The organism is Pontiella desulfatans (assembly GCF_900890425.1).
Taxonomy (GTDB): domain Bacteria; phylum Verrucomicrobiota; class Kiritimatiellia; order Kiritimatiellales; family Pontiellaceae; genus Pontiella; species Pontiella desulfatans.
On record NZ_CAAHFG010000004.1, the window covers coordinates 807,402 to 863,850 of the forward strand.

The 56,449-nt window shown below is 59.8% G+C and carries 53 protein-coding genes (2 of these 53 only partly in view); 36 read left to right on the forward strand and 17 right to left on the reverse strand.

Annotated elements, in window-relative coordinates:
• The 4 genes from E9954_RS28925 to E9954_RS28940 all read right to left on the reverse strand — a co-directional run.
• A protein-coding gene (locus tag E9954_RS28925; RefSeq protein ID WP_168442673.1) for a TonB-dependent receptor domain-containing protein crosses the window boundary here: on the reverse strand, positions 1 to 976 show its 5' portion. 1,130 nt of this gene lie to the left of the window's left edge; the window shows 976 of its 2,106 coding nt (coding positions 1–976); it begins with the start codon at positions 974 to 976; the stop codon falls past the left edge of the window.
• 221 nt (positions 977 to 1,197) lie between these two features.
• Positions 1,198 to 2,364: an AAA family ATPase gene (locus E9954_RS28930; RefSeq protein WP_136082774.1), complete on the reverse strand. Its 1,167-nt coding sequence runs from the start codon at positions 2,362 to 2,364 to the stop codon at positions 1,198 to 1,200.
• 49 nt (positions 2,365 to 2,413) lie between these two features.
• On the reverse strand, positions 2,414 to 4,156 hold the full coding sequence (locus tag E9954_RS28935) for an FAD-dependent oxidoreductase (protein WP_136082775.1): 1,743 nt from the start codon (positions 4,154 to 4,156) through the stop codon (positions 2,414 to 2,416).
• Positions 4,157 to 4,403: 247 nt separating this feature from the next.
• Complete coding sequence (locus E9954_RS28940; protein ID WP_168442674.1) at positions 4,404 to 5,189, reverse strand: PEP-CTERM sorting domain-containing protein; 786 nt, start codon at positions 5,187 to 5,189, stop codon at positions 4,404 to 4,406.
• 477 nt (positions 5,190 to 5,666) lie between these two features.
• Between E9954_RS28940 and E9954_RS28945 the strand changes: the two genes are divergently transcribed.
• Positions 5,667 to 6,155, forward strand: coding sequence for a metal-dependent transcriptional regulator (locus E9954_RS28945; RefSeq protein WP_136082777.1), 489 nt, complete (start codon positions 5,667 to 5,669; stop codon positions 6,153 to 6,155).
• 65 nt (positions 6,156 to 6,220) lie between these two features.
• On the opposite strand, the gene E9954_RS28950 is transcribed toward E9954_RS28945, so the two are convergent.
• From E9954_RS28950 to dnaE, 4 genes are read right to left on the reverse strand one after another with little or no spacing between them, the layout of a single operon-like run.
• Positions 6,221 to 7,078: a DUF1189 family protein gene (locus E9954_RS28950; protein ID WP_136082778.1), complete on the reverse strand. Its 858-nt coding sequence runs from the start codon at positions 7,076 to 7,078 to the stop codon at positions 6,221 to 6,223.
• A 52-nt stretch (positions 7,079 to 7,130) separates the two neighbouring features.
• The gene (locus E9954_RS28955) at positions 7,131 to 7,457 is read right to left on the reverse strand and encodes a putative quinol monooxygenase (protein ID WP_136082779.1); all 327 of its coding nucleotides are present in this window, start codon (positions 7,455 to 7,457) and stop codon (positions 7,131 to 7,133) included.
• Between the two features lie 18 nt (positions 7,458 to 7,475).
• The gene (locus E9954_RS28960) at positions 7,476 to 8,375 is read right to left on the reverse strand and encodes a lysophospholipid acyltransferase family protein (protein ID WP_136082780.1); all 900 of its coding nucleotides are present in this window, start codon (positions 8,373 to 8,375) and stop codon (positions 7,476 to 7,478) included.
• Positions 8,376 to 8,378: 3 nt separating this feature from the next.
• On the reverse strand, positions 8,379 to 11,924 hold the full coding sequence (gene dnaE / locus E9954_RS28965) for a DNA polymerase III subunit alpha (RefSeq protein ID WP_136082781.1): 3,546 nt from the start codon (positions 11,922 to 11,924) through the stop codon (positions 8,379 to 8,381).
• Positions 11,925 to 12,370: 446 nt separating this feature from the next.
• Here dnaE and E9954_RS28970 point away from each other — a divergent pair, with 446 nt between their 5' ends.
• The 12 genes from E9954_RS28970 (at position 12,371) to E9954_RS29025 (ending at position 24,593) form a co-directional block, all read left to right on the forward strand.
• On the forward strand, positions 12,371 to 14,677 hold the full coding sequence (locus E9954_RS28970; protein WP_136082782.1) for a PAS domain S-box protein: 2,307 nt from the start codon (positions 12,371 to 12,373) through the stop codon (positions 14,675 to 14,677).
• Positions 14,670 to 15,323 carry a response regulator gene (locus E9954_RS28975; RefSeq protein WP_136082783.1) on the forward strand — a complete coding sequence of 218 codons (654 nt, stop codon included), beginning with the start codon at positions 14,670 to 14,672 and terminating at the stop codon, positions 15,321 to 15,323. Before E9954_RS28970 ends, E9954_RS28975 begins: the two co-directional genes overlap by 8 nt.
• An 88-nt stretch (positions 15,324 to 15,411) precedes the next feature.
• A complete protein-coding gene (locus tag E9954_RS28980) occupies positions 15,412 to 15,792 on the forward strand; it encodes a response regulator transcription factor (protein WP_136082784.1) in 381 nt (126 codons plus the stop codon).
• 236 nt (positions 15,793 to 16,028) lie between these two features.
• Positions 16,029 to 16,406, forward strand: a complete 378-nt coding sequence (locus E9954_RS28985) for a hypothetical protein (protein WP_136082785.1) — start codon at positions 16,029 to 16,031, stop codon at positions 16,404 to 16,406.
• 138 nt (positions 16,407 to 16,544) lie between these two features.
• Positions 16,545 to 17,189: a PTS sugar transporter subunit IIA gene (locus tag E9954_RS28990; RefSeq protein WP_168442675.1), complete on the forward strand. Its 645-nt coding sequence runs from the start codon at positions 16,545 to 16,547 to the stop codon at positions 17,187 to 17,189.
• Positions 17,190 to 17,193: 4 nt separating this feature from the next.
• A complete protein-coding gene (locus E9954_RS28995; protein ID WP_136082787.1) occupies positions 17,194 to 18,864 on the forward strand; it encodes a cation:proton antiporter domain-containing protein in 1,671 nt (556 codons plus the stop codon).
• Between the two features lie 8 nt (positions 18,865 to 18,872).
• Positions 18,873 to 19,190: a hypothetical protein gene (locus tag E9954_RS29000; protein ID WP_136082788.1), complete on the forward strand. Its 318-nt coding sequence runs from the start codon at positions 18,873 to 18,875 to the stop codon at positions 19,188 to 19,190.
• 180 nt (positions 19,191 to 19,370) lie between these two features.
• On the forward strand, positions 19,371 to 19,838 hold the full coding sequence (locus E9954_RS29005; RefSeq protein WP_136082789.1) for a CBS domain-containing protein: 468 nt from the start codon (positions 19,371 to 19,373) through the stop codon (positions 19,836 to 19,838).
• Positions 19,839 to 19,852: 14 nt separating this feature from the next.
• The gene (locus E9954_RS29010; RefSeq protein ID WP_136082790.1) at positions 19,853 to 20,770 is read left to right on the forward strand and encodes a PTS sugar transporter subunit IIA; all 918 of its coding nucleotides are present in this window, start codon (positions 19,853 to 19,855) and stop codon (positions 20,768 to 20,770) included.
• Between the two features lie 10 nt (positions 20,771 to 20,780).
• Positions 20,781 to 22,082 (forward strand): ArsB/NhaD family transporter, encoded by a 1,302-nt coding sequence (locus E9954_RS29015; RefSeq protein WP_136082791.1) that lies wholly within the window; start codon positions 20,781 to 20,783, stop codon positions 22,080 to 22,082.
• A gap of 9 nt (positions 22,083 to 22,091) precedes the next feature.
• Complete coding sequence (locus tag E9954_RS29020; protein ID WP_136082792.1) at positions 22,092 to 23,747, forward strand: SulP family inorganic anion transporter; 1,656 nt, start codon at positions 22,092 to 22,094, stop codon at positions 23,745 to 23,747.
• A 3-nt stretch (positions 23,748 to 23,750) separates the two neighbouring features.
• Entirely contained in the window at positions 23,751 to 24,593 is an 843-nt protein-coding gene (locus E9954_RS29025; protein WP_136082793.1) for a PTS sugar transporter subunit IIA, read from the forward strand.
• 107 nt (positions 24,594 to 24,700) lie between these two features.
• On the opposite strand, the gene E9954_RS29030 is transcribed toward E9954_RS29025, so the two are convergent.
• Both E9954_RS29030 and can read right to left on the reverse strand, forming a co-directional pair.
• Positions 24,701 to 25,132 carry a YiiD C-terminal domain-containing protein gene (locus tag E9954_RS29030; protein WP_136082794.1) on the reverse strand — a complete coding sequence of 144 codons (432 nt, stop codon included), beginning with the start codon at positions 25,130 to 25,132 and terminating at the stop codon, positions 24,701 to 24,703.
• 2 nt (positions 25,133 to 25,134) lie between these two features.
• Positions 25,135 to 25,734, reverse strand: a complete 600-nt coding sequence (gene can / locus E9954_RS29035; RefSeq protein ID WP_136082795.1) for a carbonate dehydratase — start codon at positions 25,732 to 25,734, stop codon at positions 25,135 to 25,137.
• A 118-nt stretch (positions 25,735 to 25,852) separates the two neighbouring features.
• Here can and E9954_RS29040 point away from each other — a divergent pair, with 118 nt between their 5' ends.
• A complete protein-coding gene (locus E9954_RS29040) occupies positions 25,853 to 26,734 on the forward strand; it encodes a transporter (protein WP_222847360.1) in 882 nt (293 codons plus the stop codon).
• A 139-nt stretch (positions 26,735 to 26,873) separates the two neighbouring features.
• Positions 26,874 to 28,559 (forward strand): mechanosensitive ion channel family protein, encoded by a 1,686-nt coding sequence (locus tag E9954_RS29045; RefSeq protein ID WP_168442676.1) that lies wholly within the window; start codon positions 26,874 to 26,876, stop codon positions 28,557 to 28,559.
• Here E9954_RS29045 and E9954_RS29050 read toward each other — a convergent pair.
• A complete protein-coding gene (locus E9954_RS29050) occupies positions 28,556 to 28,927 on the reverse strand; it encodes a hypothetical protein (protein WP_136082798.1) in 372 nt (123 codons plus the stop codon). The two genes, E9954_RS29045 and E9954_RS29050, sit on opposite strands and share 4 nt — an antisense overlap.
• Before the next feature lie 105 nt (positions 28,928 to 29,032).
• Positions 29,033 to 30,271 carry a BaiN/RdsA family NAD(P)/FAD-dependent oxidoreductase gene (locus E9954_RS29055; RefSeq protein WP_136082799.1) on the reverse strand — a complete coding sequence of 413 codons (1,239 nt, stop codon included), beginning with the start codon at positions 30,269 to 30,271 and terminating at the stop codon, positions 29,033 to 29,035.
• 77 nt (positions 30,272 to 30,348) lie between these two features.
• On the opposite strand from E9954_RS29055, the gene E9954_RS29060 reads away from it, so the two are divergent.
• From E9954_RS29060 to E9954_RS29110, 11 genes are all read left to right on the forward strand, one after another.
• A complete protein-coding gene (locus E9954_RS29060; protein ID WP_136082800.1) occupies positions 30,349 to 31,326 on the forward strand; it encodes a hypothetical protein in 978 nt (325 codons plus the stop codon).
• Between the two features lie 165 nt (positions 31,327 to 31,491).
• Positions 31,492 to 35,913 carry an autotransporter domain-containing protein gene (locus tag E9954_RS29065; RefSeq protein WP_136082801.1) on the forward strand — a complete coding sequence of 1,474 codons (4,422 nt, stop codon included), beginning with the start codon at positions 31,492 to 31,494 and terminating at the stop codon, positions 35,911 to 35,913.
• A gap of 78 nt (positions 35,914 to 35,991) precedes the next feature.
• On the forward strand, positions 35,992 to 37,323 hold the full coding sequence (locus tag E9954_RS29070; RefSeq protein ID WP_136082802.1) for a sodium/glutamate symporter: 1,332 nt from the start codon (positions 35,992 to 35,994) through the stop codon (positions 37,321 to 37,323).
• 49 nt (positions 37,324 to 37,372) lie between these two features.
• The gene (locus E9954_RS29075) at positions 37,373 to 38,107 is read left to right on the forward strand and encodes a hypothetical protein (protein ID WP_136082803.1); all 735 of its coding nucleotides are present in this window, start codon (positions 37,373 to 37,375) and stop codon (positions 38,105 to 38,107) included.
• A gap of 102 nt (positions 38,108 to 38,209) precedes the next feature.
• Positions 38,210 to 38,581: a hypothetical protein gene (locus E9954_RS29080; protein ID WP_136082804.1), complete on the forward strand. Its 372-nt coding sequence runs from the start codon at positions 38,210 to 38,212 to the stop codon at positions 38,579 to 38,581.
• Positions 38,565 to 39,167 carry a hypothetical protein gene (locus tag E9954_RS29085; RefSeq protein ID WP_136082805.1) on the forward strand — a complete coding sequence of 201 codons (603 nt, stop codon included), beginning with the start codon at positions 38,565 to 38,567 and terminating at the stop codon, positions 39,165 to 39,167. Before E9954_RS29080 ends, E9954_RS29085 begins: the two co-directional genes overlap by 17 nt.
• Before the next feature lie 136 nt (positions 39,168 to 39,303).
• Positions 39,304 to 39,918 carry a nucleotide exchange factor GrpE gene (locus E9954_RS29090; RefSeq protein WP_136082806.1) on the forward strand — a complete coding sequence of 205 codons (615 nt, stop codon included), beginning with the start codon at positions 39,304 to 39,306 and terminating at the stop codon, positions 39,916 to 39,918.
• 127 nt (positions 39,919 to 40,045) lie between these two features.
• Entirely contained in the window at positions 40,046 to 41,215 is a 1,170-nt protein-coding gene (gene dnaJ, locus E9954_RS29095) for a molecular chaperone DnaJ (RefSeq protein ID WP_136082807.1), read from the forward strand.
• A gap of 97 nt (positions 41,216 to 41,312) precedes the next feature.
• Positions 41,313 to 42,026: an RsmE family RNA methyltransferase gene (locus tag E9954_RS29100; protein ID WP_136082808.1), complete on the forward strand. Its 714-nt coding sequence runs from the start codon at positions 41,313 to 41,315 to the stop codon at positions 42,024 to 42,026.
• 35 nt (positions 42,027 to 42,061) lie between these two features.
• On the forward strand, positions 42,062 to 42,934 hold the full coding sequence (locus E9954_RS29105; RefSeq protein WP_136082809.1) for a ParA family protein: 873 nt from the start codon (positions 42,062 to 42,064) through the stop codon (positions 42,932 to 42,934).
• A gap of 112 nt (positions 42,935 to 43,046) precedes the next feature.
• Positions 43,047 to 44,897, forward strand: a complete 1,851-nt coding sequence (locus E9954_RS29110) for an amino acid permease (protein ID WP_136082810.1) — start codon at positions 43,047 to 43,049, stop codon at positions 44,895 to 44,897.
• Between the two features lie 52 nt (positions 44,898 to 44,949).
• On the opposite strand, the gene E9954_RS32815 is transcribed toward E9954_RS29110, so the two are convergent.
• Together E9954_RS32815 and E9954_RS29115 are read right to left on the reverse strand one after the other, a co-directional pair.
• Positions 44,950 to 45,126, reverse strand: coding sequence for a hypothetical protein (locus tag E9954_RS32815; protein ID WP_168442677.1), 177 nt, complete (start codon positions 45,124 to 45,126; stop codon positions 44,950 to 44,952).
• A 57-nt stretch (positions 45,127 to 45,183) separates the two neighbouring features.
• Entirely contained in the window at positions 45,184 to 45,462 is a 279-nt protein-coding gene (locus E9954_RS29115) for an HU family DNA-binding protein (RefSeq protein WP_136082811.1), read from the reverse strand.
• A gap of 309 nt (positions 45,463 to 45,771) precedes the next feature.
• Between E9954_RS29115 and E9954_RS29120 the strand changes: the two genes are divergently transcribed.
• From E9954_RS29120 to E9954_RS29160, 9 genes are all read left to right on the forward strand, one after another.
• Complete coding sequence (locus E9954_RS29120) at positions 45,772 to 48,123, forward strand: putative monovalent cation/H+ antiporter subunit A (protein WP_136082812.1); 2,352 nt, start codon at positions 45,772 to 45,774, stop codon at positions 48,121 to 48,123.
• A complete protein-coding gene (locus tag E9954_RS29125; RefSeq protein ID WP_136082813.1) occupies positions 48,120 to 48,521 on the forward strand; it encodes a Na+/H+ antiporter subunit B in 402 nt (133 codons plus the stop codon). Before E9954_RS29120 ends, E9954_RS29125 begins: the two co-directional genes overlap by 4 nt.
• Before the next feature lies 1 nt (position 48,522).
• A complete protein-coding gene (locus tag E9954_RS29130; RefSeq protein ID WP_136082814.1) occupies positions 48,523 to 48,870 on the forward strand; it encodes a Na+/H+ antiporter subunit C in 348 nt (115 codons plus the stop codon).
• On the forward strand, positions 48,867 to 50,366 hold the full coding sequence (locus E9954_RS29135; RefSeq protein ID WP_136082815.1) for a proton-conducting transporter transmembrane domain-containing protein: 1,500 nt from the start codon (positions 48,867 to 48,869) through the stop codon (positions 50,364 to 50,366). Before E9954_RS29130 ends, E9954_RS29135 begins: the two co-directional genes overlap by 4 nt.
• Before the next feature lie 373 nt (positions 50,367 to 50,739).
• Positions 50,740 to 51,219 (forward strand): Na+/H+ antiporter subunit E, encoded by a 480-nt coding sequence (locus tag E9954_RS29140; protein WP_136082816.1) that lies wholly within the window; start codon positions 50,740 to 50,742, stop codon positions 51,217 to 51,219.
• A 123-nt stretch (positions 51,220 to 51,342) separates the two neighbouring features.
• Complete coding sequence (locus tag E9954_RS29145) at positions 51,343 to 51,609, forward strand: monovalent cation/H+ antiporter complex subunit F (protein WP_168442678.1); 267 nt, start codon at positions 51,343 to 51,345, stop codon at positions 51,607 to 51,609.
• Complete coding sequence (mnhG, locus tag E9954_RS29150; RefSeq protein WP_136082818.1) at positions 51,606 to 51,950, forward strand: monovalent cation/H(+) antiporter subunit G; 345 nt, start codon at positions 51,606 to 51,608, stop codon at positions 51,948 to 51,950. The genes E9954_RS29145 and mnhG overlap by 4 nt, the downstream gene beginning before the upstream one ends.
• A 129-nt stretch (positions 51,951 to 52,079) precedes the next feature.
• Positions 52,080 to 52,529 (forward strand): PTS sugar transporter subunit IIA, encoded by a 450-nt coding sequence (locus tag E9954_RS29155; protein WP_136082819.1) that lies wholly within the window; start codon positions 52,080 to 52,082, stop codon positions 52,527 to 52,529.
• 5 nt (positions 52,530 to 52,534) lie between these two features.
• Positions 52,535 to 54,334 (forward strand): cation:proton antiporter, encoded by a 1,800-nt coding sequence (locus tag E9954_RS29160; RefSeq protein WP_136082820.1) that lies wholly within the window; start codon positions 52,535 to 52,537, stop codon positions 54,332 to 54,334.
• Positions 54,335 to 54,340: 6 nt separating this feature from the next.
• Here the strand turns inward: E9954_RS29160 and E9954_RS29165 are convergent, their stop codons facing one another.
• The gene (locus E9954_RS29165) at positions 54,341 to 55,090 is read right to left on the reverse strand and encodes an AAA family ATPase (RefSeq protein ID WP_136082821.1); all 750 of its coding nucleotides are present in this window, start codon (positions 55,088 to 55,090) and stop codon (positions 54,341 to 54,343) included.
• 96 nt (positions 55,091 to 55,186) lie between these two features.
• On the opposite strand from E9954_RS29165, the gene ppnP reads away from it, so the two are divergent.
• Positions 55,187 to 55,504 carry a pyrimidine/purine nucleoside phosphorylase gene (gene ppnP, locus E9954_RS29170; RefSeq protein WP_136082822.1) on the forward strand — a complete coding sequence of 106 codons (318 nt, stop codon included), beginning with the start codon at positions 55,187 to 55,189 and terminating at the stop codon, positions 55,502 to 55,504.
• 82 nt (positions 55,505 to 55,586) lie between these two features.
• Here ppnP and E9954_RS29175 read toward each other — a convergent pair whose 3' ends face one another.
• Positions 55,587 to 55,997, reverse strand: coding sequence for a DoxX family protein (locus E9954_RS29175; RefSeq protein ID WP_136082823.1), 411 nt, complete (start codon positions 55,995 to 55,997; stop codon positions 55,587 to 55,589).
• A gap of 12 nt (positions 55,998 to 56,009) precedes the next feature.
• Positions 56,010 to 56,449: the 3' portion of an NADPH-dependent FMN reductase gene (locus tag E9954_RS29180; RefSeq protein ID WP_136082824.1), read on the reverse strand. It continues 109 nt past the right edge of the window; the window shows 440 of its 549 coding nt (coding positions 110–549); the start codon falls outside the window, past its right edge; the stop codon is at positions 56,010 to 56,012.

Below are 56,449 nucleotides of genomic sequence, written 5' to 3' on the forward strand. Positions count from 1 at the left end.
TAAACGTCCAATCGGTTTCCATCCGCAGTCCCAGGGTCCGCGATTCGGTAACGGCTTCGGCTTCCATCGTGCCGCGGTTGGGCTTTTGGCTGTTGTCCATCACGTGGTCGATGGTGGAATAGCCGGCCTGCCATTCGATGGCTTCGAGGGCGTCGCCAAGGGATTCGTGGCGGGAGCCGAAGGTGAAGGTGTGCGCGTCCACTTCGGTGGCATCCATGGGCAGGGCGGGGTAGTCGAGGTGGTCGATGCGGTGCGTGTTCCAGTTGATCCAGTAGCCGCTGTTCGCGGTGGGCGTCCAGCGCAGGTTTGCACCCCCGCCGTAGGAACGGTTTTCGCCGGGTACGGTTTTCCCGCCGCCGGATTCATAGTCGCCGAAGTCGATGGCGTTGAAGGATGCCCCGGCTTCAAGCGTTCCGTTCCCGATTTTTCCGCCGGCCTGGGTGGAGTAGCCGTCGCGGCCGCCGTTCCAGGTGAAGCCGGCGTGGCCGGTTGCCCCGTTCTGGGCGGGGGCGGCGGCATGGGGGACGGATTGCGCCATCACCCGCCCGCCGGTTCCGCCGGAACCATAGGTGACCGAGGGCAGGCCTTTGACGATGACCAGGTTTTCGATCGATTCGGGCGAAAGATAGACGGTTGGCGGATCCATGCGCGCGGGGCAGGAACCGTAGATCGGAAGAAAGTCGATCTGGGTGGTGACGCGTTCCCAGCCGAGGCCGCGCACCACCGGCTCCGGGGTGTCGACCGAGGCACAGGCGGAGGAGATTCCGGGAATACGGTCGGCCACGTGGCCGGCGTTGAGGTTGCGGCTGTCGTCGAGCAGTTCCTCTTTTCCCAGCGGCGTGACCATGGCATCGACCCGCGGGGCGCGCACCACGATGGCTTCGAGTTGGTAGGGCTGGTTTTTGGGCGGACTGTTCGTTTCCGCAATGATCCGTGTGGAAACAAGTGCAAGACAAACCAATGCATAGAGCCTCATATGAAATCCCCGTAACGTTATTGGAGATAACATTATTATGAAATATGCGTATCCAAGTCTAGTGCCCAGTCGGAAAATGGATGTCTATACTACGGTTTCGAACAGAAGGACGCAAAGGGCGCAAAGTCAAGGTGTGGAGGATTCTTCGCGACCTTTGCGATCTTCTGTTAAACAGGACAGTTATCGGGGGCCTATGTATCAGACGTATATGGAGGTAGAGGTTAAAGCCCATACGATTTGATGAAGCGCTCGGCGTCGAAGTGTTCGGCGAAGAGTTCAACGATGTGCTGGTGCTTGAGCCGGTCGTAGAGCTGGAGCTTGGTGTTGGTGAAGCATTTGTGGAGCGTCATGTCCGTATCGGCGGTGTCTTGCCGAACGGCGATGGTGGGCAGGCAGCTTTGCGCCAGCAGGCTAAGGGTTTCGGCATCGGGCATGGTGTTTGAGCAGGTTAGGATCAGGCCTCCCAGCTTTTCCCCGGGCAGCTGGTGGTTGAACTCGACAATGCGTTTCAACCGGCGGTGGGAGCCGCCGCCGATGACGGCGATGTCGCGCGGGCGCAGGCTGGTTGAGGGGTCGAAGGCATTGTTGCCTTGCGAAACAATTTTCACCTTTCGGCAAGCCAGATGCCAGGCACTGGCGCACCGGCCGCATTTAAGCGTACGGTGATCCTTGAAGCTCTGGCTGATCAAGTGCATGGATGGATTGTTGAGGTATTTCACCTGCGGCATGTAGCCGAACACTTTCAGCGAGGGATCCCACTCCGGGAAAATGCGGTCGAGGGATTCTTCCGTCAGCACCTCTTTCATCATATCCACTTTTGGGGGAAGCACTTTGTTGAACAGCACGCCCGCCACCCGGCTATGGTGATGCGAGAAATAGGAGAGGTCCACTTCGAGCTCATCGAGCGTGCGCCCAATCCCGCCGCCAACGAGATAGAGGATCTTTGCACCGAGCAAGTTGGCAACGCGCGCGTTGGAGAGCCCGACCACCGAGCCGACGCCGGGATGGCCGGTGCCTTCGGCAATGATCAGTTTTTTGTTGGAAAGCGATTCCATGGTTCGGTGGATGTTCTTTTCAAAATCCGCCGTGATGGTTTTTTGGTTGTTCCCTGTGATGTAGTCGCGCGTGACGCCGGAGATGACGCGGACGGGGGAGAGCATGCCCATGTCCGGCATGTCGAGCCCGGTGAACTCCTTGACGATGCGCACGTCCTTGTCGATCCGCTCGCCGTTGGGCAGCGTGACCATCTCCTGGCCGACCGGCTTGAAGTAGCCGATATCCTTGGGATCAATGATTCGGGCGATGGCGGATATGACGCCCAGGCTGGTGACGGTCTTGCCGGCATGCTGGCGTTCGCCTGCGATGAAAACTACGGGTGGCTTGCTCATGGGATTATCCTTTCGTGCAGTAGTTCGTACTGCGTATTGCGTATCCGTGTCAATCGGCGTTCATGGTGGGTTCATGGATTAGCGAAACCTTTTGCAGGTTGATGGCATCGACGGGGCAGGCCTTCAGGCATTCGCCGCACCGGATGCACTCGTCCTGGTTGATCCAAATCAGATTCATTTCGCGGACATAGTCGGTTGCTTCCCACGAAACCACCCGGCCTTCCTGGTCGTGCGTGATTTCCTTCAGCATCAGAATGCATTCAGGGCGCGGTTTGGCCTTGAGGCACCAGTCGCACTTGATGCACTTGTCCTGGTCGATCTCGAACTTGTAGTGGCACCGGTAGCAGCGCTTTGCTTCTTCGATGGCGTCCGGCCGATCGAAGCCCTGTTCGACTTCGCCTTGCAGGCTCCGCTCGGCGAGCGGACGCGAAGGCATCGCCTGCCTTGGAATACGATCCATGGCGCGGGTGCGGCCAACGGTTGCGGCATCCTCGATCTGCACATGATGGATCAGCCGCTGTTCGCCCATCAGGAAAAGATCGATTTCTTCGACCACCTGCTTGGCATGGGCGATGGCATCGATCAGCGACGATGCCCCCTGGGCAAAATCGCCGGCCATGAACAGCTTGTTGTGTTCGACGTTGTTGGGATTGCCTGTTGGTTCCTCCATCCAGCTGAGGTCGGGGAACTGGCCGGTGGCGAGTAGGACGGTATCGGCGGGGACTTCGAACTCCTCATGGGTTCCGGTTCGATGAAAACGCATGCCGGCCAGCTTGCCCTCCTTTTCAATATAGGCGAGGGGCGTGGCATGGCATTCGAGCGGGATCCCCTCGGCATCGAGCTCCTCCAGCTCGCCGGGGGTGACGCGCATGACCTCTTTCGAGCGACGATAAAGCACCTTCAGGTCCCACTGCGCGGTCTGTGCCCCCAGTCGCCGCGCGGTGCGCGCGCAGTCCATGGCCGTAAAGCCGCCGCCGATCACAATCACGCGTTCGCCGATTCCGCCGGTTCCGGTTTCGTTGACCTCCAGCAGGAAGTCGAGCCCGTGGCGGATGCCGGGCAGGTCGCTGCCGGGCAGGTTGAGCAGGTTGGGTTTCAGGGTTCCGGCGGCCATGATGACGGCATCGTTTCCATCCAACAACTGCGTGAGTGGCAGGTCTTTTCCGATGGCAGTGCCGCAGACGACCTCGATACCTAAAGCGGTGATCTGCTTGATTTCGCGGTGGATGATCTCACGGGGTAAACGGAATTCGGGAATGCCCTGGTTGAGCATGCCGCCGGGGGAATGGTGCTTTTCATAGACCGTAACCTTGTGCCCAAGCAGCGTCAGGTTGCGAGCGGCGGCAAGCCCGGCGACCCCGGAGCCAACCACGGCCACCCTCTTCCCTGATTCCGGGAACCATGGTTCCAGCAGGATGGGATCCTGTTGCGGAAAGTCGGCGGCGGACCGTTTTGAAAAGCAGATGGCCACGGGATCGCCCAGGCCATCGTAGCCGTGGCGGCAGGCGGCTTCGCACGGACGCGAGCAAACGCGCCCCAACACGGCCGGAAAGATATTGTCGCGCAGGTTGATCCGGTAGGCCTCTTCAAAATCGCCTGTGGCAATGGCGGTGAGATAGGCCGGAACATCGGTTCCGGCAGGACAGGCCTTTTGGCAGGGCACGTTGGTTTCCATCCAGGCGAAATCTTTCGGTTCCTTGCAATGGCCGGCCTTGGCTGAGAGCTCCGCCGAGGCCGAATGCGTCCGCTCCACCGGCTTGAAAAGTTTTTTGATCTGCCCCGAAAAATCCATGCCTTATACCAAATTAAACTGATTTGAATTTTTTACCACAGAGTTTACAGAGACGCAGAGGGTGGCAGATATATTGGTTGCTCTGTGCCTCCGTGCGCTCTGTGGTGAGACTCTTCAAGTTAATTGCCTATTAATCGTTCCATCCGCGAAAGTTATTTAGACCGAATCTCAGAAACGGGCAGGGCCGTCAACGAAAAAGGCGAACCCTTGCGGATTCGCCTGATCCTGTCCACTTCGGTGGTGTGGGCTATTTGAGCCTGTAGGCCGCGAATTCGCGCCTTCCGCCGATCGGTGCGGTGGCGATTTCCTCCGAGAGGAACGGGAGCCTAAATGCAGCCAATTGCTCGAAACTCGTTTTCTTTTTGCTGCGGTGTCTGCGCAGGCGCTTGCGCCGAGCCAGCCAGGTGCCCAGCCCCCCGAGGGCGATCATCGAGAACGATGCCGGTTCCGGAACGCAAGTGGATCCGGTCTGAAGGTTGTCGATCCAGGTCGTCTGCCCCACGTTGGCAATGAGCGAGATATCCATCCACTCACTGGCCGGTTGCGGATCGAAGTTGACGTATCCCTCGATATGGCTACCGGTGGTGTTGGCGGTGAAGGTCAGTGAGCCGGGAACCAATACAGACCGCGAATCATCGGTGCCAAAGTCCAAAACGGGTGCCGTTCCGGAATAGTCGAAGGCAAACCAGAAATATTTAATGTTCGCGGAATTGTAGGTGTTGGGGACATCGATATGGAGCGTTACCCCCGAAGGTTGGGTTGCGTTGTGGATTCCAAGCACTCCGCCGAGGGTGGAGACGGTATCGCCATAGCCCGAAATCGACCAGATTGGATCGTTGGGTTGGCCTGAATTGCCCCCTTCCAGGGTGATGGTTGGAGGCAGGCTCCCGTCATCGAAGTCATATCCCCAAAACTTTGTGTTCGGAAGCCCGGTCGGGTTTGTGCTTTCCCAGGGCGGGACAACTTCCCCATAGGCCGGGATCATGAAAGCTGCAACAAGCAGCAAGATTGAGGCAATGCGTACGTGTTTCATCTTATTCTCCCTTGGTTTCATCTCCGTTTCGCGCGGAATTTGGTGTACCGCTCGCGAATCGTTCCCTTTTATAACCAAGCGAAACCTGTTTTGACAAGGAAAATGATGAACTTTACTTGTGTGTATTAATTATTAAAAAGGAAAGATAAAAATTTGTGTGTTGGCATTGTATTCAAAAACCGAGCTGGCCATGGGATCGCCTAGGGTTCGGGATGTTGTTTCATAAAGGAGGAACTTGCAAAACCTCTGGTTTTGTCGTTCCAGTTATCAGGTACTGGTTATTGGTTATCAGGACAAGTCATACGCAACCAGCGGGTTAGCCCAATAACCAATAACTTTTAACAAAAAACCGCCTCGCAAACTCGAAGGGTTTTGCAAGAGGCTCAAAGGTTGGCCCAAAGCCCATGAAAGCGCGGTGGTGGAAAAAGACGCCGACATGGTTTGTGATTGCATTGGTCGGTTTGCTATGAACATGCCATGAGCACACCTGAACTGAGCGCCAGCCTTGAGGACTATCTGGAAACCATCTTTTTCCTTTCCCGGGAGGATGGCGTCGCGCGGCCGAAGGATATCGCCGGACGAATGAAGGTGCGTGCGGCCTCGGTTACGGGCGCGCTCCGGGCGCTGGGGGAAAAGGGGCTGATCAATTATGAGCCCTATGCCTCGGTAACCCTGACGGAAGAGGGCCGCGAGATTGCCGGAAAGATTGCCGTGAAGCACGAGGCGCTGCTGCACTTTTTCACCCAGGTGCTCGGGGTCGATGCTTCGGAGGCGGAGGAATTCGCCTGCTCGATGGAACACACCATCCCCGACCATATCCTGCAGCGGTTCGTCCGTTTTGCGGAATACACCGAAAAGTGCCCGGCCTTCAATGCCAGTTGGCAGGAGAGCGCCGAGGGCTATTTTTGCAAAGCCCAGGGGAGCGATACGAAGCGGTGCGAAACGTGCCGCCTGCCGGAGGCGTAGCCGCGAGATGCCGTCGCGTTCGCGAAGGGACGATCCTGGAGGGTGGTTGTCAGGGTGGCAGGCGGTTAGGCCGCTTCCTTAAAGGCATCGTACCCTTCTGCCGCCATGCACTCCGGTATGAGGGCGGCCCGGAGGTCGATGCGGACGTTCTCGTCTTCAGCGGTTTTCGCGCAGCATTTGATCCCGGCGATGAGATAAAGCAGGCTGATGCCGACGAAAACGATGCCCGGAACGGAGAGGCCGAGGGCGGCCGAAACCGTGATGGCGATGATGGATGGCGTGGCGGCAACGGTCGCAAGGCGCAGTGCCCCGGCAAAGCCCAGGCTGTTGTGCATGGCGGCGGAAAGTATCAATCCCACGATGGCTGCCAGCAGCATGACGAGCACCGCGAAGATGTAGGAAAGCATCAGGAAAATGCCGTAGGAGAGGGGGGCGATTAATTCCCGGGCCTTTTGCAGCCAGCTGTTGATCAGGTGTTTGTCGATCTGCAACTCGGCGATGCCGGCAAGGTCGAATGTATTGAAGAGGTTTTTTCCGCGACGGACGACCAGTTTGGTTTCGGTCAGCAAGAGCATGACCGATGGGTCGTCGATATAGTTCATGCTTCCCGTGGTATCGATGATGGCCAGTGGTTTTCCGTTGGAGCGATTGATGTAGTAGGGTTGTCGCTGGTCGATCGAGGCCGTGCCGTTGGTAATCCGAATCGCTGGAATTTGGTTCAGGATTTCAACATGTTCGGTTTCGAGCGAATGAAGGATATTCTTCCGGACGTCCAGCGTTGGCGGGATGCTGCAGATGGCCAGCAACAGGAACAGGTAGGCCAGATTGACGCCTTTCCAGTTTCGTCCCACGTCAGCATAGAACCGCTTCGAGAAAAACGAAAGGAACGGCATCTGCACCATACGGTATTTTTTGTTCTTCATGCCCTGCTAAATAAGCAGGATCAGTGCCGAGATCCGGTGATGGGTGGAATCGTTATTCATTCAACACGGAAACCGTGTCCCAGCCGTGCTCGCCCGGGGCAATGTTCGTGTATTTGGTGCTGGATCTCGGTTCGGCCATCATGGGGGCAACGGTGTCGCGCCATACCAAATAATGTGGTGTTTCCTTGTGTGCGGCGGCATCTGCCGGGGTGCGGTACACCTCCACCAGCACGAAGCGGTTGGGATCGGCGTCCTGCAGGAAATCGAACCGTGCAATGCCGGGTTCGAGCATCGAGTTTTTCACATTTTCAAGCGTTGCGGCTTTAAACTCTTCCGTGTTCTCGGGTTTTACATGAATGAATACATGGACAATGAACATGGTGCATCTCCTATAAGGTTAATTCCCTGACTTCGGATCAAGTACCCAGCGTTTGTTATACCAAAAATATTGCTCGGGCGCCTTGAGCACCTCTTTTGAAAAGGCCGCCATGATTTCCTGCATGATGCGCTGCTGGTCGGCTTTCTTGTCCGCTTCCGGATCGGGAAGGATGGGGGCGAGCAGGGTGGCGTCGTGTTGGGTCCATCCGATGCGCCGCGCCATCACCGGGTAGATGGGGCAGTTGGCCAGCTGTGCGAAATGGGCGGCTCCCGGCGCAACGGTTGCCTTGTTGTTGAGATAATCAACCGTTGCACCCTTGCGCACATTGACGTCGGGAAGAATGGCGAGCACCTTGCCCTGCTTGATGCGGTCGACCACGCTTTTCCAGATGTTGGACTCGCGGTAGATCAGCTCCAGGTTGAAGGAGCAGCGCATTTTATTGATGTAGTCGTTCATCAGGGGGTTTTTTTGTTTCCGGACAATCGTGAAGAGGGGAAGACCGATGAGGTCGCCGGCGATGGCCGCAATTTCCCAGTTCCCGAAATGCGCCGTGGTCATGATGAATCCGGATTCGCAGCCCTCCATGATTTTTTTCAGGTCGCCCTCCAGCGACCCCATCGGCTGCTTGCGAATCTTCGCTAGCGTGAGCTTGGGGAAGCGGATCTGTTCGATTGCGGAAAAACACAGGTTGCGCCAGGCCAGCCACGCAATGCGGCGCACCTCCTTTTCCGTCTTCTGTTCGCCGAACACCTCGCGGATGCGGTTGCGCGTCCGCTCCACGTTGACCCGCCCGAGGAAATGCGTCCCCGCCGCCACCAGCCAGGCCAGCCCCAGCGCCGCGCGCAAGGGCAGGATCAGCACCAGTCCGGCAATGCTTCGGAAAAGTAGATATTCAACAACGTGTTTGGGCCTGTGCATCGACTATCCCTTATTCCTCTCCCACTTCCTCGGTTTCGGCGGGAACCGCAGCGGATCGGATTTGGCGGCGACGTAGACCAGCCCCTCGCCGAGGGTTTGCTCGACCTTGCGCTCGAGCTCGGCGCAGGGGCGCACCTTGTAGTCGCCGTCGGTATCCAGGAAAACCTTGGGTCCATCGACAAATTCAATGCACAGGTTCAGGGGCGTGTTCCCGCGGTATTCCTGCACCGCCTCCTTCAGCGTGGCCATCACCTGCTCATTCACCCCCATTTCCGGGAGGTGGATGCTGACGCGGTCGCAGAACATGCCGGCGGCCTGCTCGAGCGGGAAGATTTCCAGCACCTGGAATTTCAGGTCGCCGCTGTCCTCCTCCATCATGATGCCGCCGAACATCATGGTGGCATCATCCACGATGTGGGAGCCGTATTCCTCGTAGGGGTTCGGGAAAATGATGGCGCTGATCGCCCCTTCCAGCCCCTCGATCCGGAAGGTGGCCATTGGCTTCTGGTCTTTCTTCGTGAAGAGCTTGCGCGTTTCCGTGATCATTCCACCCACGCGCGTTCGCTCCCCGGCGGCGAGCTGCTGGATATCCTTCACGCGCTTGAGCGCAAACTTGTTGAGCACCCACTCGAAACGGGCCAGCGGGTGCCCGGAAATGAAGAAGCCGATCAGCTCCTTCTCGGCCGCGAGCATGTCGGACTCGCTCCAGGGTTTGACGTCGGGCAGCTCTTCGTCGGTGCTGCCCGCGGATTCCTCTTCGGCCCCGCCGCCCATCATGTCGAACATCGAGACCTGGCCGGCGGCCTTGTCCTTCAGCGCTTCGGCGGCCCGGCCGATGCAGATGTCGATCCCGTTGAAGAGCCGGGCGCGGTGGATGCCGCAAAAATCGAAGGCCCCGGAGCGGATCAGGCTTTCGATCACCTTCTTGTTGGCGGAGGTGATGCGCGAGCAAAAATCCATCAGGCCGGTGAACGGGCCGTTTTCGTCGCGCTCCCGCACGATTTCCTCCACCACGCCTTCGCCGACGCCCTTGATGGCCGCCATGCCGAAGCGGATGCCGGAGCCGTCCTGCACCGCGTTGAAGCGGCCGATCGACTCGTTGACGCTCGGGGGCAGCACGTCGATGCCCATCTCCTTGGATTCGGCGATGAAGCCGGTCAATTTATCGGAGTTGCCCATTTCCCCCGAGAGCAGGGCAGCCATGAACTCGGCGGGATAGTGCGCCTTCAGCCAGGCCGTCTGGTAGGTCACGAAACCGTAGGCGGTCGAGTGCGACTTGTTGAAGCCGTATTTCGCAAATTCGGTAATGTTGTCGAAAATGCGGTTGGCCAGCTCGGCGCTGATGTCGTTGGTGGCCTTGCAGCCCTCGACGAACTTGCCGCGCTGCTCGGCCATCACCTCGGGTTTTTTCTTGCCCATGGCGCGGCGGAGGATGTCGCCTTGGCCGAGCGAGAAGCCGGCCAGCTTCTGCGCCGCCTGCTGGATCTGCTCCTGGTAGACGATGATGCCGTTGGTTTCCTTCAGGATCGGTTCGAGCAGTTCGTGGTCGTATTCCACCGTTTCCTGCCCATGCTTGCGCTTGGTGTAGGTCGGGATGAACTGCATCGGCCCCGGGCGATAGAGCGCGAGGATGGCGATGATGTCCTCGATGCAGTCGGGGTTCACCTGCCGCAGGGTGTCGCGCATGCCGCCCGATTCCAGCTGGAAGACGCCGACCGTGTCGCCCTTGGCCAGCAGCTCGAAGGTTTTCTGGTCTTCGATGTCGAGCTTTTCGGGGTCGACGTCGATCCCGTGGTTACGTTTGATCAGTGCGCAGGCTTCGTAGATGATCGTCAGGTTTTTCAGCCCCAGGAAGTCCATCTTCAGCAGGCCGATCTCTTCGGTTGGCCCTTTCTCGAACTGGACGACCGTCAGCTTTTCCTTCGGTTCCCTCGTGAGCGGAATGATCTCGATCAGCGGCTTTTCGCCAATCACGACGCCGGCGGCGTGCATGCCGGTGTGGCGGGGCAGGCCTTCGAGCAGGCGCGCATATTTCATGATCCGCCGCGCATCCGGTTCGGTGTCGGTGGCCTGCTTGAATTCGGGGCTTTCGGCCAAGGCCTTTTCCAGGTTGGTCCCCGGCGTGTCCGGAATCATCTTGGCCAGCCGGTCGCAGTAGGGCAGGGGGATTTCGAGCACGCGGCCGAGGTCGCGCATCAGCGTCTTGGCGCCGAGCGTTCCGAAGGTGATGATCTGCGCCACGCAGTCCTCGCCATACTTGTCGCGCACATACTGGATCACCTGCTGGCGCTTCGTCGGGCAGAAGTCGATATCGAAGTCGGGCGGCGATACGCGATCGGGGTTGAGGAAGCGTTCGAAAATGAGGTTGTACTTCAGCGGCTCGATCGTCGTGATCGCCAGCGAATAGGCGAGCAGCGACCCCGCGCCCGACCCGCGGCCCGGCCCGACCGGGATGCCCTGCGCGCGCGCCCACTGGATGAAGTCGGCCACCACGAGGAAATAGTTGATGTAGTTGGTCTTCTTGATCACACTGACTTCATAGTAGAAGCGCTCGTTGATCGTCTGCTCATAGTCGTTCTTCGGGTGGTCCAGGTCGTGGATGTCGTAGAGCTTCCTGAGCCCCTCCTTGCCGAGGTGCACGAGATAGTCGTAGTCCGATGTAAACCCATCGGGCAGCGGGAAGAACGGGAAGTGGAGGTCTTCCGCCTTTTCCGGAAAGAAAAATTCCACGTTGCAGCGCTTGGCAATCTCGACCGTGTTGGAAATCGCCTCCGGGTGGTCGGGGAAGAGGGCGGCCATCTCCTCGCCGCTCTTCATGTAGAACTGGTCGCCTTCGTAGCGGTGGCGCGAGGTGTCGGCCACCAGGTCGCCGCGCTGCAGGCAAATCAAAACATCGTGGGCCTCCGCATGCTCCTGCCGGATATAGTGCACGTCGTTGGTCGCCACCAGCGGGAAGCCGGTGCGCTTGGCAATTTCCAGCATGTTTAGATTGGCGATCTTCTGGTCGGCCAGCCCGTGGTCCTGTAGCTCGAGGAAAAAGTTGTTCGGCCCCAGAATGTCGGTGTATTCCCGCGCCAGCGCCTCGGCCTTATCCAGGTCGCCGTCCTTGCAGGCCTCGGTCACCTCGCCGCGCAGGCAGGCCGCTAGGCCGATCAGTCCTTTCGAATATTTCTTGAGCATCTCCTTGTCGATGCGCGGTTTGTAGTATTGGCCCTCGAGGTGGGCCAGCGACACCAGCCTCACGAGGTTTTCGTAGCCCTCCTGGGTTTCCGCCAGCAGCACCAGATGCATGTTGTTGCGTTGCGAGCTCTTTTCCTCGATCCCGTGGCGCGCCAGATATACCTCGCAACCGATGATCGGCTTGATGCCCGCCGCATAGGCCGCCTTATAGAATTCCACCGCCCCGTACAAGACCCCGTGGTCGGTCATCGCCAGGTAGTCCATGCCCATGTCCTTCGCCGCTTGCAACGCCGGCTTCACCTTCACGGCGGAGTCCAACAGGCTGTAGCAGGTGTGGAAATGCAAATGGCAAAACGGTACTTGGCTCATGAAAAACTCCTAAATCAATCTAAAAAAAGGCAATGCGCGACCCAGCCGGATTCAATCTAACCGCGAAAGAACGCAGAGAACGCAAAATGTATCGCTGGCAGGTCGTCCCGGGTTTCTCTCTGCGTTCCTTGCATTCTTTCGCGGTTCCAAAAGTGCGCCGTGAATTCGCATTGTAGGGAAGATAAAATCCACCCGTTCCAATGAACAGGAGAAAATAAAACCAATGGCTATTCATACATCGAAAGTCCCGTTTTGCAGGGGGTTCTTCCGGATAAGGCCATTCCTTGTAGGTGCTTTTTTATTGAATGGGTCAGATGAGCACGCGGTCAGCGACATGCGCCGTCCTTGCGTCGCGCAAGCTCTTGACTCGCAACTTTGTTGTTTCGCGCATGGCTTGACTTGTTTCATATCTTCTTTAAGGTAGTTTGCGAAAACTGGGAGGGGAAATGATTATGAAGTTCGGCAAGACTGGAAATGCAACGGTTATTCCGTCGGCGGACCTTGGGGCAAGGCAGGGGATTCTTGCGGAATTCTACGAGTATGCTCCGGCCGGCTATCTCATTCTCGATTTCGACGGCCGGATCCTGGAGGCCAACGCCACGGCGGGAACGCTGCTGGGGATGGAGCTGGCGGCCCAGCTCAAGGGGCAGGCGTTTTCCGGTTTTGTGCATGCCGAGTCCGCCGAAGCGTGGGAAGCCCATCGCAACCATGTGGTTGAGCGCGGGGAAAAGCATGGGGTCGATCTTGTGCTGCAACCGGTCGACGGCAAGCGGATCGTTGCTCGGGCGGAGTGTACGCCCCGTCCGGCGAGCGGGCTCTGCCTGATGGTGCTGGTGGACATTACCCAGCGCGTATGGGTGGAGGACGCGCTTCGCAAGAGCGAGCAGGAACTCGCCATGATCAACCTCGGTTTGGAGCGCGATGTGAAGGCGCGCGCTGCCGACCTGCACGAAAGCGAGGCCCGCTTCCGGATTCTGTTCGAAGAGGCGCCGGACGCCTGTTTCCTGATTGGCTTGGATGGCCGGTTCATCGATGGCAACAAGTCGATGGAGCGGATGGTCGATTATCGGCGCGAAGAGTTGGTTGGCCAAAACCTGTTTGAGTCCGGTCTTTTCCACGACAACTGTTTTTCCATGGTGGCCGGCAGCATGTTGACCTTGGCGGAGGGCAGGAAGGTGGCGCCCTGCGAGCTGGTGCTTAGGCGCAGGGATGGCAGCAGGGTGTATGTCGAAGTCTCGGGCCAGGCCATCCGCCTGCAGGGTGAACGGGTGGTGTTCTTCAGCGCACACGACCTGACCGGCCACAAGGAGACCGAGCGGAAGCTGGCCGAAAGCGAGGCCCGTTTCCGCCTCTTGTTCGAGGAGGCGCCGGATGCCTGTTTCCTGATCGATCTCGATGGCCGGTTTGTGGATGGCAACAAGGCGGTGGAACGGCAGATTGGCTATTCCCGCGAGGAGCTGCGCGGCCAAAGCGTCTTCGAGTCGGCCATCTTCCCGCCCATTGCGAAGCAGATGGCGGCGGAACGGATTGGGAAACTGGGCCGCAATGAAAAGGTGACGCCAATCGAGTATGTTCTGCAGCGCAAGGATGGCTCGGAGATCCAGGTGGAGGTCACCTCCATGCCCATACTGCTGCAAGGCAAGACCGTGCTGCTGAGTACGGCCCGCGATCTCTCGGCCCGCAAGAAGACCGAGCAGGCGCTTCAGGAGAGCGAGGAAAAATACCGCTTGCTGTTCGAATCGGAAACCGATGCCGTCATGCTGTTCGATGGCGAAACCCGGCAGTTCATCGACGTTAACGATGCGGCGGTGCAGTCGTATGGCTATACCCGCGAGGAATTCCTGAAGCTCACGCACTTCGACATCACCGCCGAGCCCGAGGTCGCCAACCAGGTCATCCGCGAAAACCTGGCCGGCCGGCCTCCGTCATCGGTCCGCAGCAGCCACCGGCGCAAGGATGGAACGGTTTTCCCGGTCGAGATCGCGGGGAGTTCCTTTTCGATCAAGGGCCGTCCCGTGGTGTGCGGGGTGGTGCGCGACATCACCGGCAGGGTGAAGCACGAAGAAGAGCAGCAGCGAAGCCAGAAGGAATTAAGGCATCTGGCCTCCGAACTCTCGCTCGCCGAGCAGCGCGAGCGGCAACGGATTGCGGCCGAGCTGCACGATGGCATTTGCCAGCTCCTTAGCTCGTCCAATATCCGCTTGGCCGCCCTGAGGGAAGCCGATGGCCTATCGCGGGCAACCGTCCAATCGATCGACAAGGTATCCGGTATTATCGAGGAATCCCTGAAACAAACCCGGTCGCTCATTTTCGAGCTCAGTTGCCCGATGCTGACCGAGCTCGGCCTCGCCGCCGCCTTGGAGGATCTTTGCTCCAGCATGGCGCACGAATATTCCGCGCGTTTCGAATTCCGGGGCGAACAGCGGCCGCTGCCGCTGGCCATGGAGCGGAAAATCCTGCTCTACCGCTCGGCGCGGGAACTGCTCATCAACGTGGCCCGGCATTCCGAGGCGGAATGGGCCTGCGTCGAGCTGGAACGCGAGGGCGGTCTGGTGCGCCTGCGGGTGGAAGACAACGGCAAGGGGTTCGATGCCACATCCGCCGGCATGGGCTTCTCCGTTTCCGGCGGGTTCGGGCTTTTCAACCTCAGCGAATATCTCCGCCACGCCGGCGGGGAGGTCTTGATCGATTCCGGCCCCGGCAACGGAACCCGCGTAACCCTTTCGCTCCCGCTGGAGGAACAACATGGATAGGCCAATCCGAATCGTGTTGGTGGACGACCATGCCGTGATGCGGGCCGCCTTGTGCAGCCTGCTGGATGCCCGCGCGGAGTTCTCGGTGGTGGGCGAGGCCGACAACGGGCGCGAGGCGCTCGCCGTGGCCGCAAAGGCCGCGCCGGATGTGGTGGTGATGGATATCAACATACCCGAGCTCAACGGCATCGATGCCACGCGGCAGCTCTGTGCCCGCTTCCCGCACATGAAGGTCATTGGCCTGTCGGTTCACACGAAGGGCCGCATGGTTTCGGAAATGCTCGATGCCGGCGCCATGGGCTATGTGCCCAAGAGCAGCGCGGCGCAGGATCTGATCAACGCCATCCGTTCGGTCATGGCCGGCAACATGTATGTCAGCCCCGAGGTACTCGGCGACTTCGTGGAATTGCGTTCCCGCGCCGCCCCCGGCAAAAGTGCCTTCGAAAAGCTGACCGGACGCGAGCGCGAGGTGCTCCAGCTCCTCGCCGAGGGCAACTCCACCAAGGAGGCGGCCGAGAAGCTTTGCCTCAGCGTCCCCACCATCCATACCCACCGCCAGCACGTCATGGAAAAGCTCGGCGCCCGCAGCATTGCCGACCTCGTCCGCTACGCCATCCGCGAGGGCATCATCTCGGCGGATTGCTAGCGTATTGCCCACCGCATCATATTTTTTATGACCCGCTTTCATAGCCGGTGCGATATGCATTGCCCCTTGCAGGTGCTTACCTCGTACGATGAAAACGATACATGTTGCTCAATTAGGGACGCCGGGCCGGCAATGGAAGGCCTGGGAGGATGCGCTTTCGGAGGCGGAATTCGATGTTCGTTCCGTGGACCCGCTCGCGATGGAACGGCTGACCGGTTGCACCCGTCCGGGCGATACCGTGTTGTTCGACGGCCTGTTGCCGAACCTGTCCAGGCATATCCGGCACACCTGCGCGCGGTGTCCGGAGGTTAATATTATTGTGGCCACCGAGGTGGATTCCTTTGCCATCCGGTATGAAGTCATGCATTTGAATGGGGCCATCTATGTCTCCGGGCCCACGAGCCCGGATCGGTTCGTCGAGCGCGTCCGTTCGATGATTCAGCGCGAATGCTTCTCCGATGCCGTGTGACATCACCCGTTTTTTCCGAGGCAAATGTTCGCCGGCCCAGTCAAATGGACTGGGTGGGAGGGAGGAACCGAAAGCCCCCTGGCGGAAGAAGCTTCCGCCAGGGGGTGAATTCAAGGATGCGTATCCGCATATCCCGCCGCGCCGTAGCGAAGCCCTGCGGCAGGTCATACTTTTTATGAGAGGCTTTCATGCCCCACATGATTTCCCGGAACCCTGATCTGTGGTTTCCTTTCTAAATGGCCAGGATAAATATAGCGCAATTGGGGCAACCCTCCACGCAATGGAGCGCATGGGTGCGGGAGCTTGAGCGGGGTGGTTTTCAAATCAGCTCGTTCAGTCCGCTGGCCATCGAGTTGCAGCGGTTCGATGCCCGTGCCGGCGATGTGGTTCTGTTCCATGGGCGCTTCCCGGATTTGCCAAAGCTCATTGCCGACACCTGCACGCGGAATCCCGAAGCGCATATTGTGGTCGCCAACGAGCTTGATGCCTCGGCGTTTCAGGTTGCAACACGGACGGGGAACGAAACCATCCATATTTCCGGGCCGCTCACCCCCTCCGGATTTGTCGAAATCATTCGCAAGATGCTCGCGAACGAAAAAGTCGCCGTTGCCTAGCAACCCAACGCGCTTGCCCTCCACACATCCCCTCTATATGGACGCAAAAAACTGCGCTCCTTTGCTATTTGTAATATTTTTCTTGCAGGCAGTGCGGTTTGTTGTAGTTTATCGCAAATGAGCACGGGAGGTGCTAAAATGCACGAAATTATGACAATCGAAGAAGTGGCCGCATATCTGCGCGTTTCCGAGCGTACGGTCTACGACTGGGCGCAAAAGGGCGACCTGCCCGGTGGCAAGCTTGGAACCACGTGGCGGTTCAAGCGCGAAGATGTCGAAAACTGGGTCAATTCCCGGATTTCCACGAAACCGGCCTCCTCCATCATTGGCGGTGTCACCAGCAGTGCCACGCTAACGGCCGAGCGCGTCGTGATTATTGAAGAAACCGACAAGGACACCGTCCTGCGCCAATTGGTCGACCTGTTGGCGGAATCGCCTTTTGTCCATAACCGCGCCGAGCTGCTCAAAGGCATCTTCGCCCGGGAGGAGCTGATGAGCACCGGGATCGGTTTTGGCATCGGTGTCCCCCACGTGCGCATCGATTCGGTCTCCGACCTCGTGATGGCCGTGGCCGTGTGCAAGCGGCCGATCTCAGGCTATTCCTCGCTCGACAACGAACCGGTTCATATTGTCTGCATGCTCGCCGCCCGTTCCGACCAGCACGCGAAATACATCCGGACCCTTTCCGCCGTCAGCAGCCGCCTGAAGGATGCCGCAACGCGGGAGCGGATCATTGCATCCGACGATCCCGCCTTCATCCATTCCCAGCTGATTTCGGAGTAGCCCGATGCATGGAATTGAGTTAGGGGTGCTTGCCATCCTGGGGATTTGCGTTGCCGGCGGCGTGATCGGCGCGTGGATCTTCCAGAAGCTGAAAATGCCGCAGGTCGTCGGCTACATTGTCGTCGGCGTGCTGATCGGCGACACGGGATTCGGCCTGCTGCATCCGGCCGACATCCAGGCGCTGCAGCCCTTCAACAATTTTGCGCTAGGGCTGATCGGCTTTCTGGTGGGCGGGGAACTGAGCGGAAAGATTTTCAAGAAATATGGAAAGCAGTTCACCTTCATCCTGCTGGGGGAAGGCCTGGCGGCCTTCCTGCTGGTGGGCATCTTCTCAACCCTGATCGTCTACCTGGTTTGCCACGATTGGATCACCGCCATCGCGGCTGGCGTGGTGTTCGGCGCCATCGCCTCGGCCACCGATCCGGCCTCCACCATCGACGTCTTGTGGGAATACCGTTCCGCCGGGGTGCTCACGACCGCCATCGTGGCCATCGTGGCGCTCGACGACGCGCTGGCCATGACGCTCTACGGCCTCGGCACCAGCGTGGCCACCATCCTCACCCAGGGCGAGGGGCATTCGATCGGCCTGACCCTGTTCCATACGTTGAAGGAGCTGGTCGGCGCCATCGTGCTCGGCATCGCCTGCGGCTTCACGCTCGATGCCATGATGAAATACCTGCCGCAGACCGAAAAGCGCCTCGGCATGTCCATCGGCATCCTGATGGTTTGCATCGGACTGGCCGTGGCCATGAAGATGGACGTCATTCTCGCCACCATGGCGGTGGGCATCGTGCTGATCAACCGGGCGCCGAACCGCTCCAAAAAGCTGTTCGAAACCGTTCGCTCGTTCTCCACGCCCATCTACATCATCTTCTTCGTGCTCGTCGGCGCGCGCCTTTCGCTCGGCAACATGCCCGCCTGGATCTGGGCGCTGGTGGCCACCTATGTGCTGATGCGCAGCCTCGGAAAATGGATCGGCGCCTACTGGGGCGGCAAGGTCTCCAAGGCTGAAAAACCGGTGCAGAAATACATGGGCATGGCGCTCTTCGCGCAGGGCGGCGTGGCCGTCGGCCTGTCCATCGTGGCCAGCCACAACCTCCAGCATATCCAGGTGGTCGAGGGCATGAGCCTCGGCGACATGATCATCTTCACCGTCACCGCCACCACGCTCTGCGTACAGCTCATTGGCCCCGCATTCGCCAAGCTTTCCATCAAGAAGGCCGGCGAGATTGGCCGCAACGTCACCGAAGAGGATGTGATGGCCGAACTCAAGGTGGCCGATGTCGTCGATACCGGCATCGTGCCGCTGCTCGAAGGCACGCCGCTCGAAACCGTCGTGCAGCATTTCGCCGAGCAGGAAACCTTCGTCTATCCCGTCGTTTCCAACGAGGGCAAAATCATCGGCGTGCTCACCTTCGAAATGCTCAAGGAGCTGCTGAACGAGCGCGACACCTGGCACTGGCTGCTCGTCGGCGATGTGATGCAGCCGCTGCGCCACCGCCTCTTTTCCGCCATGAACCTCGGCGAGGCGTTGAAGGAAATGGGCAACAACCAGATCGAGGCGCTGCCCGTTGTGGACAGCGAACAGAACCCCAAACTGCTCGGCGTGCTCGACCAACGCGCCGCCCGCCGCAGCGTCGGTGCGGAGCTCGTCCGCCGCCGAACGGCTGCATAGCGACACCCATGAAAAGAAACCGGCCATTCCTGATTGCGCTGCTGATCCCGCTCCTGCTGGATCTGCTGGTTTTCTTTACCGTCCTGCCGGCCTCCGGCCAACGTTTCCAAACCTGCATCGAGCAGGAAACCGAAGAGGTCTGCGAAGGCTTTTTCAAAGCCGAGGAGCGCGTCGAGGAGGAAGTTGAATTCCTCTGCGGCGTCTTGCCGCCCAGCCAGCAGCCCTGCTGCATCGCCTCCTTCGGTTTTTCCCGGCGCATGTTCTTTTGCCCCTCCGCAACATCGGCCTCGTTGTCGTGCGGGTGGCGCATGCCCTTGCTGATTTGATGGTCGGCAATGAGAGGCCATTGGAAACCTGCCGGTTTCCCATGGTTGGATGCGCGGGGTGTTGGATAACTGGTTGAAACGATCAGTCATCCGGCCATCCCACCATCCATCAATCCTTCCGCAATCCCCCGGATTGCGTTTCCCCTCATTGTTTCAACCATCAAATTTCAAGGACTAAAAATGAAAGCCAATCTGGAACAAACCACCGTCAGGGATATCTCGTATCTCATCAACGCCTCCTGCCTGCGGGCCAACAGCGGCATCTCGCTCGAAAAACTGGCCACCATGCTCTGCAGCTCCGACCGCTACAAGGTCTACCTCGAAAACTCCGACGGCCAGTTGGTCGGCGTCGTCCAGGCCAAGCAGATCGCCACCAAGATCCTGGAACTCTCCCGCCAGAAATCCGACGAGGAGGAAATGCTGCCGGCCATCGCCTATGTGCTCAACTTTTTCCACGGGCACGACCTCGCCGAGCCACCCGTCTATGTCCGCGGTGGCACATCGCTCAAGCAAGTGATTGAACTGATGCAACTCAACAGCATCCGCGAAATTCCGGTGGTGGACGACGAGCTATGCCTGATCGGTACGATCGAAGCCAAGAGCGTCCTTGCGCACTATCTCAAGGTTAAAACCGAAACCGAGCTGTAGCCGGGAGTTGCGCAATGAAAATCATGAACTACACCCGCCGCGAGGAATCGTGGCAGCCCGCCCTTGCGTCCGCACCGCGCGATGCCGCCCTCGAGACGATGCTCGCGCGGCTCTGCCACAACGGGTTCTATACCGTCAACCACGAGCTGTCGCACGAGTCGATTCTCCAGGCGCTCATCAAACGCGAAGAGCGGCAAACCACGGCCATGGGGGAGGGCATTGCCTTCCCGCATGCCCGGCTGGAGCATTTGAAGAAGGCGCTGTTTGCCATCGGAACCTTCGATGAACCCGTCCTGTTCGACGGCAACCCGGTGCGGATCGTCTGCCTGATCCTCGTGCCGGTCTCCGACCCGCCCGTCTCGCTCAAGATCATGGCGCAGCTCTCTCGCCTGTTGTCCGATGCCAACGTGCGGCGGCAGGTGCTCGATGCGCAGAATCCCGCCGAGCTGCGCAATATTTTCAGCGCGCACAACCCGCGCATCGACAAGCCGATCCTCGCCCGCGACATCATGCGGCCGCCGCGTTTCAGTGTGCTGGGTTCCGACCCGGTATCGACGTGCTCGCATCTTATGAGCGTCAACAACCTGCAGGCAATCCCGGTCATTGATGAAGAGCGAAGGGTGCTCGGCGAAATCACGGTCGAGGGGCTGTTCAAATACGGGCTGCCCGAATTCTTCGGCCAGCTCAAGAGCGTCTCCTTCATTGCCGAATTCGACCCGTTCGAAAAATATTTCGACAACGAAAGCCGCATTCTGGCCGCCGACATGATGGAACCTAGCGCCCGCATTGTGCCGATGGAGCACACCATCATGGAAGCCGTGTTCGACCTGGCCATCAAGTCCTATCCCAAGCTCTACGTCGTCGACGAAGACAACCGTTGGGTTGGGACGATCGACAAGGGCCTCGTACTCGACAACGTCATCAACCACTAAGGAGAGATCCATGTTATTCCCGATTCTAGTATTCCTGGTGGTCTACTTTTTCATTGCCACCGAACTCATCGATAAAACCATTGCCGCCCTGATCGGCGCCGGCCTGATGGTCGGCCTCCATCTGGTCGGCTACGAAGAGGCGCTGCACGCCATCGACATGAATGTGCTGTTCCTGCTCATCGGCATGATGGTCGTCGTCAACACCCTCACCGATACCGGCGTGTTCGAATGGCTCGCCATCAAGCTCGCCCGCGCCGCCAAGGGCAACGGCTTGTTGATCGTGGTCTTCTTCATGATCCTCACCGCCGTGCTTTCGGCCTTCCTCGACAACGTGACGACCGTCATCCTGATGGCGCCGATCACGATCCTGCTCTGCCAGCTGCTCGAAATGCCGGCCGCGCCGATCCTGATCATGGAGGCGATCTTCTCGAACATCGGCGGTACGGCCACACTCGTGGGCGATCCGCCCAACATCCTGATCGGTTCGCAGACGCATCTGTCGTTCAACGACTTTATCGTCAACCTCAGCCCCCCGGTGATCGTGAGCATGGTGCTGCTGCTCGGCCTGATGGCGCTGATGTTCCGCAAAACCACGCGGACGACCGAACAGACCCGCAAGCGCATCGAGCAGTCGCGCCCCGAAAAGGCGATCCTCCAGCCGGTGGTGCTCAAAAAGTCGCTGGCGGTCTTCGGCCTGATCCTCGCCGGGTTCTTCGGCGGTCGCATACTGGGGATCGAGCCGGGGATCATCGCCCTCGCCGGGGCCATGCTGATGGTGCTCGTCTGCAAAAAGGATATCCACCATTCGCTGGTGCATGTGGAGTGGAACACGATTCTGTTTTTCTCCGGCCTGTTCATGATGATTGCCGCGCTGGAGCACGCCCACGTGTTCGAGTCCATGGGAGAATTAATCCTGCATGTCTGCAAGGGCAACCTGATGGCCACCGCGCTCACCATCCTATGGTTCAGCGCCATCGCCTCCGCCATCGTCGACAACATTCCGCTGGTGATGGCGATGATCCCGCTGGTGAAGGGCATCATTCCCGTCTTTGCCCAGCAGATGGGCATCGACGATCCGGCGCTGGTTCACTCGCAGATTGCCGAGCCGCTGCTCTGGTCGCTCGCGCTCGGGGCCTGCTTCGGCGGCAACGGTACGCTCGTCGGCGCATCGGCCAACGTGGTGATCGCCCAGGTGGCCAACCGCAACAACTGCAAGATCTCCTTCGGCTCATTCACCCGCTATGGCTTCCCCTTCATGCTCATCAGCCTGGTGGTCGGCAGCGCCTACATCTATCTACGGTATTTCATTTAGGAGAACGTGATGTTCCGCCCTAAGCTTTTTACATTGCTGAAAACCTACAACCGTTCAACGCTCACCGCCGATGCGGTGGCGGGTTTGACGGTGGGGATCATTGCGCTGCCGCTGGCGATGGCCTTCGCCATCGCCAGCGGGCTGCCGCCCGAGCGCGGCCTGTTCACCGCCATCGTGGCCGGTTTCCTGATCTCGCTGCTCGGCGGGAGCCGCGTGCAGATCGGCGGGCCGACGGGCGCGTTCGTGGTCATTGTTTCCGGCATCGTGGCGGAGTTTGGCTATGATGGCCTGGTTTGGTGCATGCTGATGGCGGGCGGCCTGCTGATCCTCTTCGGTTTGTGCCGGCTGGGCGGATTGATCCGCTTCATCCCGTTTCCGGTCACGACCGGTTTCACCAGCGGCATTGCGGTGGTGATCTTCTCTACCCAGATCAAGGATTTGCTCGGCCTGGAGATGGCAACCGTGCCTGCGGAATTCCTCCCCAAGTGGGCCGCCTATTTCCAATCATCCGGAACCGTATCGCCCGCCACGGCGGCGCTGGGCATCGGTTCCATACTTTTAATCTCCGTGCTGCGGCGGTGGAACCCCCGAACCCCCGCCATGCTGGTTTCCATGCTGGCAACCACCGCCGCCGCAGCACTCCTTCATCTCGATGTCGAAACCATCGGCAGCCGCTTCGGCGACTTGCCGCGGATGCTGCCGGCCCCCGGGCTTCCGGCGGTGGGGGTTTCCGAGCTCGGCCGTTTGATCCCGGCCGCCTTCACCGTTGCACTGCTGGCCGCCATCGAGTCGTTGCTTTCGGCCACGGTGGCCGATGGCATGATCGGCGGGAAGCACCGCCCCAACACCGAGCTGATCGCCCAGGGCATCGCCAATATCGGCAGCGCCTTCTTCGGCGGCATCCCGGCCACCGGCGCAATCGCGCGTACGGCGGCCAACGTCAAGAGCGGCGCCCGTTCGCCGGTGGCGGGAATCATCCACGCCATCGTGCTGGCTCTGGTGTTGCTGCTCTTCGCGCCACTCGCCAAGAGGGTCCCGCTCGCCACGCTCGCCGGCATCCTCGTGGTGGTGGCTTGGAACATGGGCGAGCGCCACCATTTCATGGCCATCCTCAAGGGGCCGAGAAGCGACCGGTTGGTGCTGGTGCTCACCTTCGTGCTGACGGTGCTGGTCGACCTCACCGTGGCGGTGCAGGTCGGGATCGTGCTTTCCGCGCTGCTCTTCATCCGCCGGATGGCCGAGAACGCCAACGTCAGCGTCATCACCGATGCCGTTTGCGGCGACGTGGATGCCGCCGAGGATCCCAAGGCCTTCGCCCTGCGCGAGGTTCCGCCCGGCGTGGAGGTCTACGAAATCGAAGGCCCCTTCTTTTTCGGCATGGCCGACACCTTCTGGAATGCGCTTGGCAACCGCCGGAGCAACATTCCCGTTCTGATCCTGCGCATCCGCAATGTCCCGGCCATCGATGCCACCGGCCTGCACAACCTGCGGGAGCTGCACAGGAAATGTCTAAAAGACGGCACCCGGCTCGTCTTCTCCGGGGTCGCATTGCAACCCAAGGCCGCATTCACCCGGTCCGGCTTTCTCGACGAAGTCGGTGCGGAAAACTTTTGCCCCACCATCGACGATGCCCTGGAACGGGCACGGCGCATAACCCAGGAATAAACCATGCCCAACCGCAAACTCATCAACCAACTCATCCAGTTGCAGGAACTGGCCGTGGCCCGCATCCAGAAAAAGGTCGCCATGCCCAATGCGCCGCTCGATGCCCTCGAGCAGAATATCGCCTTGCTCGGCGCCGACTTGCCGCCGCGCATCAAGACCCATCTCAACCAGCTGCTCCAGAAACATCCCGAGGCCGTCGTCCCGATCGTGGACGGTCATTGCATGGGCTGCGGCATGGGGTTGAGTAAAAGCCTGATCAACGAGATCCAGCATGCGGAGGAGATCTACCGCTGCCTCCACTGCACGCGCTATCTCTATATTCCTTCCGAGATCGTCGCCCGCGAGCACGCATCGCGCAAATACGGCGAAAAACAGCAGATCGGCATTGCACGCTTTTCAACCCAGCCGCTGATGATCAGCTCCTTGGAAGGCCACACGCCCGAGGAGGTGCTTGGCCAAATCTGCTCCCGCATGCAGCAGCAGGGATTCGTGGAAAATGCCGGACAACTGCTCGATCTGGCCCTGCAGCGCGAGGCCATCATCAGCACCGCGGTCGATAGCGGAATGGCTTTCCCGCACGTCCGCGGCGTGGAGGGCGGCGGCCTGGCCATGGCGCTTGGCGTCCATAAAAAGGGGATCCATTTCGGCGGCCCCGGCCGGACGCTGAGCCGCCTCTTTTTCTTCATGGTCATCCCGACGGCCACCAGCGCGTTCTATCTCAAGCTCATCGCCGGCCTGTCGCAAACCTTCCGCAACAAGGAGGCCCGCGAGGCGTTGCTGGCCGCCGAGGGCGAAGAGGAGCTGTGGAACGCCCTCGTCCGCCAAACCCGCCATGTGATCCAGTAGTGCATGTCACGTCCGTACTCACGATCGTGAGCACGGACGTGCTGTTGTTTGGTCGGGATTTGTAGGGAGGGGCGGGGCGGTTTGGTGCGAATGCCGCTCCCGGGCTGCTATTTGGCGGTGCGGATGACGGCGTAGGAGGCGGACATGGAGGCGCAGCCGGTGGCGCCGGAGTGGAGATGGGCTTGAAGGGCGATGCGGCTACGTCCGCGCCCGTTGAGCTCTTGGACGATCCGGGCGGTTTCTTCTTCCGGAACGGCGGCTTCGGCGAAGAGGGCGGTGTTGGCGGCGGCTACATATTCCATTTCGCTTTTAACGATCATCACTTCGGCTTCGATGCCGGCCTCGCGAAGCGAAAGGGTGATGGCGGCCCAGCCGGCGAGTGCGAGCATGGAGGCGATGCTGCCGGCGAACGCGGTGCCTTTGTCGTTGCGGTTGGGCTCCAAGGGTGCAACCAGTTCAACGCGCCCATCGTTCCAGCTGGCGATCCCGATCCCGAGCGCCTGCGCCGGGGCGATGTCGTCGAACAGGTTGGAGATCATGCTCAATTGCCGGTGGTGGTTACGTCGAGATCGTGCAGCAGGCCGTCTTCAAGATGGTAGATCCAGCCATGCACGTGCAGCTCCTGCCCCCTGCGCCAGGCCTTGCGCGCCATGGTGGTGTTGCAAACGTTGGCCACTTGCTCGATCACATTGAGCTCGCAAAGGCGATCCCGTTTTTCCTTTTCGTCCTCGAGGGCGTTGAGCTCGTCGGCATAGAGGCGGTAGACATCGCCGATGTGCCGCAACCAGTTGTCGATCAGCCCGTGCTCCTTGTTGTCGAGCGCGGCCGCAACACCGCCGCAGCCATAGTGGCCGCAGACGATGATGTGCTTCACTTTCAACACGTCGATGGCGTATTGGATGACGGAAAGGCAGTTGAGGTCGGTGTGCACTACCACGTTGGCAATGTTGCGGTGGACAAACACATCGCCGGGCGGGAGGTTGATGATCTCGTTGGCCGGCACGCGGCTGTCGGCGCAGCCGATCCAGAGATATTCCGGGTTCTGCTGTTTCGACAATTTTTCGAAAAATCCGGGCTGTTCGCGTTCGATTCGTTCTGCCCATTTCCGGTTGCTGTCGAAGAGTGGTTTCAATGTTTTCATGGCATCCTCGTTTCGTTCGGTGCATGTTTCCAGACCGTGGAAAAAACGCGAGCCGAAAGTTTGAATTGCCGGAGAATCCTCGTATTCTAATCGCATGTTAGGGCGCGGGGTCATTTTGGTGGTGGCGTGTGGTGCGGCGATCGTGTCCCGGGGGCAGGCGCTGGAACCGAGGTTTTATTCGAATGCGCCGGTGGGGTTGAACTTTGCGCTGGGCGGCTATGTGCTTTCTTCGGGCGATGTGGCGGTCGATCCGGCAGTCCAGCTGGACGACGCCAGCATTGATATCCACGCCCCTTTTGTTGCCTATGCGCGTTCGCTGGGTTTGTTCGGGCGCTCGGCCAAGTTCGATGTGGCGGTTCCCTATACCTTTCTCGATGGTTCGGCCAGGGATGCAAACGGGGAGATGGTGACACGGACGGTGGATGGCTTCGCCGACCCCTCGTTCCGGTTTTCCTATAACTTCATCGGGGCGCCGGCGCTGACGCTGGCGGAGTTCAAGGACTATCGGCAAAACTTCGTGATGGGCGCGAGCATGAAGGTGACTGCGCCGTTCGGCCAGTATGATTCCTCCAAGCTGGTGAACATTGGAACGCACCGCTGGTCGTTCACACCCGAGCTAGGCATGTCGAAGTGCATCGGGCGGGTGTTGCTCGAAGTGTCCGGAGCGGTAACGCTCTATACCGACAACGACGCTTTTGCCGGGCAGACGAAAGAGCAAGCCCCGATGTATTCGCTGCAGGGGCACCTCGTGTATGTCTTCCGCAAAAAAATGTGGGTTGCGCTGGGTGCCACGCGCTATAGTGGCGGCCGGTCGACCGTGGGCGGCGTGGAGAAAGGCGACATGCAGCAGAATACCAGGCTGGGTGCAACCCTGGGCATTCCGGTGAGCCGCAGGAATTCCATCAAGCTCTATGGCAGTAGCGGCGTCGAAACCCGGACGGGAAGCGATTTCAACACTTATGGCGCAGCCTGGCAATACCGCTGGGGAGGCGGGCTTTGATCCGTTGGAGAGGCCGCTTCAGGTTCCTGTGGATCAGGAACCGAGGGCCCTGGAGCTTTTGCAGGAAATCGCATAGTTATACCTAACGGGTGCAAGGGGAGCCTTGGCCCTCAATGATGTTGGTTTTGGAGAGATGCCGATGAAATATTTGCTTTTGCTGTGTTCAACCCTGCTGGCGTTCCCGGTGTCCGGGGAAGAGGGCCATCCGCTGTTGCCGGCCGACACCTCAAGCCCCCGCGCCACCCTGAACAGTTTCATGGAAAGCTGCGAAACGGCCTATGGCATGCTCGCCAGCCAGGGCCGTACTACTGGCGACGAGGCATCCTGGCGCAAAGGGCGCGATGCGATCCGTTCCGTGGAGCGCTGCATGGATCCGGGCGATGTCGCCCAGTTCCGCCACGAGAACATCATCAAGGAAGCCGCCGTTGCGCTTAAGGAGGTGCTGGACCGCATTGAGCTGCCGGACGAAAAGGAAATTCCGGATCGCAAGATGATGACCCGTCCCGACGGATCCCTGATCGAAAGCTGGACGATCCCGAGCACGGAAATCACGCTCAGACTCACCAAAGAGGGGCCGATGGCGGGCCACTACCGCTTTAGTCCGGACACCGTTGCGCGCGCGGACGAGTTCTATCTGCGCGTCAAGAACCTGCCCTATAAGGAAGGCGCGACCGAAGGGTTTGCGGAGATCTACCTCTCCGCGCCCGGCAGCAAATGGCTGGCCGAGGTGGTCAAACGCATGCCCTCAACGCTGCGGGAGCGGAAGAGCGGCCAAGCGGTATGGCAATGGACCGGATTGGGCATTGTTCTTTTCGGAACGGTGCTTCTGATGGCCGTGCTCTATGCCTCCGGGCGGCGGATCTCCAAGCGGGGGGCGGACGGGGGCATGGTGCGCTACATTCTGGGGCTGGCCTTTCCGATTGCCGCCGTTTTCGTGCCGATCAAGGCAGCGGGCATCATATCGCGCCTGCTGGCCATCTCCGGCACCGCGCTCTATGTGGTCAAGTTCAACCTTTCGCTGATCGCTCTGTTCGCCTCCATGATCGTGGTGCTGGGCATCGGAAGGCGCGTGGGCGAATTGATTGCCTGCGTCCCGCACATCAAAGCCAGCAACATCGATGCGCAGCTGGCGCGCCTGATGAGCCGGATCATGGGCATGCTGTGCGCCATCGTGCTTCTGTTGCAGGGCGGCCAGCATCTTGGCATTCCGCTGTCGTCGCTGCTGGCCGGTGCCGGGGTGGTGGGTGCGGCGCTGGCGCTCTCCGCCCAGGATGTGCTCAAGAATATTTTTGGCAGCATCATGATCATCCTCGACAAGCCCTATACCGTGGGTGAACGCATCAAGATCAAGGGCTACGACGGAGTGGTGGAGGAGATCGGCCTGCGCTCCACCCGCATCCGCCTGCTCAACGGCCACCAGGCCATCATCCCCAACGAGGACATGGCGCGCTCCGATATCGAAAACATCGGCCGCCGCCCCTTCATCCGGCGGGTTTCAACCATCCGGTTGCCGGTCGATATTGGTTCGGCGAAGGCCCGGAAGGCCGTCGAAATCGTGCAGGGGGTGCTGCAAAACCACGAGGGGTTCGATCCGGACTTCCCGCCGCGCGCCTGGCTCAGCGAATTCGAAAGCGACCACCTCGATCTCAAAATGATCTATTGGTACCACCCGCCGAACTATTGGGACTACACCGCCCATGCCGACACGGTGAACCGCGGTCTGCTCGATGCCTTTGAAAAAGCCGGCATCCGGATTGCGCTCCCTGCGTTCACCACCAAGATCGAAGACGAGGCCGGGGTGCCGGTTCCCGCGCCGAAAGCCTAGCTTTCTTCAGCGAGCAGCCATTCGAGCGCTTCCCGGCGGGTCGGGAAAATGCGCACGTTCTGGCCCTGCAGGTTGCAAAGTGTTTCATAAAGCTCGTAGCCGCTGGTGCCCGGCGAGGCAAGTACGGCACGCCGCAGGTTGGCCGTCAGCGGCGAGGCCTGTGCCATTTTCGGGAATTGCATGATATCCATCGCCGAAAGCTCCAGCTCCGCGCTGCGGGAATCGCTCAGGACACGCCGGCAACCGGTTTTTTCCAGCACGGGAAGCAGCGCCGCAATGTATTCCTTCGTGAGCCCCATCGTAACCTTGCCGATGAACGTGGCGAAGATGCAGTCCTGGTCCGCGTCGTATTCAATATTGAATGGCATGCCGTTCCCTCCGGTTTTCCGTGTAACCTTACTGCGTGTTCCGGCAATTGGAAGCCTCGTTTTGCATTCAAGCCGAGTTCTTGACTCCCCCGCCGCGGAGCTGCGCTAGGCGCTTTCCCCGGCGACCCAGCCGGTCGTCCAGCAGAGTTGGAGCGAATAGCCGCCGGAGGGGCGGCTGATGTGCAGCAGGTCGCCAACAATGAACAGGTTGGGGTGGATCCGCGAGGCCATGGTGCGGGTGTCGATTTCGGTCAGCGGAACTCCGCCGTCGCAAACGACGGCCCAGTCGTAGCCCATGGTTCCGGTCACCGTCAGGGGCAGGGCCTTCATGGTTTGGACAATGGTTTTCCGGTCGTCCTGGGTGGCACGGTTCACCTGCTTTTCCTGGAGCTCTTCCGGCAGCAAGGCCGCCAGCGCACTGCCCATGCCGGCGGGGGCGAGGAGCTTCACCACATTGCGCACCAGCTTGTTTTTGTTGGCATCGAACACCTCCAGCACGCGGCGGTCGGTTTCGTTCACCTGCAGCCCGGGGAAGAGGTCGATGGTTGCCGGCACCGGCCCCTGCTGGAGCAGCCGCTTCACTTCGTGGGCGCTGTTGAGGATCAGCGGGCCGGAAATGCCGAAATGGGTGAAGAGCAGTTTGCCCTTCTTGGCCACGCGTTCCCCGTTGGCGGCGGTGAAGACGATTTCCATCGGTTCGAGCGACGTGCCGGACAACTCCTTCACCCACGGCTCCCTCACGCGCAGCGGGACAATGTCGGGCGAGGCCTCGGCCACCGCATGCCCGGCCGCGCGCAACCAGTCGAACGCCTCTCCGGTGGAGCCGGTCTCCTTGTACGCCGCTCCGCCGGTTGCCAGCACCACGCTTTCCGCCCGGAATGGCCCCCGGTTGGTTTCCACCCCCGCAATCGCCCCGTCCTCGATCAGCAACCGTTTCACCATCGTCCCGAACTGGATGTCCACATCGCCTTCGCGCAGGTAGGCTTCCAGGGAATCGATGACATCCGTCGATTTTTCCGTTTGCGGGAAGGCGCGCTTGCGCTCCTCCTCCACCATCAGTGGCAGGCCGCGGCCGGCGAAAAAATCGAACGTATCCTGCACGGCGAAGCGGGAAAAAGGGGAAAAGAGAAACTGGGTGGCCTCGCCGAAATGGGAAAGGAACCGCCGGGTGTCGAACTCGGCATTGGTAATGTTGCAGCGCCCGCCCCCCGTGAGCTCGAGCTTCTGGCCCAGCCGCCGGTTCTTTTCGAGCAGCAGCACCCGCCGCCCATATTCCGCCGCATGCCCGGCGGCCATCATACCGGCGGGCCCGCCGCCCACCACAATCACATCGAAAGATTCCATGGCGGGAATCTACGGCCCCTTTCCATTGAATTCCATGCGAAAATCGCTATTCTGGCTCCTTTAACCAGGGGGTTGCCATGAGATGGGTTGCACTATTGCTTTGCATGACGGGCTTGCACGCGGCGTTCGGCGATGCCGCCTATGTCGATTATGAGCTGAAGCTCGTTTTCCCGGCGAAGCTGGGGGGGATGGACTGCGAAAAGGTCGAGAAATACAACAACGAAGACCTGGGCTTCTCCCTGTTCTACCAACGCGGCGACCAGTTCGATGCCGAGGTTTCGGTCTATAACCTGGGCCGTCCATCCATCGAAACCGGGCATGATGTGGATGGAATCGACATCGTGATCCGGAGCGTGGAAGACGACTACAAGCGCCGGGAGGAAGGCGCGGCGGTTTCCAACGTCCGCAAGCGCGGCACGATGGTGGTGCCCAAGAAGGGCGAGATCCAGTTTTCCAACACGGTCTTCCAGTATCTGCAGCCCCGGGGCATCGACGGCCGCACCAACAATGTCCCGCGCATCCTGTCGGTCTACGCCACGGCGGCCCACAACCACTTCTTCAAGATCCAGTTCAGCTTCGATGTTGCCGGGAGCAAGGATGCCCGGCTGATGGCCGACCGCATGGTCCAGGAGCTTTCCACCACGATCAAGGGCGGCCTTTCGGAAGAGGAGCTGCTGCTGGCCGCCTGCACGGCCCTCATCCGCAACCCCGCCGACTATGGCGGCCGCGCCGCCGCCCAGCTTGTGCTGGCCCAATCGCAGACCATGGACAACCTCAACATCTATCCCCACCTCTTCGCCTGGCCGGACGGCTACCGCAAGCCCAAGAACGCCAATCTGCTCATTGCCGCCTATTTTGCCGGCATGATCCAGGTGGTGGTTCCGCAAAAGCTCGAAGCCGGCGGCGAATGCGAGGGCTTTATCGCCATGCTTTCGGCCTACGAGTCCCTGCGCAAGAACGACCAGATCGAATCCATCCCCGACTTCGACGAATGGGTCAAGGCCGCCGACAAGAAGGCCCTGTTCCAGGAGCTGCTCTACGCCCCGGTCGAATAGCAGGTATATCATCCAGCACCCACGATCGTGGGTGCTGGATGATATACCTGGAATCCGGAGGCGGGCCGGGGGGTGTTCGGGCTTCGATATTCCTTGTTCGCCGTTCCGCGCTTCCTGTATGGTTTGCGGCTGATTTTTCCACCATTGGAAACGGGAGTTTATGGAATGACACGCATTTTCTTATTGAGTGCCGCCTTGCTGGTTGGCGCCGCAACGGCCTTGGCCTACACCAACGTGCTGGATAACGGGGCCTACCAGTCGGTGACCAACGTCTGGAGCATCCCGGGGGAAGACCTGGTTGTGGGTTCCTCAACGAGCAGCAACCTGATGGAAATCGTGGATGGCGGGCACGTGACCAGCGCTAGGGGTATTCTCGGGCGGGATTCCTCGGCCTGGGTGAACTATGTGTATGTCGAAGGCTCCGATGCCTCGTGGACGATGGCCGGGGATCTGTTCGTCGGGGATTCGGGATCGTCCAACTATCTGGAAATAAGCAGTGGGGGCGTGGTTTCGAACGCCAATGCCCATGTTGGCGGGGGCGGCTCAACGGCATACAACGAAGTTGCCGTCAGTGGTTCGGGATCGGAGTGGCACAATGCCGGAATCCTCTCCATCGGCTCGGGAACCAGTAATTTGGTTGGCGTTACCTCCGGAGGGTTGGTTGTTGCGGAGGGACTGCAAGTCGGCAGCGGCAGCGGTGGCTTCAGTCTCTATTCCGGTGGTACGTTCCGCGTGGGCGATCTGGATGCCGGGATGGACGGATTCAACTGGTTTGGGACGGGTTCACTGGTGATTACGAACGAGTTGACCGGCATGGTGGTTTCGAACAACTTCAACTATCTTGATGGCGGAAAAAGCCTGACGCTCGATGGCGGCACCTGGGCCACGGACACGAACCAGCTGGTGGTCGGACCCGGTTCTGCCGCAAACCTCTCCACCACCAACGGCGGCTGGGTTTTGGTGGGCGAGGCGCAGACCAATGGTGCCGCAGGCGGCATTATTGTGGCTTCGACGAACGGCGCGGAACTGGTGGTTGACAACGGTTCCCTGGTTGAAAGCGATACTCTTATTCTCGGCCAGGGCGATGCCACGGGCATGGCCTCCGTCACCAACGGCGGGGTTGTGAAGATCGGCGAGCTGGAAATCGAGGACGGCAGTGCGTTCAGCATCGATCGGGATGGCACGCTCTTCATGGCCGATGGCTTCGATTTCGATCCCCAGACCAACCTCAATTGGAGTGCGGGCGGTCAGCTGACCGTGGGCGGAACACTCACCAAGAGCAACGGGCTTGAGGGAACGGAACGGACGCTCACCCTGCAGGGTGGCGACTGGACGCTGGGCGGACAATCGGTCGTTTCCGGAACCAACAACCAGTTCAATGTTGCGGAGGGCAGCGCGTTTGCTTCCACCAACGGTACGGTTTCGGGGTTGGGCAATGCGGTGCTCGTCCAGGGTGCAGGAGCGCTGTGGAGCAACGAAGGCGCGCTTACGGTGGGTGGGTCGAATAACAGCGTCACGGTTCAGAGTGGCGGGCGGGTTGAAACGGAGGGGCTCGATATCCAGGACGACAACGATTTCAACCTCAGCAGCGGCGGCACGCTGGCGATGACCGGCGACTTCGACGTTTCCGTCCATTCGAACCTGAACTGGAATTCGGGCGGCAACCTTTCCGTGGCCGGCGACCTGACCGGCATGACTTCGGTCTCAAACACCACGGTTGGCTACACGACCTATCTGAACGGCGGGCGCGACCTGACGCTCGACGGCGGCCAATGGACCAACGGGACGGATCACTTGATCGTGGGCTACGGCAGCTCCAACAGCGACCTGGCCATCACCAACGGCGCGGTGGTCGAGAATGCCAACGGCTATATTGGCTGGGGCAGCGCCAGCTCGGCGAACTCGGTGCTGGTGGCCGGCGGCGGGTCGGCATGGAAGAACAACGGCGGCACGCTGAAAATCGGTGCGAATAGCTCCAGCGACAGCTCCCTGGTGGTCAGCAACAATGCCTGGGTCTTCGTCGGCGAAGCCTCCACCAACGCACCCGGCGGCGGCATGCTGGTGGCTTCCACGAACGGGGCCAGTTTCATCGTCGCCGATGGTTCGGCCACGGTCGAGGAAACGCTTTACCTGGGGCTGGACACCAACACCACCGGCACCGCCACGATCCAAAGCGGCGGCACGCTCTCGGTGGGCGCTCTCGAGATGGCCGATGGCAGCTTCCTTGATCTGCTGAAAGGCGGGACCTTCGCCATTGGAGCGGATTTTAATTTGGGCGACTATACCACCAACGAATTTGTTTGGGGCGAGGGCGCGGCCCTTTCGGTGGGCGGAACCCTCACCGGTTTGGCCACCACCAATCTTGCCATGGGCGGGGCCACGAACCTCTACACCTATCTCGGCGGATCGCGCGACCTGATCCTGGACAGCGGCACCGGCTACCTGGACGCGGGCAACCTGGTGGTCGGCCTTGGTGCCGATGGCAGCGCGCTCACGGTGCAGGACGGAGCGGTGCTGGATAGCACCGATACCGTCATTGGCTGGGGAGCCGACGATGGCATGGTGGTCGTGACGGATGGCGGCAGCTGGAACAACATCGGCGATGTGACCATCGGCTATCTCGGCGACGACAATACCCTGGCCGTTCTGGCCGGCGGCACCGCCACGATCGGCAACAACCTCCATATCGGCGGCGACGGTACCTCCGGGAACATGGCCTCCGCTAACGGTTCGAACGCTGTGCTCGATGTCCTAGGCGACGTCTTTGTCGGCAACACCTCGGAGGTCGGCGGAAACGCACTGCTGGTGGACGATCTCGGCACGGTACGGGTTGGCGGTGATCTTACGCTTTACACCTCCAACAACATCGAGCTCTACAACGAAGGCACGATCGAGCTCATGAACAACATGGTTGTCCATTCCAACAGCTTTATCCTTGGCTCCGGCACCAACCTGTTCTTGGGCAACAACACGACGCTCTCGTTCAATGGCACCGGCATTGATGTTGACGGTGCGGTTATTTTTAAGGCGGAGGGCACCGGCAACAAGGTTGCCGTGAACGAGGGAGCGTTCGGGATTTCCGATACGGTCTCCGACCAGTACCTTGGTTTCGATGCGCTAACGCTGACCAATAGCGAACTATATGGCAACGGCTCCCTGGATGCGTCGTCGTTCGATACCGTTGGTATGTCCGGTGGAGTGATCAATCCCTCCGGCGAGGAAGAATATTTCTCCTTGTCATTCGGAACGCTCGAAATCGGCGGCGATGTCCAGTTTGACGATACGGAGTATTATGCCGAGATCGCCATTGTGCAGGAGGATGTCCGACACGACCAGTTGGTGCTCAGCGGTTCCAACAGCGTGGATCTTTCCGGGATCGACCTGGAGGTCTATGTGCCCAACTCGTTACCCGATACCAACATTGTCATCCTGGCGGCCGATGGCGGGTTCGGCGGTTCCGAGTTTGGTTCAACCAACATTGTCGACCGCATGTTGCTGTTCGATGCCGCATTGGTGCTCGACGATGCCGGCACCGCAAGCATCCGCACGGAAGCCAACGGCACCAAGTTTAGTTCGGCGCTCGACTTTGCGGGATCGGAAGGCATCCGCGCGGGCTACGGCGCCATGAAAAACGCGGTGTTCGCGCGCACCAAGCAGCTCCGCCGCAACCTGGTTTCGACCGCCCATTCGCTTCCGCACGAGGTCTATCTCATGACCCAGACCAATGCCGCCCCGACCGGTGCGGAGGGCCCCGGCGACCAAAACACGGTCTTCGACATGCATGTCTGGATGCAATACTTCAACGGCCAGGGCGTCTACGATGCCCAGGGCAATTCCTACGGCTTCGACCTCAACAATGGCGGAACCGTCATCGGGGCCGACCGCCTGTTCGGCGATGACCTGACCGTGGGCTTCAACTACACCTATGCCCGCTCCGATGCGCAGACCACCAACCTCGACTCCGTCAATACGGAAACCTATTGGCTCGGCGCCTATGGCGAATGGGTTGGGGAGAACGGACTCTATGTGGACTCGCTGGCAGCCATGGGCTTCTCGAACTACGACTCCATCCGTCGCGAGGATAACTACGAGGGCACGGCCTCCTATAAGGGCAACAACATTGGAGCCTATGCCGACGTGGGGCAATACTACTACTATAAAAACCTGGCCCTCTCTCCCTATGTCGGCCTGCACTTCCTGCGGGTGGTGGCGAAAGAGCACACCGAAACCGAAGCGGAGAGCAGCGAACTGACGGTGCACGAATCCGAGCGCAACTGGCTCGAGTCCGCCGTGGGCCTCAAAGGCCGCTACCGTTTCGATACGCGCTACGGGCGCTTCCAGACCACCGGCTATGCCGAATGGACGCACGACTTCCTTAACGAGGATGTCTACTCCACCCTTTCGGCGGACCGGCTGCCCCCGGTCGACATGGCCCGCATCTCGCCGGATTCGGACATGTTCAACGCCGGCGTCGGCGTCAGCTGGATCTGCACCGACTACATGGAAATCGGCGTCGGCTACAACGGGCGCTATAGCGGCCTCTACAAGGAACACACCGGCTCGCTCATGCTCGATATCATGTTCTAGGATTGCCACGAAAAGGCTCAAGATGCACGAAGACCGGGATAGGCAGTACGCAATACGTACTACGCAAGGAGGAGTGTAATGCTTTCGTTTGGATGTTTGTGCGTGTTGCTGGGGCTGGGCTATTGGCTGCGCCGCAAGCTGGTGTTCCTGCAACGGCTCTACCTTCCCGCCAGCGTGATCGCCGGCCTGCTCGGGCTGGTCCTCTTCCAGTCGGTGGAGGTGCCCGCCGAGGTTTCCGCCGGTTGGAGCAAGCTGCCCGGCCTGCTGATCAATATTGTTTTTGCCTGCCTGTTCCTCGGCACGGCGCTGCCCACGGTTTCCAAGGTTTGGAAAAGCTCCAGCCGCCAGCTGGCCTATGGCCAGATCGTCGCCTGGGGGCAATATGCCGTCGGTTGCCTCGTTGTGCTGTTGATGCTCAAGCCCATCTTCGGCCTGCCGGACCTCTTCGCCGGCATCATGCCGGTCGGCTTCGAGGGGGGGCACGGCACCGCCGGCGGCATGGGGCCGGTGTTCGACGAACTCGGCTTCCCGGAAATGAAGGACTACGCCCTCGCCAGCGCCACCGGCGGCATCATGGGGGCCATCCTGGTCGGCATGGGCCTGGTCAACTGGGCCGTGCGCAAAGGCCATGTGGAGAAAAAGACCGCGCCCCGTTTCGATGCCGAGGATCTCACCGGCATCATTCCCGAGGCCCATCGCCCTTCGGCCGGAAAGCTCACTGTTTCGTCCGACGTCATCGAATCGCTCACGCTGCATCTGGTGTTTGTCGGCTCCGCCATCCTGCTCGGCTGGCTGATGAAGCAGGGGTTGCTGCTCGCCGCCGCCCGGCTCCCCGGTTCCGGCAGCGACATTTTTGCCAGCTTCCCGCTCTTTCCGCTCTGCATGCTCGGGGGGGTCGTCGTCCAATGGCTGGCCGACCGCTTCGATCGGCACGAACACATGGACCATGGCCTGATGCTGCGCATCCAGAACTGCGCGCTCGATTTCCTGGTCGTCGCCGCCATCGCCACCATCCGGATCGATGTCGTTGCCCAGCAGTGGATCCCGATTGTGGTATTGATTGCCGCCGGTATCGGCTGGAACGTGCTCTGCCTGACCGTCTTCGCCCGCCGCGCCTTCAAGGATGCCTGGTTCGAGCGCGGCATTGCGGAAATGGGGCAGTCGATGGGGGTGACCGCCACCGGGCTGCTGCTCCTGCGCGTGGTCGATCCCAACTATGAAACCGAGGCCGCCGAGGCCTTCGCCGCCAAGCAGCTGCTGCACGAGCCCTTCATGGGCGGCGGGCTCTGGACGGGCGCCGCCATTCCGTTGCTGGCCTATTGGGGCGGCTGGCGCATCCTCGGCATCGCCCTCTGCGCCATCGCCGTTTGGACGATCATGCTGGTTGTGATGAACCGCCGTATCCATTAATCTACATCAACCGGATAGAGCTTTTAACCTTCAACGAGGAACAACTGAAATGGGAATCAAAGAGAATTTGAACGCGAAATTCGCATTGGCGGCAATGCTGTGCCTGAATGCGTTTTCCGCCGTGGCCGCAACGGGTGAGAAAATGGAACTGGTTCCCTCCGTATGGGTGGGGTGGATGCGCGGGAATATGAATGTCCAGGGGCAGGAGGCGAAGGTGGTCCGCGCATCCGACGACTATTTCGGCGATCTGGACTACGGGTTTTCGGCCGAGCTCGTGCTTCGGAACCAGCAGATGGTGCTGCTCGGTTTGGTGGATTACATCGAAACCATCTCCTCGGAGGTAAAGGTGGGCAACGAAAAGGGAACGCTCGACTCCTCCGAGATTGTTGGCTGCATTGCCCTCGGCTATCCCCTGGGATCGGGTAAATCGACCGTGGACTTTCTTATCGGCCTTCAAACCCTTCGCCTGGACAACGACCTGAAGCTGGCTGGCGGTGATGCCTATAGCGACGGCCCGACCGTTTATGATGTCATGTGGATGCTGCGGATCAAGCAGGAGCTGTTCAGCAATTTTTATCTGAATGTGCCCTTGGCCATCGGGGGAACCTACTTAAGCGATTCCGAATTTGTGTATGACGCCGGAGTCCAGCTGCTCTATCAGGTAAACGGCAAAATCGATGTTCGCGCTGGGTACCGGATCACCGGGTATGATTTCAGCGAGGATGCCGACAGCACGGATTTCTACCAGCAGGGCTATACGCTGGGGGTCGGAATTATATTCTAGGTCCGTGTCCCGTCCGCCTGGAGGGGACGGGCCTCTGCAACCGCGGCATTGTGGAAAGGATCCGTTTCTAAACATTGTCCGCTCACAACCTGCGGAGCTTGTATGAAGAAGATCAAATGGTTAGTCCTTCTCGCGTTTTTCGCCCTGGCCGGATGCGCCAACTATAGCGGCGACAACGGCGTTGAAAACCGTTGGCGCTCGGTCGACGCTCCGGTTTGGGAGGTTGGAAAAACGAGTGAACAGGAGGTGGTGGATGTGCTCGGCCCCCCTTCCCAGCTGATCAACCTCCAGGATCAAACGGCCTATTATTATCTCCGGGAGCACCGCGCCGGAAAGGCGCTGGTGCTGCTGCTCTATAACTGGGGCTATCAAAAACTGACCTACGACCGTGCCGTCTTTTTCTTTGATGCGCAGGGCACGTTGACCAAATATTCCTACAGCCCCGAGGCCCTGCCTTATGACGAGGCGGACTAGATGGCCGGCCATTCTGATGGCGGCGTTGGCGGCCTCCGGCTGTTCGACCATCTATAAACGGGTGGATCCGGGCATTTCCGACCAGGAGGTGTCGTTCAAGATCAACGAGACGCATTTCCATGAGGTGCTCGACAAAGTCGGTCCCCCCAGTCGGTTGACGGCTGCGGATGAGGGGTTTGCCTTTCTTTACGAAGACCTGCTCATCCGGGAGTTGCAGACCGGGTTGTCGGGGCGGTCAGGCTGGTGGCAGCTGATCAAATTGTCCTTTGCCAATTCAAAGCTGTTTAGGCATACGGCGGTTCTACGGTTCAGCCGCGAGGGGATTTTGTTGTCGTCCGCGATCTCGAAAAGCACCGAGGGTCTTGGAATCGCCGGTGCCATTCAGCCGGTCTTGAGCATCGTGCAGGTTGTGGACACCGCCCAGTTCGAAGACGATGCCTCCGAACCGCAGCGCTGGGGGATCGATTTGCTAAGGCCGATTCCCGTAACGCTCAACAATCCGCAATCGCTGGATTCGGGGCAGGGCGGCCTGGAGCAGAGCGGCACCACCACCAAGATTGGCCAGCATACCCTCGAAATGCGATAGCCCATGCCACGCATCTCGCCACGGCCGTCGTGAGATGCGTGGCGTGAATGGGTCTGAAAGCCTTGCAATGGCTGATTGACACCGTGGCTGTTTCGCGTATTTTTCCAAGCTCTGGAACCACAGAAGGATTTTGACTATGGGCAAGAAAAACAAAGCAGAAGAACAGGAACTGAACGAAGAAGCCATTGCGGCCGAAGAAGAACTGGCCGATAAGGAAGCGGCGGAGGTTGAGGAGCTTCCCGATACGGAGATCATCGAAGAGGATGCGCCGGCACCTGTGGTTGAAGAGGAAGAGGAGTCGCTGCGCGACCAGTTCGTGCGCCTTCAGGCCGACTTCGCCAACTTCCGCAACCGCACCCAGCGCGAACGGCTGGAGCTCTACCAACGCGCCAACGAAGACCTGCTGCTCGAACTGCTCCCCGTGCTCGACCACTACGAAATGGGGCTTAAAACCGCCGAACAGCACGATGCCGACAAAGCCGTCGTCGATGGCTTCAAGCTGGTCTACGACCAGTTCCAGAACGTGCTCGACAAATTCAACCTCAAGGCGATCGAGGCCGTGGGTGAAGTGTTCGACCCCCACAAGCACGAGGCGCTCACACATATGCCGTCGGACGAATATGCCGCCGAGACCTGCTCGAACCAGGTGCGCCGCGGCTACCTGTTCGGCGACAAGCTCCTGCGCGCCGCGCAGGTCGTCGTCTCTTCGGGGCCAGCGGCCACCGAAGAGGACGAAAGTACGAAATCCTGAATCCGAAATTCTAAACAAAATGCAAATCAACAAGTCCAAAGGTTGAATACATGGTGTTTAGTGCTTCTATTTTTAACGGTTTTGAATTTGTTTCGGATTTAGATATTAGAGATTAGGATTTACCACAATGGCTGAAAAACGCGACTACTACGAAGTGCTTGGCGTTGACCGAAACGCATCGGACGACCAAATCAAAAAGGCCTACCGCAAGGTGGCCATGAAATACCACCCCGACCGCAATCCGGGCGACGCGGCGGCCGAGGAAAGCTTCAAGGAGGCCTCCGAAGCCTACGAAGTGTTGTCCGATGGCAACAAGAAGGCGCGCTACGACCAGTTTGGCCATCAGGCCTTCGCCCCCGGGGGCGGTGGGTTCGGCGGCGGCTTCGGCGGCGGCTTCCACGATGCGTCCGATATCTTCGAACAGGTGTTCGGCGGCGGCTTCAACATCAACGACCTCTTCGGCGGGGGCGGCGGGCGCCGCCGCAGCACCGGCCCGGCCCGGGGATCCGACCTGCGCTACGATTTGGATGTGGATTTCGAGGAAGCGGCGCTGGGATCGCGGCGCACGCTCACCCTGCCGGTGGCCGAAACCTGCGGCCGTTGTTCCGGTAGCGGCGCCGAACCCGGCACCTCCAAAAGCACCTGCCCGACCTGCGGTGGGCGCGGGCAGGTTTCCGCCGGGGGTGGATTCATCCAGTTTTCCCAAACCTGTCCCGCTTGCGGCGGTGCCGGCGAAACCATTTCCAATCCGTGCCGCGACTGCAACGGCGCGGGTAGCATCAAGCAACGCAAGACCATCAAGCTGCGCATTCCGGCCGGCGTCGAGTCCGGTTCGCGCCAGCGCCTGCCCGGCAAGGGGGAGGCCGGTGCCCGCGGCGGCCCGGCCGGCGACCTGTTCATTGTCTTCCACGTCCGCGACCACGAGCTTTTCAAGCGCAACGACCTCGATATCTATTGCGAGGTGCCCGTTCCGTTCCAAGTCGCCATGCTCGGCGGCGAGATCGAGGTGCCCACCATCCACGGCGGCGCCAAGCTCAAGATTCCGGCCGGCACCGAAAGCGGAAAGATTTTCCGCCTGCGCGGGCAGGGCGTGGTCGATGCCGCCCACGGCCATGGCAAGGGCGACCAGCACATCCAGGTGAAGATCGAGGTTCCCGTCCGCCTCTCCGGCAAGGAAAAGAAGGCCATGCAGGAGCTGGTTGAAAAGCTGCACGAAAACCATTTTGAGGAAACCCTCCGCATGAAAAAACAGGCGGAAAAATTCTACGAACGCAAGAAGAAGCTCGAAGCGGAGTAGCAAGCGAGATCGTTTATGGTCACGAAGAGGCACAAGAAGCACAAAGACGAAGAATACGGTCTTCGTGTCTCTTGAACCACTTTGTGGCAATTCATCCATGAGAATCAATTCACTAGTCGATTCCTGTGAGCTGGAGAAGGACGTTGCCGTTCTTTCTCCGGAGGAATCGCATCATCTGGCGCGGGTGCTGCGGGTTCAGGAGGGGCAGGAAATCATCCTGTTCGATGGGCAGGGCGGCGTGGCCGAGGGCCTGATCTGCGCGGTTTCGAAAACGGCGGTTGAAGTGAACGTTTCCCGCCAGTGGAACGTTCCTCGGCCCGCAGTGGAGATCGACCTGATCCTGGCCGTGCCCAAGCCCGACCGCTGGGAGCTGGTGCTGCAGAAGGCCGTCGAGCTGGGGGCCACCGCCATCCGGCCCATCCTGACGCAGCACACCGAGTACAAATCCAACCCGAAGAAACAGGAACGCTGGGGCAAGATTGTGCTCAACGCCGCGCAGCAATGCGAAGTCCGCTGGTTGCCCAAACTCCACGGGCTAGAAAGGCTGGATGCAATCCTTCCCGCCCTCGCGGGCTACGACCTGGTTCTGGTGGGGTCGCTCTACGAAGGCGCAAAGCCCTTCCGCAACGTGGCCATGCATGGCAAAGCAAAGATTGCACTGCTGATCGGCCCCGAAGGCGACTTTTCCGAAAAGGAAGTGGAAGCCCTGGTTGAAGCCGGGGCCATCCCCGTTAGTTTCGGCGACCGCATCCTCCGCACCGAAACCGCCGCAATTTTTGGTTTAAGCGTGCTGGCCTATGAGCTACTTTAACCGCCTTGTTTTTTTAACCGGAGCAGATGCACTTTATGAAGACTACCGTTGTTGCCTTGGCGAACCAGAAGGGCGGGGTGGGGAAGACCACCACCGTAATCAATTTGTCGGCCTGCCTTGCGGAAAAGCGCAAGAAGGTCTTGCTGGTGGATCTCGATCCGCAGGCGAACGCCACGAGCGGCCTCGGCCTGGAAAAAGGCTTTGGCCAGAGCATCTTCCCGGCACTGCTGGGCGAGACCGATGGCGCCAGCCTGATCAAGGAAACCGGCATCAAGAATCTCGACATCATTCCTTCCGAGCTGGATCTGGCCGGCGCGGAGATCGCCATTGCCCGGCGCGACGACTATCTGCATCGCCTGCGGGAGGCAATGGACCCGATCATCGAGAGCGGAACCTACGACTACATCATCCTCGACTGCCCGCCGTCGTTGGGCATCCTGTTCATGAACGCGCTGAACATTGCGCACGAGGTGATCATCCCGATCCAATGCGAATACCTCGCCCTCGAAGGGCTTGGCGTGATGGTCGACATCGTCAACCAGATCAGCGAGGCCGGAAACCCGGATCTGCATATCAGCGGCATTCTGATGACGATGTACAACGTGAGCACCAACCTTTCGCAACAGGTCGTGCAGGAAGTCGTGAAACACTTCGGCGACCGCGTGTTCGAAACGCTGATCCCGCGCAACGTGCGCTTGAGCGAGGCGCCGAGCTTCGGCCAGCCGGTCATTGAATACGATCCGCATTGCGTCGGGTCGGCCGCCTACCGCAACCTGGCCAAGGAATTCATCAAACGCCAGAAGCAGGACGCCGAACCCGAAACCGAAGCCTTGCCGACCCTTTCCGACGTCATTGCCCGGCCCCCGGTGCCGCAGGCCACCGAAGAAACGCCCGATCCGTCGGTTTAGACGGCCTTGCCGGTTTCCAATCGATAATTCGCTCCCGATTCAAAGGGTTGTGCTGTCCTTTGCTTGTTGCTATGCTCGCGTGCGTCGGGCGGGGCGATGAGTGGAGGCGTTGATGGATAAATCGCTAAAGAAGCAACTTGGTCTGCTCGATGTCTATGCCATCTGCAGCGGGGCCATGATCAGCTCCGGGCTGTTTGTCCTACCTGGCATCGCGGCCTCGAAGATCGGGCCGGCCGTCATCTATGCCTATTTGCTCTCGGGCCTGCTGCTGATCCCCTCGATGCTTTCGATGGCGGAAATGTCGACCGCGCTGCCGCGGGCGGGCGGATCCTACTTTTTCGTTAGCCGCAGCCTCGGCGGCATGTTCGGGACGATCGACGGCGTGGGGGTCTGGCTGGCGCTGATTCTGAAAACATCGATCGCGCTGCTGGGCCTCGGGGCCTATTTGGCGGCATATGTCCACCTGCCGATGCAGCTCGTCGCCATCGTGGCGGGACTTCTGTTCATGGGGTTCAACATGGTCGGCGCCAAGGAAACCACCCGGTTGCAGGTCGTTATGGTGATCGGCCTGCTGGCGATCCTGGCTTTCCTGGTTGTCCGGGGCGCGCCCGCCATCGAGCGTGAATTCTACACGCCGATGGCGCCGGAGGGTTGGGAAAAACTGTTGCCGACCGCTGCGCTGGTCTTCATCAGCTACATCGGCGTAACCAAAGTCGCCAGCATGGCGGAAGAGGTGAAGAACCCATCGCGCAACCTGCCGTTGGGCATGTTTATTTCCCTGGTTTCCATCCTGGTGCTCTATGGCGCGGTCGTGGCGGTCGTGGTCGGCATCGTTCCGGCGGAACAGCTCTATGCAACCCTGACGCCGCTTTCGGACGCGGCGGACATCGCCATCGGCCCGACCGGAAAAACCCTCGTCAGCCTAGGCGCCGCGCTGGCGTTTGCCACCACGGCCAACGCCGGCATCATGTCGGCCAGCCGCTATCTGCTGGCGATGAGCCGCGACCGCGTCATCCCCCACGGGCTGTCGCGCTTTTCCCGCTTCAAGACGCCGTGCCGCGCCATCGCACTGACTTCCGCCATCATTATCCTGGTCGTCGCCTTCACCGGGCTCGAGCGGATCGCGAAACTGGCCAGTGCGTTCCAGTTGCTGGTGTTCGCCTTCGTCAACATTGCCGTGATTGTGATGCGCGAGAGCGGCATCGAGAGCTACGACCCCGGCTTCAAGAGCCCGTTCTATCCATGGGTCCAGGTGGTCGGCATCCTTGTTTCCGTGGTGTTGATCCCCGAAATGGGCCTGATGCCGAGCATCTTTGCCATGGGGCTGGTGGCCATCGGCGTGGTCTGGCATAACCTCTACGCCAGCAAACATATCGCGCCGCGCGCCGGCGCGGTCGCCAAAATGGCCGAGCGGTTGGGCGAACGCCTGCTCGAACGCGATGCCGATGCGATGGGGCTGCGCACCGAGCTGCGGCAGATCATGAAGGAGCGCGGCCTGCGTGAGAAAGACCCCTTCGTCGAAGTGGTGCAGAGTGCCCATTTCATCGAAATCGAACCCGGCATCGATTGCGAAGAGGTGATCCGCCGCGGCGCAGCCCTGCTGGCCGGGCAAAGCGGGATTTCGCGCGACCTCATTCTCGGCGCCCTGCTCGAGCGCAACCGGCTCGGCGAAACCCCGGCCGGCGCAGGTGTGGCGCTGCCGCATCTGCTCCTGAACGATGTCGAGGGCTTCCACATGGTGGCCGCCCGCTGCATCCACGGGCTCGATTTTCCCGGCGCGGCGCAAGGCATCCATGCCGTTTTCCTCCTCTTGGGCGCCCGAAGCAATCCAACCCGCCACCTGCGCTTCCTCGCCGAGATCGCCCGCCGCGCCGAAAACCCGCACTTCATCGACGACTGGATTTCCGAAAAATCGGTGGATGGCCTTCCAGAGCTTTTGCTCGCCGGAGACCGCCAGCCGTAGGCACGAAAAAGCCCGCTCATTGGCGGGCTTTCGAGAAAAGGCGGTTGATGCTCTAGTAGTTCTGGCCAGAGAGGCCGGGCACGCTGCGCGAGCCTTCCCATTGCTGGGGCGTGTTCCAGGGCATGTTGGAATATTCCTGGTCGTCCACGTATCCGTCGTCCGTCGTGGCGCATCCCGCAATCAGAATCGAGACGGTTGCGGCCAAAAGAATGAATGCTGTTTGTTTCATAGGTCAAAAAAAGAACCGCCCCGCAGTACGGGACGGCTTTTCCAATCCAAATCCAGATTAGAGTACAGCGTCCTTGGCTGCTTTCGCGATGCGGAACTTCAGAACGGTCTTGGCCGGAATCTGAATGGTTTCGCCGGTGGCTGGGTTGCGGCCGGAACGGGCTGCGCGGTCAACCTTAACGAGCTTACCGATACCAGGAATGGTGAATCCGTCTGCTGCGCCTTCATATGCGAGCTCAGCGAGGCCGTCGAGGGCGTCCTTGGCCTGAACTTTAGAAATGTCTGCTTTTTCAGCTACTGCTGCGATGATCTGCGATTTGGTCATAGGTTTTCCCATAATATGATCTCCTCGATACTTTCCTGGTTAATTCCAACAACAAACTGTCCGACTCCATATCGGCTCAGCGATAGAAAGTTTCTAGGCTATTACGCATTCCTTAGCAATAGGAAAATGTATAAAAACCAATATTTACGGGGGTGGAATCGATGTTTTGTGTTTTCATGACGAGACATTGATAAATACGATCATATTACGTGCAAATGAGTCACCTTGTGGCTTGCCCAAAGCAAACCATTCTGGTTCTATTTCAACCGAAGGGCGGATATAGGCTTGGCCTATTCTAAAATCAAGGGATCTCCTCAGGGAATGTTTGCATTTTTGACCATTTGTTTTGTTGCGGCGCTGGTTGCTCCGATAGTGCATCGGTATTTTCCAAGGCACACGGGGGCAGTGCTTTCCGTTGCGCCGTTGGCCATGTTTGTTTGGCTTTTGACGCAGTTGGCGGGTGTAATGCACGGGCATCCGGTCGAGCAAGGCTTGGTTTGGATTGAAAAGCTGGGTTTGGAGCTGGCCTTCCGCCTGGATGGGCTCTCCATGCTGTTTGCGCTGATCATCAGCGGCATCGGAACGCTGGTTATTCTCTATGCGCAGGGCTATTTCAAGGGGCATCCGCAACAGGGCCGCTTCCTGATGTATATCATCGCTTTCATGGCTTCCATGCTCGGCGTTGTGCTGGCCGACCACCTTTTGCTCGTTTTTATCTTCTGGGAATTGACCAGTTTCACCTCCTACCTGCTGATCGGCTTCAACCACGAGAGCGCCGATGCCCGCAACGCCGCGCTGCAGGCCATGCTGGTGACCGTGCTGGGAGGCCTCTTCCTGCTGGCCGGCATGATTCTGCTGGCCGATGCCGCCGGCACGTGGCGCCTTTCCGAAATCATCCAACGGGGCCATGCAATTGTTGAGCATCAACATTATTTGCCGATCCTGATCCTGGTTTGCATCGGCGCCTTCACCAAGTCGGCCCAGTTCCCGTTCCATTTCTGGCTGCCCAACGCCATGCAGGCGCCGACGCCCGCCAGTGCCTACCTGCACTCCTCCACCATGGTCAAGGCGGGGGTCTACCTGCTTGCCCGCCTGCATCCGGCCCTGGGGCATACGGACGAGTGGATGCTGATCCTCACGACCATCGGCACCACGACCTTCCTGCTCGGGGCCATCATGGCGCTGGGGCAGCACGTGCTCAAGCGCCTGCTCGCCTACACCACCGTCTCCGCCCTGGGCGCCATGGTCATGTTGCTCGGCGTTGGAACCAAATACACCATCAAGGCCATGGCCGCCTTCGTGCTCGCCCATGCCTTCTATAAAGCAACGCTCTTCATGGTCGCCGGCGGCATCACCCACGAAACCGGCGGCGAAACCTCCATCGACAAGCTCGGCGGCCTGCGCAAGGCCATGCCGTTCTCGTTCGCCTGCGCCCTGTTGGCCGGCCTCTCCATGGGCGGCTTCCCTCCCTTCTTCGGATTCGTGGCCAAGGAAACCTGGCTGCATGCGCTCGGCGACCATCCCTTGCTGATTGCCGCCACCGTGGTTGGCGGCGCGGCCTATGTGCTGGTTGGTTTATCAACCGGTCTAAAACCGTTCATTGGAAAAATGCCCGAAGGATTGCATGCCCACGAGGTGCCGCTATCCATGCGCATCGGGCCCATGGTGCTCGGACTCGGCGGTCTCGTGCTGGCCTTCTTCTGCGGAACCATCGGCCATGCGCTGGTCGAACCGGCCGCCACCGCGATCTATGCCAAACCCCTCGAAGTGCATCTGCACCTGTGGGCCGGCTTCAATAAATATCTTGTGATCAGCCTCGTTACCCTCGCCATCGGAACCGGCTGCTATCTCGCCCGCCCGTTCTTCGTGAAGGTTGCCGAGCGGCTCCGCCCCATCACCCGCTTCGGGCCGGATGCGGTCTATCAACTGAAGCTTAATTCCGTCCTCAGGTTTGCCGCGTGGCAGACGCGCGTTATGCAGACCGGCATCTTGCGCGACTATATCCGCGTGACCGTCCTTTCGGTGGTCGCCCTGGTGGGGGCGGCCTTCTACCGCGCCGGCGGCTTCCAGCGGTGGGAAAACCTGTCGCCCATTTCACCACGCATTGCGCTGGTTGCCATGCTGATGATCGCGGCCGCATTTGCCACCACCTATTCCAAATCGCGCCTGCGGTCGATCCTGTCGATGGGCGTCGTCGGCTACAGCATGGCGATGCTCTTCACCTTTTTCGGCGCGCCCGACCTGGCCATGACGCAGCTGGTGATCGAAACGTTGACCGTCATCCTGCTCGCGCTCGCGTTCTACCACCTGCCGCCCTTCAGTCATGGCTCGACCAAACGGACGCGCGCGATCGATGTCGCCATCGCCTCCGGCGCCGGGGTCATGGTCACGCTGCTGGTGCTCGCGGCGTTGCATGTGCAGACGCCCACGCCCGTTTCGGACTACTACCTCGACCATAGCTACAAAGACGCGCACGGCCGCAACGTCGTCAACGTCATCCTCGTCGACTTCCGCGCGCTCGACACCCTGGGCGAAATCACCGTGCTCACCATCGCCGCGCTCGGGGCCTATGCCCTGCTGAAGCTGCGCCCGGGTCGTAGACGCGACGCCCTCGTCGCGTTGCCGCGCGACAGCGGTGAGGGCACCGCTTCTACGAAGGAGGGGCAGCCATGACCTCCATCATCTTCCGCACCGCCACGCGCTATATGTTTCCGCCACTGCTGGTTTTCTCGGTCTACGTGCTGCTGCGCGGCCACCATTATCCGGGCGGCGGCTTTGTTGGCGGGCTCTTCGCGGGATCGGCCTTTTCGCTGTATGCGCTGGCGTTCACCGTGGCCGAAGCCCGTTCCATCCTGCGGTTCGATCCGCGCGACATCACCGCGGCCGGCCTTGCCGTCGCGCTGCTCAGCGGCATCCCGCCGCTCTTTTCCGGCAACGCGTTCCTGACGGGGACGTGGTGGGAGCTGCCTTTCATGGATCTGGGCACGCCGCTCGTTTTCGACGTCGGCGTCTATTTGGTGGTGCTTGGCGTTTTGCTGACGCTCGTCTTTGCGCTAGGGGAGGAGGAATAGCATGGAAGTCGTCCTCGCCCTTGTGATTGGCGTGCTCTACGGAGCCGGGCTCTACCTCATGATGCGCCGCAACCTGGTGCAGCTGATCATCGGCCTGGGCCTGCTCAGCCACGGCGCCAACCTGCTGATCTTCACGGCCGGCGGCCTGCGCGAAACCGGTGCGCCGATCTTGGCCGAGGGCGAAAAGCATTTCGCCGCCATGCCCGCCGACCCGCTGCCGCAGGCGCTGATCCTAACGGCCATCGTGATCAGCTTCGCCGTTACCGCCTTTGCGCTGGTGCTGTTCCTGCGCACCTACCAGACCGTCGGCACCGACGATGTGGACCGGATGAAGGAGACCGACACATGACCCTTCTACCATCGCTCCCCATCACGATTCCGCTCGCCGGCGCGGTGCTTTGCATGCTCTTCCGCAGGAGCATTGCCGTGCAGAAGGCGATCGCCTTCTGCACCTCGGCCATCATTTTGCTGACGTCCCTCTGCATCATGGCCCACACCAAAAATGGCACCATTGCCGTAATGAATGTCGGCAGTTGGCAGGCCCCGTTCGGCATCACGTTGGCGATCGACATGCTTTCGAGCGTCATGCTGGTGCTGGTTGGCCTGCTGGCGGTCGGGGTTTCGGCCTATGCCTGCTTCGATCTCGACCGGCCGCGCATGCAGCTCGGTTTCTTCCCGCTCATGCTCATTTTGCTGATGGGCGTCAACGGTGCGTTCGTGACCGGCGACCTGTTCAACCTCTACGTCTGGTTCGAGGTGCTGCTGACCGCCTCCTTCATTCTTTTGGCGCTCGGCGGCGAGCGGCAGCAGCTGGAGGGGTCGATCAAGTATGTTGCGCTCAACCTGCTCTCGTCGGCGCTGTTCTTGGCGGGCATCGGTATTCTCTACGGCATGGCCGGCACGCTCAACATGGCCGAGCTCGCGCACCTGGTCCAGGAGGGCGGGCGCGGCGGGCTCGTCACGATGGTGGCGGTGATGTTCATGATGGCCTTCGGCATCAAGTGCGGCATGTTCCCGCTTTATTTCTGGTTGCCGGCATCCTACCCAACCCCGCCCGCCGCCGTCACCGCGCTCTTTTCCGGCCTGCTCACCAAGGTCGGCGTCTACTCGCTCATCCGCGTCTTCACGCTGATCTTCGACACCGACCCCGATTTCCTGCACGGCATGATTCTCGCCGGGGCCGGGCTGACGATGCTCTCCGGCGTTTTGGCCGCCGCCGCGCAATACGAGATGCGCAAGATTCTCGCCGTGCACATCGTCAGCCAGATCGGCTACATCGTGATGGGCCTGGGCCTCTTCACTAAACTGGCGCTCACGGGCACCATCGTCTATCTCATCCACGTCATCATCGTGAAAACCAACCTTTTCCTCGTCGCCGGTGCCATCAACCGCATCAAGGGAACCTACGACCTGCACAAACTCGGCGGACTCTATAAGGAGAAGCCCGGCCTCTCGATCCTCTTCATCATTTCCGCCATGTCGCTGGCCGGCGTGCCGCCGCTTTCCGGTTTCTTTGCCAAGCTCACGCTCATCATCGCGGGGTTGCGGGCGGAATCGTGGTTGATTGTTGTGGTTGCGCTCGGCGTCAGCCTGCTCACGCTCTATTCCATGACCAAGATCTGGACGTATGTCTTCTGGAAACCCGCGCCCGAACCGCTGCCCGACCTCGATCCCATGTCCAAGGGCAAGTGGTTCGTCTTCCTGCTTCCGATGATCGGCTACACCATCCTCACCATCGCCATCGGCGTTTTCGCCGGCCCGATCTTCGACTATGCCGATGCCGCCGCCGGGCAGCTCATGAATCCACAGGGCTATATCGACGCCGTCCTCGGAGGTGCGAAATGATGCCGCTTTGCAATAGGTTGAATGACCGCAAAGACGCGAAGACGCGATGGTTTTCCTTGGTGAATAATATTCCCGTCGCTTTGCGCCTTCTCGTCTTTGCGGTCAAGCAATGTGCCAAGGGCACAACACAATTTAGCATGGGGCAACGCCCCATGTTCAGATGCATCCATAATCGGATTTGCCCTGTAGGGGCAACACACTTTCCGGCAGCCTTTGTGTTGTCCATTCAGGACAAAATTTCCATCGCGGCATCAAACCTTGGGCTGCGCCCAAGGCTAAATTGTGTAGTGCCTTCGGCACATCAGATAAAACCCGGTTCCGGCGTTGTGCGCCTTCGCGTCTTTGCGGTCAGATCATTTGCGAGGGCCGGGTAATGCAACTCTTCGTCACCAACGTCCTGATATCGCTGCTCTGGGCGCTGCTCACCGGGAAGGTGTCGGTCGGCAACCTGGCGGTCGGCTTTGTGCTGGGCTATGTTGCGCTGACGCTGCTCCATTCGGAGAAGGAGGAACGGAAGAATTCCTATTTCCGGAAATCGCTGCAGATTGTCCGCTTCGCGCTCTTCTTTACCAAGGAGCTGGTTGTCTCGTCTTGGCGCGTTGCCCGGGATGTCATCAAGCCGCTGCCCGAAATGCGCCCCGGCGTGGTCGGTATTCCAATCGATGCCGAGACCGACTTGGAGATTACCTTGCTGGCCAACGTGATCTCGCTGACCCCCGGGACGTTGAGTCTCGATGTTTCGCCGGATCGGAAGACGCTCTACATCCATGCGATGTACGTGATCAATCCCGACGACCTGCGCAAGGAAATCAAGGAAGGCCTCGAGCGCCGCCTGCTGGAGCTGCTGCGATGAGCAAAACTGGAAAAATGATTAGCCACGAAAGAACGCAAGGAAAGCAAAGCCATGGCTCGGTTTTTCCTTTGTGTTCTCTGCGCTCTTTTGTGGCCAAGGCTTATCCCTATTTGGAGTGGTTCAATGGTTGAGCTTGTTTGCCCGCTTGTGATGCTGATGCTCACCGTTGCTTTTGCGGCGGCGTTTGTCCGCGTGGTCATTGGCCCCACGCTGTCCGACCGCGTCATCGCGCTCGACATGGCCGCCACCATCGTGGTGGCCCTGATTCTCACGCACTGCGTACAGTCGGGCTCGTTCTACTACATCCCCGCCGCCATCAGTATTGCGCTGCTCTCCTTCATCGGCACCGTCGTGCTGGCCATCTACATCAGCCGGGGAGGTGCCGAATGATCCGCGAAATCCTCGTCTCCATCTTCCTGCTCGCCGGCGGCGTCCTCTCCATCGTCGCCGCCGTCGGCGTGATCCGCCTGCCCGACCTCTTCTGCCGCATGCACGCCGCCACCAAGACCGGGACGGTCGGCGTCAGCGCCATCGTCATCGGCATGATGATCCATTTCGGCAACATCACCGTCACCTCGCGCGGCGTGCTCGTGATCGCATTTTTCCTGCTCACCGCCCCCGTCGCCGCGCACATGATCGGCCGTGCCGCCTACCGCTCCGGCGTCGCCCTCTGGATCCTCACCCGCATCGACGAGTGGAAAACCCATGGCGAAATGGAACAAGACGATTGATCCCCATTTCGTGAACTGCGGAAAACCGGGGTGTTTCACTCCGGTTTTTCTAATTGCAGAAAACTGTTGACGTTGCGACGAAAGTTCCCACAATGCCCCGCTTAATTTGCCATTTAGGGGCAGGCGAAAATGAATCTGAAAAAAGTGCTATCACCAGAAACGGTTTGGGTCGATCTCAAGGCCGACACCAAGGATGGAATCATCGAAGAGATGATCGATCGCCTTGTTGCGGCGGGAAAAATCAAGGATCGCGATGCCGCACTGGAAGCGGTTAAGGAGCGCGAGTCCAAAATGTCGACCGGCATGCAGAACGGGGTGGCGATTCCGCACGGCAAGACCGATGCGGTAAAATCGCTGGTGGCCGCCGTTGGGCTTAATAAGGATGGCGTCGATTTTGATTCAATGGATGGGGCGCCTTGCACGATCTTCATCATGACGGTTTCCCCCACCAAGCGCACCGGGCCACACATTCAGTTTCTGGCCGAAGTCAGCCGCCTGATCAGCCAACCCGCCGAGCGCGAAAAGTTGCTGGCCGCCAAGACCCACGGCGATATCTACGAAATCTTGACAGGAAAATAGATCCCATGTTCCGAACCGCTCTCGCAGCAATCCTCCTAATGGTCGCGCCCTTGGGGGCGGCTCTCGCAGAACCCTCCCATGCCGAATCCGCGGATCATGCCATCGAGCATGTTTCCGGCGCCCATGCCGAACACGCTCCGGCCATGGAGGCGCATGCCGCCGGGGCCGCACACGATGAACATGCCATAGCCGAGGAGGGGCACAGCATCACCCACATGATGATGCACCTGATCCTGCAGCTGGCCATCATCATTGTTTGCGCCAAGGTCGGCGGCTACCTGTTCCACCGCTTCCTCAAGATGCCTTCCGTGCTCGGCGAGCTCGCTTCGGGCATGGTGATTGGCCCTTACGCCCTTGGCGGCATGATCACCGTGCCCAATCTCGGTATCCTGTTTGCGGAAAACCACGGCTTCGCCACCTCGGCCGAGCTGTACGGCATCGCCACGCTGGCCTCCATCATCCTGCTGTTCCTGGCGGGGCTCGAAACCGACCTCGCCGCGTTCATCCGCTATTCCGTAGTGGGTTCGTTCGTCGGACTAGGCGGACTGGTGGCCGCATTCGTGATTGGCGACCTCTGTGCCGTTATGTGGCCGGGCAATGGCATCGACAGCTTCATGGAGCCGGCGGCGCTGTTCCTCGGGGTGATCTCGGTGGCTACTTCGGTGGGGATTACCGCCCGAATCCTGGCGGAAAAGAAAAAGATGGCCTCGCCCGAGGGCGTAACCATCCTGGCCGGCGCGGTCTTCGACGACGTGTTCGGCATCATTACCCTCGCCATCGTCATGGGCATGGCCAAGGTCAGCATGGGCGAAGGCGTCGCCTGGGGGCCGATCTGCATGATCGCCCTGAAAGCCATCGGCTTTTTCGTGATTGTTACGGCGCTGGGGCTGATCTTCTCCCGCAAGATCACGGCGATGATCAAGCGCTTCAAGTCGAAGGAGATCATTGTGGCCATCTGCTTCGGCCTCGCCCTCCTGCTGGCCAGCCTGGCGGAGATGGCCGGCCTGGCAATGATCATCGGCGCCTACATCATGGGCCTGGCGCTTTCCCGCACCGACCTAGCCCACGAGATCGAGCACCATCTCGAAGGCGTCTACAACATCCTCGTTCCCATCTTTTTCTGCGTGATGGGCATGATGGTCGACTTTACCGCCATGAAACCCGTTCTCATCTTTGGCTCGGTTTATTCCGTTTTGGCCGTTTTCTCCAAGGTGATCGGCTGTGGAGTCCCGGCTTTCCTGATGAAGTTCAACATGCGCGGTTCGCTGCGTATCGGCCTGGGCATGCTACCGCGCGGCGAAGTGGCGCTGATCGTGGCCGGCATCGGCCTCGCCGGCGGCATCATCGACCAGGGCATCTTCGGCGTCGCCATCATGATGACCGTGGTCACCACCATGCTTGCGCCGCCATTGCTGGTTAAATCGTTCGAGGGCGGAAGCGGCCTGCGCAAGGAGATGGAAGGCGGCGAAGAGGACATCGAGACCATCGAAATCGAGTTTCCTTCGAGCGATATCACCGAGTTCCTGCTCAATCGTTTCGTGCGGGCGTTGCAGGCCGAGGAATTCTTCGTGCACCACCTGCACACCGACCAACCGACCTATCGCGTACTCAAGGACGACATCGCCTTCACGCTGATCGAGGAAGACAACAAGCTGGTCATCAATGTGCCGCATGCCAACCAGCATGTCGCCCGCATGATCCTGCTCGAAGAGCTGCTCTCGCTCACCGACCTGCTCGAGTCCACCAAGCAGATGAAGTCGGTCGATGAAATGGGCGCCGACCTTATGGGCGGCATGTTCGCCTAGGTTCGGCTACTCCCCAAACAGCTGGCGGAACACCCGCTCGGGATTCGCGAGGAAATCGTGGGTGACCTGGTAGTGTTCGGTTTCCCGGTATTCGATCCGCTCCAGGCCGTTGGGGGTGCACTGGTAGATCCAGGCACCCGGATAGGCCATCATGATCGGCGAGTGCGTTGCAATAAGGAACTGCGAGCGCTCGGCAACCAGGTCGTGCATGCGTGCGAGCACGGTGAGCTGCCGCTGGGGGGAAAGGGCGGCCTCGGGTTCGTCGAGAATATAGATCCCGTTTCCGCCAAAGCGATTCATCACCAACGCAAGAAACGATTCGCCGTGCGATTGCTCATGAAGCGATACCCCGCCATAGGAATCGATGACCGGCGGCCCGAAGGCCGGCTCCGCATCCATGCGTTCGATTTCGGTGGCGACGTTGAAGAAGCTTTCGGCGCGCAGGAAAAACCCATCGCTCGGTTTTTCGATGCCCCGGCTGATGCGCAGATGGTCGTGCAGCTCCGAATGGGAGGCGCGGGTGCTGAACGAAAAGTTGGCGGTACCCCCTTCCGGATTGAACCCCATGGCCACGGCGATGGCCTCCAGCAGGGTGGATTTACCCGTTCCGTTTTCCCCGATGATGAACGTGACCTGCGGATGCAGCTCGATGCTCTTCAACGAGCGCACCGCCGGCAGGCTGAAGGGATAGCGGTCGAACGACTCGACCAATTCCCTGCGCAAGAGGACTTCACGAATGAATTGGGATGAAAACATGGACGTAGACTATGCAGAATCGTACCGGGCGTCAAACGATGCTGGAGGATGCGGATTCCTTTTGCTAGCTTGTTCTTTTTAAACAAGGAGATTGGAATGTCAGAATTCAACGATGTAACGGTGGTTCGCGAGGCGAATGTCTATTTCGACGGCAAGGTGACGAGCCGGACGGTGGTGTTCGGGGATGGAACGAAGAAGACGCTGGGCTTCATGCTGGCCGGCGATTATTCGTTCGATACCGGTGTCGCGGAGATCATGGAAATCATCGGGGGCGAAATGGATGTGTTGCTGCCGGGGTCCACGCATTGGAAGACCGTCAAGGCCGGCGAGTCGTTCGATGTTCCCGCCAACTCCAAGTTTGATCTGGTGGTCAAGGAATACGCCGACTATTGCTGTAGCTATATTGAGGCATAAAGTCAGCCGGAGCTTTGCCGAGAGGAGCGGCCTCGCTACCTGGTCGCCGGGGTCGTCGACCCTCCTGCAAAGTAGTTGTCATCTATTTGCGGGAATCAAGGACCGGCGTTCCGGCTCCGTGTGCAATGATCATGAGCGTCGCGCCGATGAGGGCCAAGTTTTTCATGAATGAGATGGTCTGCTGTTGCACCTGTGCAGGATCGTCGAATGTCCAGAAGTCGTGGAACCAATAGGTCGCCAGCAGCAGGAATACCATGAGCAATGCCGCTCCGATTCTTGCCTTGTAGCCCATCAGAACCGAAAGGCTCCCCGCAACGAGGAAGACAATGGCTCCGGCCAAGAGCAGTTTCAGCGCAGGGACGCCTTCCGATGCCATATAGGCCGAAACATCGTTGAACTTGGGAATCTTGTTCCCGAGTGCGCTCATCAGGAAGATGCCGATGAACAGTAGCCGGCCAACGATGTTTAGCAGGGTGCTGATCAATGCGTTCATTTGCTATGCTCCTTACTCGTTTGCAAGATGTGCTTCGTAGTCTAGAATGGCGGATAGCAGTCGTTGCTCGTCGTCCGGATTGGTGAAGGCCTTTTCGCCAGCATCGTAGGTTTGGTGGAAACTACCCACAAAGAAGTCGGCAAACACTGCGGAGGCTCCCCAATGGGGGAATACGGCTTTCATGTTGGCCAGGTTGGTTTGTCCGCCTCGCGGCCCGGGGGATGCGCTCATAAGCATGACGGGCTTTTTCTGGAAGACCGAGCCGTCCATCCTTGATAGCCAATCCATGACGTTCTTGAAAAAAGCGGGCATCATGCCGTTGTGTTCCGGCGAGGCAATCAGGTAGGCATCGTGTGAATCGAACTGTTCGCGCAGCTTTTGGATGCTCTCCGGGATTCCGAATTCCTTCTCAAGATCCTCCGAAAAGATCGGGGCATCGAAGTCCGGCAGGT

Excerpts from the sequence above, each read along its gene's own strand:
- E9954_RS28930 (WP_136082774.1), bottom strand. The coding sequence starts at position 2,364 with ATGAGCAAGCCACCCGTAGTTTTCATCGCAGGCGAACGCCAGCATGCC.
- E9954_RS28935 (WP_136082775.1), bottom strand. The coding sequence starts at position 4,156 with ATGGATTTTTCGGGGCAGATCAAAAAACTTTTCAAGCCGGTGGAGCGG.
- E9954_RS28940 (WP_168442674.1), bottom strand. The coding sequence starts at position 5,189 with ATGAAACACGTACGCATTGCCTCAATCTTGCTGCTTGTTGCAGCTTTC.
- E9954_RS28945 (WP_136082777.1), top strand. The coding sequence starts at position 5,667 with ATGAGCACACCTGAACTGAGCGCCAGCCTTGAGGACTATCTGGAAACC.
- E9954_RS28950 (WP_136082778.1), bottom strand. The coding sequence starts at position 7,078 with ATGAAGAACAAAAAATACCGTATGGTGCAGATGCCGTTCCTTTCGTTT.
- E9954_RS28955 (WP_136082779.1), bottom strand. The coding sequence starts at position 7,457 with ATGTTCATTGTCCATGTATTCATTCATGTAAAACCCGAGAACACGGAA.
- E9954_RS28960 (WP_136082780.1), bottom strand. The coding sequence starts at position 8,375 with ATGCACAGGCCCAAACACGTTGTTGAATATCTACTTTTCCGAAGCATT.
- dnaE (WP_136082781.1), bottom strand. The coding sequence starts at position 11,924 with ATGAGCCAAGTACCGTTTTGCCATTTGCATTTCCACACCTGCTACAGC.
- E9954_RS28970 (WP_136082782.1), top strand. The coding sequence starts at position 12,371 with ATGATTATGAAGTTCGGCAAGACTGGAAATGCAACGGTTATTCCGTCG.
- E9954_RS28975 (WP_136082783.1), top strand. The coding sequence starts at position 14,670 with ATGGATAGGCCAATCCGAATCGTGTTGGTGGACGACCATGCCGTGATG.
- E9954_RS28980 (WP_136082784.1), top strand. The coding sequence starts at position 15,412 with ATGAAAACGATACATGTTGCTCAATTAGGGACGCCGGGCCGGCAATGG.
- E9954_RS28985 (WP_136082785.1), top strand. The coding sequence starts at position 16,029 with ATGGCCAGGATAAATATAGCGCAATTGGGGCAACCCTCCACGCAATGG.
- E9954_RS28990 (WP_168442675.1), top strand. The coding sequence starts at position 16,545 with ATGCACGAAATTATGACAATCGAAGAAGTGGCCGCATATCTGCGCGTT.
- E9954_RS28995 (WP_136082787.1), top strand. The coding sequence starts at position 17,194 with ATGCATGGAATTGAGTTAGGGGTGCTTGCCATCCTGGGGATTTGCGTT.
- E9954_RS29000 (WP_136082788.1), top strand. The coding sequence starts at position 18,873 with ATGAAAAGAAACCGGCCATTCCTGATTGCGCTGCTGATCCCGCTCCTG.
- E9954_RS29005 (WP_136082789.1), top strand. The coding sequence starts at position 19,371 with ATGAAAGCCAATCTGGAACAAACCACCGTCAGGGATATCTCGTATCTC.
- E9954_RS29010 (WP_136082790.1), top strand. The coding sequence starts at position 19,853 with ATGAAAATCATGAACTACACCCGCCGCGAGGAATCGTGGCAGCCCGCC.
- E9954_RS29015 (WP_136082791.1), top strand. The coding sequence starts at position 20,781 with ATGTTATTCCCGATTCTAGTATTCCTGGTGGTCTACTTTTTCATTGCC.
- E9954_RS29020 (WP_136082792.1), top strand. The coding sequence starts at position 22,092 with ATGTTCCGCCCTAAGCTTTTTACATTGCTGAAAACCTACAACCGTTCA.
- E9954_RS29025 (WP_136082793.1), top strand. The coding sequence starts at position 23,751 with ATGCCCAACCGCAAACTCATCAACCAACTCATCCAGTTGCAGGAACTG.
- E9954_RS29030 (WP_136082794.1), bottom strand. The coding sequence starts at position 25,132 with ATGATCTCCAACCTGTTCGACGACATCGCCCCGGCGCAGGCGCTCGGG.
- can (WP_136082795.1), bottom strand. The coding sequence starts at position 25,734 with ATGAAAACATTGAAACCACTCTTCGACAGCAACCGGAAATGGGCAGAA.
- E9954_RS29045 (WP_168442676.1), top strand. The coding sequence starts at position 26,874 with ATGAAATATTTGCTTTTGCTGTGTTCAACCCTGCTGGCGTTCCCGGTG.
- E9954_RS29050 (WP_136082798.1), bottom strand. The coding sequence starts at position 28,927 with ATGCCATTCAATATTGAATACGACGCGGACCAGGACTGCATCTTCGCC.
- E9954_RS29055 (WP_136082799.1), bottom strand. The coding sequence starts at position 30,271 with ATGGAATCTTTCGATGTGATTGTGGTGGGCGGCGGGCCCGCCGGTATG.
- E9954_RS29060 (WP_136082800.1), top strand. The coding sequence starts at position 30,349 with ATGAGATGGGTTGCACTATTGCTTTGCATGACGGGCTTGCACGCGGCG.
- E9954_RS29065 (WP_136082801.1), top strand. The coding sequence starts at position 31,492 with ATGACACGCATTTTCTTATTGAGTGCCGCCTTGCTGGTTGGCGCCGCA.
- E9954_RS29070 (WP_136082802.1), top strand. The coding sequence starts at position 35,992 with ATGCTTTCGTTTGGATGTTTGTGCGTGTTGCTGGGGCTGGGCTATTGG.
- E9954_RS29075 (WP_136082803.1), top strand. The coding sequence starts at position 37,373 with ATGGGAATCAAAGAGAATTTGAACGCGAAATTCGCATTGGCGGCAATG.
- E9954_RS29080 (WP_136082804.1), top strand. The coding sequence starts at position 38,210 with ATGAAGAAGATCAAATGGTTAGTCCTTCTCGCGTTTTTCGCCCTGGCC.
- E9954_RS29085 (WP_136082805.1), top strand. The coding sequence starts at position 38,565 with ATGACGAGGCGGACTAGATGGCCGGCCATTCTGATGGCGGCGTTGGCG.
- E9954_RS29090 (WP_136082806.1), top strand. The coding sequence starts at position 39,304 with ATGGGCAAGAAAAACAAAGCAGAAGAACAGGAACTGAACGAAGAAGCC.
- dnaJ (WP_136082807.1), top strand. The coding sequence starts at position 40,046 with ATGGCTGAAAAACGCGACTACTACGAAGTGCTTGGCGTTGACCGAAAC.
- E9954_RS29100 (WP_136082808.1), top strand. The coding sequence starts at position 41,313 with ATGAGAATCAATTCACTAGTCGATTCCTGTGAGCTGGAGAAGGACGTT.
- E9954_RS29105 (WP_136082809.1), top strand. The coding sequence starts at position 42,062 with ATGAAGACTACCGTTGTTGCCTTGGCGAACCAGAAGGGCGGGGTGGGG.
- E9954_RS29110 (WP_136082810.1), top strand. The coding sequence starts at position 43,047 with ATGGATAAATCGCTAAAGAAGCAACTTGGTCTGCTCGATGTCTATGCC.
- E9954_RS32815 (WP_168442677.1), bottom strand. The coding sequence starts at position 45,126 with ATGAAACAAACAGCATTCATTCTTTTGGCCGCAACCGTCTCGATTCTG.
- E9954_RS29115 (WP_136082811.1), bottom strand. The coding sequence starts at position 45,462 with ATGGGAAAACCTATGACCAAATCGCAGATCATCGCAGCAGTAGCTGAA.
- E9954_RS29120 (WP_136082812.1), top strand. The coding sequence starts at position 45,772 with ATGTTTGCATTTTTGACCATTTGTTTTGTTGCGGCGCTGGTTGCTCCG.
- E9954_RS29125 (WP_136082813.1), top strand. The coding sequence starts at position 48,120 with ATGACCTCCATCATCTTCCGCACCGCCACGCGCTATATGTTTCCGCCA.
- E9954_RS29130 (WP_136082814.1), top strand. The coding sequence starts at position 48,523 with ATGGAAGTCGTCCTCGCCCTTGTGATTGGCGTGCTCTACGGAGCCGGG.
- E9954_RS29135 (WP_136082815.1), top strand. The coding sequence starts at position 48,867 with ATGACCCTTCTACCATCGCTCCCCATCACGATTCCGCTCGCCGGCGCG.
- E9954_RS29140 (WP_136082816.1), top strand. The coding sequence starts at position 50,740 with ATGCAACTCTTCGTCACCAACGTCCTGATATCGCTGCTCTGGGCGCTG.
- E9954_RS29145 (WP_168442678.1), top strand. The coding sequence starts at position 51,343 with ATGGTTGAGCTTGTTTGCCCGCTTGTGATGCTGATGCTCACCGTTGCT.
- mnhG (WP_136082818.1), top strand. The coding sequence starts at position 51,606 with ATGATCCGCGAAATCCTCGTCTCCATCTTCCTGCTCGCCGGCGGCGTC.
- E9954_RS29155 (WP_136082819.1), top strand. The coding sequence starts at position 52,080 with ATGAATCTGAAAAAAGTGCTATCACCAGAAACGGTTTGGGTCGATCTC.
- E9954_RS29160 (WP_136082820.1), top strand. The coding sequence starts at position 52,535 with ATGTTCCGAACCGCTCTCGCAGCAATCCTCCTAATGGTCGCGCCCTTG.
- E9954_RS29165 (WP_136082821.1), bottom strand. The coding sequence starts at position 55,090 with ATGTTTTCATCCCAATTCATTCGTGAAGTCCTCTTGCGCAGGGAATTG.
- ppnP (WP_136082822.1), top strand. The coding sequence starts at position 55,187 with ATGTCAGAATTCAACGATGTAACGGTGGTTCGCGAGGCGAATGTCTAT.
- E9954_RS29175 (WP_136082823.1), bottom strand. The coding sequence starts at position 55,997 with ATGAACGCATTGATCAGCACCCTGCTAAACATCGTTGGCCGGCTACTG.